The sequence below is a fragment of the Polynucleobacter sp. AP-Melu-500A-A1 genome (genome assembly GCF_018882125.1).
GTDB lineage: Bacteria > Pseudomonadota > Gammaproteobacteria > Burkholderiales > Burkholderiaceae > Polynucleobacter.
Genome location: NZ_JACVOZ010000001.1, coordinates 338,810 through 393,416, shown reverse-complemented (window position 1 = coordinate 393,416; position 54,607 = coordinate 338,810). Strand labels below are relative to the sequence as shown.

Below are 54,607 nucleotides of genomic sequence, written 5' to 3'. Positions count from 1 at the left end.
TTAGACATGCAATTACTGAGGCGTAAGTTACGTATCACTGACACAGCTTGCGATATCAAGACAACAGTCAACGGACGAGAATTAACTGCTTTTTGCAGTAATGACTATCTGGGCTTTGCCAATCACCCGGGTCTAATCAGCGCACTGTCTGAGGGTGCACATCTATATGGCGCAGGAAGTGGCGCCTCCCACTTAATCAGTGGTCATAACATTGCCCATGAGTCATTAGAAAAAAAGTTGGCAGCGTTTCAGAGTCACCATATCCCTAAAGCACGCGCATTATTTTTTAGTACAGGCTATCTAGCCAATCTCACAGCAATTACTGGTCTTGTAAGACTGGGGCAAGCAGGAGAGGCAAGTATTTATTCTGCCAAACTAAATCATGCATCCCTCATCGACGGGGTTCGCTTAGCGAGCGCTCAAAACAAAGCTTCCATTACGCTGTTTGATCACCAGCAACTAGATTCTTTAAGGGCAGATCTTCAAAAAGACTCAAGGCCTTTAAAGATCATTGTGACTGATGGTGTTTTTAGCATGGATGGTGATATTGCACCAGTACCAGCATTATTAAAAATTGCTGAAGAATTTGATGCGCTGTTATTGATTGATGATGCTCATGGCTTTGGTGTTTTAGGAGAACAAGGCCATGGTATTTTGGAACAAGAAAAGCTGAACTCTGATCGGATTGTTTACATTGGTACTCTTGGCAAAGCAGCAGGCATCAGCGGCGCCTTTATTTGTGCACAAGAATTTTTTATTGAGTGGCTTATTCAAAAAGGTCGGCCTTATATCTACAGCACAGCTACACCTCCAGCGATTGCCCACGCACTTCTCAAAAGTCTTGAGATGATCGAAGGCGAAGAGGGTAGACGGCGCCGTGCACAGCTAGCCCAACTCATTGATATTTGGCATGAAGAAATGATTTTTTCTCAATGGCAAAAAACATCTTCTTGCACACCAATTCAGCCCGTTATTTTGGGTAGTAATGCCAATGCTCTATTCGCATCAAGCTTGCTGGATAAGGCTGGATACTGGATTCCGGCAATTCGTCCGCCTACAGTACCAGCAGGAAGTGCACGCTTACGCATTACCTTCTCAGCCACCCATAGCGCTGATGATTTGCGTCAACTGATTCGTACCCTAAAGACGATTGAGCAAGAAGCAATGACAAGCGCATCATGAGTTTAGTTAAAGGATATTTTGTTACTGGTACAGATACTGAAGTTGGTAAAACTTTAGTATCTGGCGCTCTGATTTTGAAGCTGCGTGCAGCAGGAATGAGAGCCTTAGGCTTTAAACCTGTAGCAGCTGGATGCTACCAAGATGTCCAAGGCAGGTGTCTTAATGAAGATGTCGAAACCTTACGCATTGCTTCAAATCTAGAGCATGACAAATTAGATCTTTGTCCTTATCTACTAAATATGGCCGCAGCTCCCCATCTTGCAGCTGAAAAACAGCAGCTGCACTTAAGTCTTGAAACCATTACCAAATCTTATCAAGAGGTTTGCAAGCATGGCGACGTTGTTATTGTTGAAGGTGCTGGTGGCTTTTTAGTTCCACTCAATGCGCAAGAAGGTCTTGATGATTTGGCGCAAAACTTGGATCTACCAATCATCATCGTTGTAGGTATGAGATTAGGTTGTATTAATCATGCCCTTCTTACTTATGAGGCCATTAAATCGCGCCACATAAAGATCGCTGGCTGGATTGCCAATAGCTTATCAACAGAAATGCCCCTACTTCAAGAAAATATTCAAACGCTCAAATCCAAAATACCCATTCCTTTTTTGGGGTGTATTCCTACTCTGCCAGAATCGCTCCAAAAACCAGTGAATGCACCATATTCTATCGAAGCGCTCTCATTTGCTGCGCAGCACCTTAGACTGCCTACGCCTTAAACGCCTATTAGATAACCTTCAAGGCGCCTCTCAATCCATTTTCGGATAAGATAAAGGCATGCATTTACTTCCAGAAATCATCGATTCATCAGAAGCGATTCAAGACATCCGACGCAATATACACGCTCATCCCGAGTTGCGTTTTGAAGAAAACCGTACTTCTGACCTGGTTGCTGAAGCACTCTCTAGTTGGGGTATTTCAGTTTTCCGCGGCATGGCCAAGACGGGGGTAGTTGGGCGCTTGGATGGCGATCTTGGTCCAGGAAAAATGATTGGTCTGAGGGCTGACATGGATGCTTTGCCACTTCAAGAGCACAACACTTTTGAACACACTTCTCGCAACCCAGGAAAGATGCATGCCTGTGGCCATGATGGACACACAGCAATGTTGTTGGGAGCCGCTCAATATTTATCCAACCATCGGGATTTCAAAGGTACAGTCATTTTTATTTTCCAGCCAGCTGAAGAAGGTGGCGCTGGTGCAAAAGAAATGATTAAAGATGGTCTCTTTAAAGAATTTCCATGTGATGCCGTTTTTGGTTTACATAATTGGCCTGGTTTAGCCGAAGGTAGCTTTGGCGTTACCGCTGGACCGATGATGGCTTCCAGTAATGCTTTTGAAATTACGATTAAAGGTAGAGGTGGTCATGCTGCCTTACCGCATAACAGTGCAGATCCCGTACTTACTGGAGTGCAAGTAGTCCAGGCACTGCAAAGCATCATTACGCGCAATAAGCGCCCGATCGATGCAGCGGTATTGTCCATTACGCAATTTCATGCAGGCGAAACAAGTAACGTCATTCCAGATAGCGCTTTTATTGGCGGTACGGTTCGCACTTTTACATTAGAAGTCTTAGATCTGATTGAGCAACGCCTTCGAGAAATATCACACAGCGTAGCTGGCGCATTCGATTGTCAAGCTGAGATTGAGTTCAGAAGAAGTTATCCGCCATTAATCAATCATGATAAAGAAGTTGCTTTTGCTGCTGAAGTGATGGGTGAAATTGTTGGTCCCCAAAACGTCAACAGTTCGATTGATCCAACCATGGGTGCAGAAGATTTTGCATTCTTCTTGTTAGAGAAGCCTGGTTGCTATGTATTCTTAGGCAATGGTGATGGTGATCATCGCTCGGTAGGCCATGGTATGGGGCCATGCCACCTCCATAACCCCTCTTATGACTTTAACGATGCGCTTATTCCCGTAGGCGTCAGCTACTGGGTCAAGCTAGCACAACGCTACCTAGAGCAAAATTAAGAGTTCGTAAATTTGGCTGGGCGTTTTTCCATAAACGCCGCCATACCTTCTTTTTGATCGTTAGTTGCAAAGCAAGCATGAAACAAACGACGCTCAAAATGTATACCTTCTGAGAGCGTTGTTTCGTAAGCTGTGTTGATCGCTTCTTTCACCATCATCGCTGTGAGTAAAGGCATGTCAGCAATTCCCTTGGCGATCGCTTTTACTTCTTTTAATAAATCCGCTTGCGGGAAAATACGTGCCACTAAACCAGCGCGCTCTGCCTCTGCTGCATCCATCATGCGACCAGTCAAAGCAAGGTCCATGGCTTTTGCTTTCGATACTGCGCGTGGTAAACGTTGCGTTCCGCCTGCGCCCGGAATAATTCCTAACTTTACTTCTGGTTGTGCAAACTTGGCATTATCAGCAGCCATAATCGTGTCGCACATCATGGCCAATTCACAACCACCGCCAAGGGCATAGCCAGAGACGGCTGCAATGACTGGCTTGCGTACCTTCTTCATCTCTTCCCAGTTACGAGAAATGAAATCGTCGCGGTAGACATCTTTAAATCCATACTTCGCCATCGAAGCGATATCTGCACCGGCAGCAAATGCTTTTTCGCTTCCAGTAATGATGATGCAGCCGATATTGTCATCAGCATCAAAACCCAATAGGGCGGCACCCAATTCATTCATCAGCTCATCGTTTAGCGCATTGAGTACCTCAGGACGATTTAGGGTAATGGTGGCAACCTTGCCATCCAGATCAGTCAAAATAGTTTTGTAGCTCATAGCTCTCTTTCTAAGGTGTATTCAATTAGCGAGGTAACAATACCCACATCTTGCCATTTTGTTTCATGCGCCCTGCCATTTCTCCAGCAGCGTCCCCTGAACCCCAATAGTAGTCTGCTCTTACGCCTCCCACAATCGCTTTCCCAGTGTCTTGGGCCATCACTAATTTTTGTAAGGCTTGGTCACTGAGCGGTTTGGTAGTTGCCAAAAATACGGGTGCTCCTAGAGGCATCGCCTGTAAATCGATTGCAATACTACGCTCGGTAGTTAAGGGCACATTTAAGGCGCCCGTAGGGCCTAGATCAGCACTCACATTTCCAGGAAGTTCTTTAAAAAATATAAAGCGCGGATTCGCATTGAGCATTTCATTCACACGATCGGGATTACGTTTCGCCCATTGTGAAATACCTTGCATGGTTGCTTCGCTTCGAGTAATTTCTTTTCTATCGAGCAGCCATTGTGCAAACGATTTAAATGGCTGCTCATTGGTGCCCGCATAACCTAGGCGTAATACCCGTCCATCTGGTAAACGTATTTTTCCTGATCCTTGTATTTGCATAAAGGCTGCTGCAACTGGATCTTGCACCCAAGCAATCTCAGTTCCCTTCAATACTCCTGAGGCCATCAAGTCAGCACGACTCGGGCCTGGATTAGGTCTTGTCTGCCGCCATGCGTTCGGGTAGGCATATAAGGGTACGCTATAAACGCTGGTGCGAGTTTGTGAACCGTTCATGACGGGTTCGTAATACCCGGTTACTAGACCTGTTTCACTGCCTGCACTATTACGAATTTCATAAGCCTGAAAGTGATCTTCAAAATATTGACGAATAGCCTGAGAGTCCCTTGTAGAAACACCCGCAACTTGTGAGCAAACCTGGCGCCAATTCATTTCGCTATTGCGCTTGCGTAATGCTTCGCAACTTCTTAACCATGCAGGCCAAGCCTGTGATAAATCATCATCCCGCCATCCGGGGAGCGCACTCCAGGAAACGGCGCTAAAACTAGCTATGGGAGAACTGTAATTACTTGGGACCGCACCTGAGCTAGAACGGCTACCGGTGCCACGAGTAGGAGGAGTTGAACAACCCGCTATCAAACTTCCAGTGAGGATAGCGAATACACTGGTTGCTAAAGTTTGTTTTATTACCAGCGGTATAAATTTAAATATTGAAAACATGATTGCCAATTTACTCGATGAATACCCCATGCTGCTCTTTGTCCTTGAAGGCGCCATTGCATTAGGACTTTTGTTATTTATCGTCCTGTGGACAGGTAAAGGCAAAAAATAGCGTTTTAATGCAAGGTGCGAGGCATCACTAAGGCAAACTCAGGAATGGGTGCCTGAAAAAATTGCGCCTCTTCCGTCACACAAAAGTATTCACCACGCATTGTGCCGGCTGGAGTGGGCAATGTGGCCCAGCTGGTGTACTCAAATTGCTCTCCAGTCCGCAATAAGGGCTGCTGACCCACTACCCCCAATCCCCGAACCTCTTGGACCTCATTGTCCCCGTCTGTAATGAACCAATGGCGGGCTATCAGCTGAATACTGGCGGTACCAGTATTGCGAATAGTGACCGTATAGGCAAAGGCAAACTGGCGGTTATCTGGGTCAGATTGCTCTGGAAGGTACTGGGTCTTGACCGTAATGCTGATTTCATGGGGGTTCATGCACGAATTCTGCTCCATCCTAAGGCCAACTGCAAGCTAGAATCTAGGGATGGAAAGCCAAAAATCACCATCAAGTCCCCAATTTGTCATTGCTCCGTCTATTTTGTCGGCTGACTTTGCCTGCCTGGGCAAGGAAGTCCAAGATGTCTTAATGGCTGGGGCTGACTGGATTCACTTTGATGTGATGGACAACCACTATGTGCCCAACCTCACTATTGGCCCTTTAGTTTGTGAGGCAATTCGTCCGCATGCCTTAAAAAATGGCAAACCAGCAGTAATTGATGTTCATCTCATGATTGAACCAGTTGATCGAATTGTTCCGGACTTTGCTAAAGCCGGAGCCAATCTCATTAGCTTTCATCCAGAAGCAAGTCCTCACGTTAATAGGACGCTCAACCTTATTCGAGATCAAGGCTGTCAAGCAGGATTAGTTTTAAACCCTGCGACACCCTTAGATCATCTAGACCACACTCTTGATCTACTCGACTTAGTTTTACTAATGTCAGTCAACCCTGGTTTTGGTGGTCAGTCTTTTATTCCTAGCACTCTCAATAAAATTACTCAGGTGCGTGCACGTTTGGATCAATACCAAGCAGAAACTGGGCGTCATATTCGACTTGAAGTGGATGGCGGTATCAAGGTTGACAACATTGCCCAAGTTGCCCAAGCAGGCGCAGATACTTTTGTTGCTGGCTCAGCCATTTTTGGCCAAGATAGTTACACCTCTGTCATTGAGGCAATGCGAACAGCATTAGGAAAGTTGAGTAAAGCGTAATGCAGCGCGAAGAATTTAATGCCCTTGCTAAACAGGGCTTCAATCGCATTCCCTTGGTCAAGGAAGTGCTCGCTGATCTTGAAACACCCTTATCCCTCTATGTCAAGCTGACACAAGCATTCGGTAAAACCAATACCTATCTTTTGGAATCTGTTTTAGGTGGCGAACGTTTCGGACGCTTCTCCTTTATTGGACTTCCTGCTAAAACGATATTAAAAACTGTTGGCACGCCTTTAGCGCCTATAAATCAAGTGATCACGGATGGCAAAGTTGTCGAAACCAATACTGATAATCCGCTCGACTTTGTAGATGCTTACTTTAAACGTTTTAAGGTTTCGGTTGAAGCTGGCTTACCGCGCTTCTGCGGTGGTCTCGCTGGTTATTTTGGATATGACACTGTTCGCTATATTGAATCGCGTCTCGCCAAAAATACTTTGCCAGATGAGTTGGGTGTACCAGATATTCAATTAATGTTGACTGAAGAGTTGGCAGTGATTGACAACGTCGCTGGAAAAATTTATTTGATTGTTTATGCAGATCCAAGTAAGCCTGACAGCTTTGAGAGTACTCAAGCAAGATTAAAAGAGTTACTAGCTTGCCTGAACAAGCCAGTGAGCATGCCAGCATCATTGCCTAGCGCTAAGACTGAGTTAATCCGCAAATTTAAAGCGGAAGATTTCGAAAGTGCGGTGCTCAAAACCAAAGAATATATTTTGGCTGGTGATTGCATGCAGGTAGTCATAGGTCAGCGAATCAGCAAATCCTTTACAGATTCTCCATTGGCGCTCTATAGAGCTTTGCGCTCCCTCAATCCATCGCCTTATATGTATTTCTATGATTTTGGGGATATGCAAATTGTCGGATCCTCTCCAGAGATTTTGGTACGCCAAGAAAAACGTGCTACAGAAAAAATTGTGACCATTCGCCCGCTCGCAGGAACGCGTCCTCGCGGAGCAAATCCTGAAGAGGATGAGCGCCTTGCACAAGAGCTTTTGGCTGACCCCAAAGAAATAGCTGAGCACGTCATGTTGATTGATTTGGCACGCAATGACGTTGGTCGAATTGCCAAAACTGGCACAGTGAAGCTCACTGACTCCATGTCGATTGAAAAATACTCACATGTTCAACATATTGTGAGTTCAGTAGAAGGACATCTTTTAGACAATATGAGCAATATGGATGTATTACGCGCTACTTTTCCGGCAGGTACTCTCTCTGGGGCGCCCAAGATTCGTGCCATGGAAATCATTGACGAAATGGAAATTGTGAAACGCGGCGTTTATGGCGGCGCAGTAGGCTACCTCTCATTCTCAGGTGATATGGATGTCGCCATTGCTATCCGTACTGGGGTAATTCGGGATGGCATGCTTCACTCTCAGGCTGGTGCTGGGGTTGTTGCAGATTCTGACCCTAAGGCAGAATGGAAAGAAACTGAAGCCAAAGCACGCGCTGTCCTCACTGCAGCTGATTTAGTACAAGGAGGTCTTGATGCTCCTCATGATTGATAACTACGATTCGTTTACCTATAACCTCGTGCAATATTTTGCTGAACTGGGTGAAGAAGTAAAAGTATTTCGGAATGATGAAATTGCAGTGGAAGAGATTGCCAAGCTTAATCCTGCGCGCATCTGTATTTCTCCTGGCCCTTGTAGTCCGGCAGAAGCAGGTATTTCTGTTCAGACCATTAAACACTATGCAGGACAAATTCCTATTCTGGGGGTTTGCCTTGGACACCAAGCGATTGGTGAAGCCTTTGGGGGCAATATTATTCGTGCGCAAAAGGTCATGCATGGCAAGACGGATGATATCCATCACACTGGCGTAGGGGTTTTCAAGAACTTACCTAATCCATTTAAAGTGACCCGCTATCACTCCCTCGCGATCGAAAAGAGTTCATTACCTGCAGTGCTTGAAGTGACAGCCACTTCTTCAGATGGAGAAATTATGGCCGTACGTCATCGAGAGCTTGCAGTAGAGGGTGTGCAGTTTCATCCGGAATCCATTCTGTCGGAGCATGGTCACGCTCTACTCAAGAATTTTTTGCAAAATACATAAGTCAACGCACGATGTCCATTACCCCTCAAGAAGCCCTGCAACGGTGTATTGAACACCGCGAACTATTTCATGATGAGATGACGGCAATGATGCGCCTCATCATGAGCGGTGAAATGTCACCTGAATTAGTAGCAGGTCTCTTGGTTGCCTTGCGCACCAAAAAAGAAACCGTTGGCGAAATTGCCGCGGCTGCCCAAGTGATGCGGGAATTTGCAACTTCCGTTCATGTGGAAGATCGCACGCACCTGGTTGATGTTGTAGGCACTGGCGGCGATGGTGCCCATACCTTTAATATTTCAACTGCAGCCATGTTTGTTGCCGCAGCAGCTGGTGCCAAGATTGCTAAGCATGGCAATCGCAGCGTCAGTAGCAAATCAGGCAGTGCTGATGTTCTAGAGGCCTTAGGGGTCAATCTTGCCCTTTCAGCTGAGCAAGTAGCTAACTGCATCTCCACAGTAGGTGCTGGGTTTATGTTTGCACCGAACCATCATCCTGCCATGAAGAACGTTGTGCCTATTCGTAAGCAATTAGGTGTGCGCACTATTTTTAATATCTTGGGGCCACTTACCAACCCAGCTGATGCCAAGCGTATTCTGATGGGAGTTTTTCATGCAGACTTAGTCGGCATTCAAGCGCAGGTGCTGCAAGCACTAGGTATGGAACATGCTCTAGTAGTCTATGGTCTCGATGGTTTAGATGAAATTTCCCTTGAAGGTCCGACACTCGTTGGTGAGCTCAAAGACGGTGAAGTACGTGAATATGAGATCCATCCCAAAGACTTTGGGCTCAATACCGCCCTTAGCAGCAGCTTTAAAGTAGCCAATGCGGAAGAATCCAAGCGGATTGTTTTAGATGTTATTGACAATAAGCCTGGGCCAGCAAGTGACATCGTTTGTCTCAATGCCGGGGCTACGCTGTACGTTGCAGGTGTTGCCAAAGACATCGCAAGCGGTATCGCTCTTGCAAAAGATGCAATTAGCTCTGGTGCCGCTCGTCAAAAACTTGATACATTTATTGCTGCAACTCAATCTAAGTAATTATTCATGAGCGATATTCTCGACAAAATTGTTGCCACTAAAAAAGTAGAGATTGCGCAGATATCTAAGAAGATCTCTTTGGAAAATCAACGCGAAATAGCGCTTGCGAATAATCAAAATACTTTGCTGCAACCGCGCGGCTTTATTAACTCTATTAATCAAAAGATTACTTCTGGTAAAGCAGGTGTTATTACCGAAATTAAAAAAGCTAGTCCAAGCAAGGGCATCTTGCGTGAAAACTTTAATCCCGCAGAAATTGCCCGCTCCTATGAACAGCATAGCTCTGCCTGTCTATCCGTTTTAACCGATATGGAGTACTTTCAAGGTTGTAATGCATATTTGCAGGAAGCACGCGCTGCCTGCAAGATTCCTGTATTGCGCAAAGACTTTACGATCGATCCTTATCAAGTTTATGAAGCGCGTGCAATTGCAGCAGATGCTATTTTGCTGATTGTTGCCTGCCTTGAGCTCAATCAAATGAAAGAGCTTGAAGCATGCGCCCATGAATTAGGCTTAGATGTCTTGGTTGAAGTCCACAATGCTCCTGAACTTGAGCAAGCTCTTGAGTTAAAGACACCTTTACTCGGCATTAATAATCGCAATCTCAAGACTTTTGAGGTTACTTTACAGACGACTCTCTCACTGCTATCAATGGTGCCTAGTAATAAGACACTTGTAACCGAGTCAGGAATCTTAAATCGTGCAGATGTACAACTTATGCGCGATCACCAAGTCAATGCGTTTTTAGTGGGAGAAGCTTTTATGCGAGCCCAAGATCCTGGTGCTGCTCTTAGCGAGTTGTTTTTCTAGATCTTCTCAAAAGGTCGATGCCATACTTAATGATGGCAATCAGTAATACGGATCCCAAGATATCGCCTAGCATCATCACTAAAAAGTGATTGAATGTTCCGGCATCCTCAAGTCCCATAGTCGTGAACCACCACTGATGTAGGCCTGCACTCCATAAAGCATAAATCAGGATGCAAAAACCTAATTTTTGGAGACTAAGGTTGCTGAGATCTGGTTCAAGATGAATATTCTTGAAAACAAAAATTCTGGCTAGATAGGGAGCAAACCCTGATATCAAACCAATGCCGATGCAAGCTGTCAGACCCAAAGAGGGGTCACCATAACAACTAATCAGAAATGAGGAGATGGAGATACCAATAGCGCCAGGCAAGCCAAAAATTAGGGTCAGAAATAAACGAAGGCCTGCTGGCAAATAAATCCAATTAACCCCATCTGCAAAAACCAAGGAACTGGTTAACCAAGAATTGAGATAAAAAAGTGCGCCATATGCCAATGCGCACAAGGCAATTTCTATACACCACCCCGATGCAATTGATAGTGATTTTGTCATTCCTGACAGTATGGTTTATTTTTTCTATACGTGCATACAAGTACAGAACAAGTTTACTTAAGGGCTAATAGGGATATACTTGTAAGCACTAGCCCTAATGAAGTACTTCAGTGAACACGCAAAATGTCCATCAATAAAATCTCATACCTTCGCTTTCTCAATATGCTCGATGCGCTCGACCGTATGAATCTTGGTAAGAAACTCGACTGCACAGAAGAAAGCCTGCTCGATAAGATCATTCTGTCGTATCAGGCGAAAGAGTCTGTCTTGGTTGGGGATTTGATCTCACTCTCCGCGCTGGGCTCTCAAGCTACCTTACATGGCCGCTTAAAAAATCTCAATGCAATGGGCTATATCAAGATGGCTGCCAATGTTGATGGGCGCAAAAAAGAGGTTGTACCCACTAAGCTAGCGCTTAAGCGTTACGAAGAGATTTCTAAATGCCTAGAGAAGGCTGCAAAAGCTAGTTAATAAACCTTCTTTGCTCAATTTTTTCCGTAATAAAAAAGCCCTTCTAGTGAGGGCTTTTTTATTACGGAAGACTGGGTATTGATCTAGACATTGAATAAGAAGTTCAATACATCTCCGTCTTTAACAACATACTCCTTGCCTTCAGCGCGCATCTTGCCCGCCTCTTTGGCACCTGCTTCACCTTTGAACTGAATGAAGTCGTCATAAGAAATCGTCTGCGCCCGAATAAAGCCACGCTCAAAATCAGTATGAATAACTCCTGCTGCCTGTGGCGCCGTATCGCCCTGATGAATAGTCCAAGCGCGAACTTCTTTCACGCCTGCCGTAAAGTAGGTCTGTAAGCCCAGTAGCTTGTAGCCTGCACGAATAACACGATCTAATCCAGACTCCTCCATACCTAAGTCAGCTAAAAACTCAAGCTTATCCGCATCATCTAAATCGGCGATCTCAGCCTCGATTGCTGCGCAGACTGCCACTACTGGTGAACCTTCTTTAGCAGCATGCTGAATAACGGCCTCTAAATGGGGATTATTAGTAAAACCATCTTCCTTAACATTTGCGATATACATTGTCGGTTTTGCAGTGATTAAACAGAGTGGCTTTAAAAGGAGATTTTCTTCTTGACTCAGCTTCATGCTACGCACTGGTAGCGCCTGATCTAGATGGGCTTGTACCTTGGTCAATATAGCCACTAATGCTGAAGCTTCTTTATCATTGCCTGACTTTGCTGCCTTACTTGATCGTTGGAGTGTTTTTTCAACAGTCGTTAAATCAGACAAAGCCAATTCGGTATCAATCACAGCGATATCTGAAATAGGATCTATTTTTCCAGCAACGTGAATCACGTTAGGATCCTCAAAACAGCGAACTACATGGGTAATAGCATCTGTTTCACGGATATTAGCCAAAAATTGGTTACCCAGGCCCTCACCTTTCGAGGCACCAGCCACTAGACCCGCAATATCAACAAACTCGACAGCGGCCGGCAATATGCGTTCCGGAGTCACAATCTCAGCCAGAAAGGCTAAACGGGGGTCAGGAACCTCAACTACGCCCACATTAGGCTCGATCGTGCAGAAAGGATAGTTTTCCGCTGCGATTCCAGCCTTGGTAAGCGCATTAAAGAGAGTAGATTTGCCGACGTTAGGCAGGCCGACGATGCCACATTTCAAAGACATGTCTCCATTGTAAAGGGGCTTTATGAAGGGGCTTGTTTCGATATCATCAAGTTATGTCAGAAGTTCATTTAAAAACCCCCCTCCATTCAGGCCAAATTCGTTCAGTCGATGTGGCTGTAATCGGTGGCGGCATTGCTGGTAAAGCTTGCGCGCTTGGCCTAGCTCAACTCGGTTTTCAAACAGTGGAAATTGCGCCCGATTTAGGGGAAAGTGTTTCCAGCCCGCAAGGAAGTCAATGGGGCCAACGTATTTATGCCTTTTCTCCCAGCACTCAAAAGTTACTAGCCCATTTACAGATATGGGATGCACTTGACCATATTCGCTTGCAGCCAGTTCGAGATATGCGAATTTATGGAGATCGTGGCGAAAAAAATGACCAACTCCATCTTTCCGCATTCGAAGCAGGCACACCACAGTTAGCATGGATTGGAGAATCCAATTTAATTGAACATACGCTTGATCAAGCGTCACGCTTTCAAAATAAATTAGAGCGCATTACCAATGTCGTAGAAAAAATAGAGGTTGATGAAGCAGGTGCGACGCTGCACCTCAAGCATGGCACACCGATTCATGCTCAACTAGTAATTGCAGCTGATGGTGCAAATTCACCTATTCGCTCTGAAATCGGTATTACTGCTAGTGAAGAAAGTTATTCACAAAGTGCAGTTGTAGCAAATTGGATTTGTCACTATCCTCATTTAGAAACAGCCTTTCAGTGGTTCTTACCAGGCGGCGATATCGTCGCCATGCTGCCATTGCCAGGTAAGCAAGTATCCATGGTGTGGTCGACCTCTCCAGAAAATGCAGCAGAGTTATTAAAATTAGATCAATCACAATGGACTGAGAAATTTTCTTCGATTGCGAATGGTGCAATTAGAAAACAACTTGGAGAGCTCACACTTAACTCGACACCTGTATCCTTTCCATTAAGGAAAATTCGGGCGAACCGCTTTATTGGCCCCGAATCTTCTCCAAAGGTAGTCTTGATTGGCGATGCTGCCCACGTCATGCATCCGCTAGCAGGACAGGGCTTGAATCTTGGTCTGCGTGATGTTGCTGTATTGCTCAATATTCTTGGTAAACGGGAGTCATTCCGCACGCCAAGTGACCCTGTTCTTTTACGTCGCTATGAACGTCAGCGTCAGGGCGATACCGGTGCTCTGCTTTGGGTCACCGATAAGCTCAAGAAATTATTTTCCGCATCCAGTAAACCCGAGCGCCAACTCCGCAATTGGGGTCTTGGTCTTGTGAATAAAAGTCACTTTATAAAACAGCGCCTCATTGAGCGCGCCTTAGGAGATATTGATTTTGAATAAATTGTTATCAAGTTGTTTATTGGTATTTGTTACCCTGCTATACATGCCATTAGTACATGCGCAATCAGAGCAACAACTCAAAACCGATCTGCAAAAGAAATTGGGGGTTAATGCCAAAGTTCGTAGCGTCTCCCCTGCACCAGTTGCCGGCTTATATGAAGTATTGGTTGGTAACGACATCTTTTATACCGATAGCGCCGGTAAATATCTGATCCAAGGTGAGATTATTGAGCTCGCAACAGGTAAAAATATTACTGAGCAAAGACAGGCTGACCTTAATCGAATTAAATGGTCCGATCTTTCTCAAGCCAATGCTATCAAGACCGTGCGTGGCAATGGAAGCCGTCAGTTGGCAGTGTTTTCAGACCCCAACTGTGGCTACTGTAAACGCCTGGAAAAATCCCTTCAGCAGCTCGATAACGTCACTATCTACACTTACCTGATCCCCATTTTGTCTCCGGACTCAGCCCAGAAATCTAAACAAATTTGGTGCTCTGCTGATCCCTATAAATCCTATATTGATTGGATGATCAATGGCATCGCTCCCAGCGGTAAGAGTGATTGCATCAATCCTTTAGATAAAAATATGGCTTTTGCAAAGTCCTATGGAATCACTGGTACCCCCACTCTTTTCTTCACGGATGGCAGTCGTTTCCCAGGTGCCGTTCAGATCACGGATATCGAAAAGAAATTTAGCTCTCTTAAATAATCTCCATGAGTCAATCCGACCTACCTCAAATTCAATACACCGTATGGCCAGCTGAACTTCATGGCCATCGCTTTTTGGTCAAGCTGCATATTGCCAATCCTGATCCTGATGGACAAGTCTTACAGATGCCCGCATGGATTCCGGGAAGTTATTTAATTCGGGATTTCAGTAAGCAGATTGAATCTATTGAGGCTCATTCCGCAGGGGCTAATAGAAAAAAGTTATCTTTAGAACGAATTGATAACGATCAGTGGCGACTTCCTAAGGGGAGTGGTGCGGTAAATATTTTGACTACCGTCTACGCTTTTGATTCTTCAGTTCGGGCGGCTTATCTTGACACTGAGCGTGCTTTCTTCAATGCAAGCAGCCTATGCTTGGCAGTAAAAGGTCAAGAGTATTTACCCTGCTCCCTTGCCATTGTTGCGCCTGAAGCTGCGTCTGCTGATCACTGGTCTGTACAAACGAGCATGCGGGCCGTGAAAACGGATGCGCAAGGCTTTGGTTTTTATCTTGCACAAAATTATGACGACCTCTTGGATCACCCTGTTGCGATGGGTGAATTTCAATTAGTGAGCTGGAAATCCCAAGGTGTGCCACACCGTATGGCTATTCAAGGATGTACGAATCCGATCGAAATCAGCCGCCTTGCCGATGATCTGCAAGCCATTTGTTCATCTACTATTGCGTTGTTTGAGCCCAAAACAAAACAGGCACCATTTAATGGTTATTTATTTTTAGTCAATGCAGTACTCAATGGCTATGGTGGCCTTGAACATCGCAATAGCACTGCTTTGTTATGTCGTCGCGATCAAATTCCACAAGAGAGGGTGCTCTTCGAAGAAAATGCTTATCGTGAATTTTTAGGTTTGTGCAGTCATGAGTACTTTCATGCATGGCTAGTGAAGCGCATTCAACCGAAGGCTTTCCAGCCATACCAACTCGATCGTAGAAACCACACTCGCCTTCTTTGGCTGTTTGAAGGCTTTACCAGTTACTACGATGATCTCCAACTGTTCCGCAGCAAACGGATTGATCTCAAAACCTATCTCAAATTAGTTTCTGATAATTGGAATGGGATTTTGCGCGGTCCTGGCAGGCAGAAACAAAGCCTAGCAGATAGCTCCTTTGATGCCTGGACTAAGTATTACCAAGCCGATGAAAACACCCCAAATGCTGTCGTGAGTTATTACGGAAAAGGCGCTTTACTTGCTTTGGGATTGGACTTGCAAATTCGAGCGTTCTCAAAAAATAGAAAATCTTTAGACGATCTCATGCGCCTAATTTGGCAAAAGCATGGCATTACCTTAGATGGCATAGCTGAAGATGGATTAGATGAGTTGATCTTCACATTACTCGGTGGAGGATTTACTAAAACCTGGAATGAGATCAAATCTAAGTATATTTTTGGCACAGAAGACATTCCGATTCAGAAATGGATTAGCTCAAAACTAATTGCTGTTAAAGCCAAGCCACAAACCAAACTAGAAAAGCTGAAGTTGCAATTTGGCATACGCTATACAGAATCTAGCGGCTGGCTTAAAGTCACTAATGTCTTAGATGGAGGGCTAGCCCAATCTGCAGGCCTTGCAACTGGAGACCTTTTAGCCAGTATTAATGGTCAACGCATTACCAATACCCGATGGGATAAGATTCTTGGCAGTCTGCATGAGGGCCAAAGCATGAATATCTGCTTTTATCGAGATGATTTGATGCATGAGCGCATGGCTCTGCTTCAGGATAGTCAATTACCCGCTCAATATGAACTGAGTTCAACGAGCAAATCTCCTTAAACTGAATGCACTCTTTTTCTGAAAAAGATATTCCACTAGATTGGCGAGAGTTGCTTGGTGATTATCTTCATTCAAGCGCATGGAGTGTATTAAAAAATAATTTACAGACCGTTTTAGATCAAGGAGTGGCGCTCGTACGGCCAGCGCCTGAAGACTTTTTCAAGGCCTTGCAATTAACACCTGTACATTCGGTAAAAGTTGTCATCTTGGGTCAAGATCCCTATCACTCACCAGGACTGGCACAGGGCTTAGCGTTTTCAATTCCTGCTGACATTCCAAGTAATTCGCGTGCATTTCCGAGTTCACTTCGTAATATGAGTAAAGCACTTGCGCTTGAACACTTTGGTGCTCTTCCTAATGGCGATTTACATCACTGGGCTCAGCAAGGCGTGCTACTTCTCAATACTGCGCTCAGTGTGAAATTAGGTGAAGCAGGAAGCCATGCCAATTTAGGATGGAAAAGTCTAATCGATCCGTTGATTTGCAAGTTAGCGCTGCAAAAACCTAATCTCGTATGGATGCTTTGGGGCGGACACGCCCAATCAAAGTTAGCGTTGATCGCTAATACTTCGAACCAGCTCATCTTGCAATCGTCACATCCTTCGGGTTTAGGTGTCTATAAAACGGATAAGCCTTTTTTAGAGCCCGGTGGTCAAAAAAGCTGTGGCCACTTTAGCAAAACCAATGCATGGTTAGAGGCACATGGAAAACCAGCCATTCAGTGGATCGAAAATCGCAGTGACTCTCATCAAATCAATCTTATTTAATGTAAGTCTTTAAATAGGGCTTACATAGAATCTGTCCCTGAAGTTAAAATGTTACATGTAACAATTACTAGGGATAAGGCAGATGCCCTCCAATACAGCCAAAAGAGTACAAAAACACCGCCTTGCCCTGCGCGCAGCAGGACTTAGACCGGTTCAAATTTGGGTTCCAGATACACGTTCAACAGGGTTTGTTGAAGAATGTCGCCGTCAGTCTGCTTTAGCTGCTCAATCTGATCGTGAAGACCATGAGCTAATGGCCTTTATAGATCTTGCTCTATCTGATTTACAGGACTTATGAAGCGCGGCTCAATAGTGACTATCGCTCTACAGGGAGATTTTGGCAAACCAAGGCCTGCTTTAGTCCTCCAGTCAGATGTATTCAATGACATTCACGAAACGATTACGGTTGCATTAATTTCCAGCAGATTAATTCAGGGGCCGATTTTCCGCCTTGATATTGCCCCAAGCGAGTTAAATGGCCTATCAAAAGATAGTCAAATTCAGATGGACAAAATCATGAGTATTAAAAAAGAAAAGATTGGTACGGTCATTGGGGAAATAGAAGAATCGCTATTAGTTCGAGTCAACCGAGCTCTAGCGCTTTGGCTTGGATTAGTATAGTTGCGAACTACTTAGCCAAAGCCGTAAAGACACACCCCACCAAACAAGACGCAAATATAGCGCTCACCCACTCGAGCATCTGCCCAGACTGAAAAAGCCCGAAGTATTGACCTAAATAAGAGCTGGCTGCTGCTGCAATAAAGCCTAAGAAGCTTGCCAGGATGAACTTACCTAGCTTTGGTGTACTAGAGCTACCGGGATAAAAAATCCAAGCTGAGGCACCAGATACCCCGCCAATTAGCAGAAAAGCCAAAAACCCCATCGTTACCCCCATTAATAGTGTCATCAAATCTATAATCCCCATTATGAAGTTGTTGACACTCGGCATCAATCATCACACAGCGCCGGTCGCCATTCGGGAAAAAGTCGCCTTTGACCCTGAATTTCTTCAAGAAGCGTTGCACGATCTTCGCCAACACCTTGTTGGCGAGAATCAGGCTGGCCTGCCCGAGGCAACTATTTTGTCAACTTGCAATCGGACCGAAGTCTATTGCGCCGCGAATGACGCCAGCGCTGAGAGTCTATTACACGAAGTTACTTTTGATTGGTTAGCCAAAACACAACGGCTAGCCCCCAGCAGCCTTGAGCCCCATATTTATTCCCTACCCCAATCAGATGCCGTACGTCACGCTTTTAGGGTGGCTTGCGGTTTGGATTCGATGGTGATTGGTGAAACCCAAATCTTGGGCCAAATGAAAGATGCAGTACGTACTGCTAATAATGCAGGGGTACTAGGCACTTACCTCAATCAACTCTTTCAGAAAACGTTTGCCGTAGCTAAAGAGGTTCGTGGCTCAACAGAGATTGGCGCACATTCTATTTCCATGGCTGCTGCATCTGTGCGTCTATCCGAACGTATCTTCGAAAAAATTTCTGATCAGCGTATTTTATTCATTGGGGCTGGTGACATGATCAGCTTGTGCGCAACTCACTTTGTGGCACGTAAACCCAAAAATGTCGCGATTGCTAACCGCACAATTGAACGGGGTCAAGAGCTTGCAGACTCTATTTCTGATCAAGATGTACAGACTGAATCCTTTAGACTATCTGACCTACCTGGGCGCCTGCATGAATTCGACATCATTATTTCGAGCACCGCCTCCTCACTCCCTATCATCGGCCTGGGCATGGTTGAAAGTGCCCTGAAATTACGTCGCCGTAAACCCATGGTCATGATTGACTTGGCTGTACCGCGTGACTTTGAGCCAGAGATCTCCAGATTAGCTGACGTGTATCTTTATACCGTAGATGATCTAGGAGTCATGATTCAGACTGGCGCCAATTTACGTCAAGCTGCTGTTAGCCAAGCAGAAGCCATCATCGAGGACCGGGTTGGTAATTTTATGCACTGGATGCAAGGTCGTAATGCTGTGCCCATTATTCAGGATATACAGCAGCAAGGCGAATACTTAAGACAACTTGAGCTGGAGCGCGCCATGAAACGCTTAATGCGCGGAGACGACCCACAAGAAGTATTGAACGCGATGGCACAAGGCCTGACCAATAAATTTTTGCATGGCTCTCTTCATGCATTGCAGCACTCGAATGGCGCTGAGCGTGATGCTCTGATGAAGTTGTTACCCAAGTTATTTGCCACGCACTCCAAGCCAGAAGATCATTAAATGAAGCCCAGCATGCGGGCTAAGCTAGATTACCTAGATACACGCTTAGCCGAACTTAATTCCCTGTTGACCTCCGAAGAAGCAACCAAAGATATGGATGCCTATCGGAAACTCACACGCGAGCATTCTGATATTGCCACAGTGGTTGAGCAATTTGGTCTATATAAGCAAGCAGAAGCAGATGCCCAGGCAGCTGAAGAAATGCGCAAAGATCCAGAGATGAAAGACTTTGCAGATGATGAGGCAAAACAAGCTGCCACTACGATGGAAGAGCTAGAGGGTGCCCTACAAAAGCTGCTACTTCCAAAAGATGTAAATGATGAACGTAACGTCTTTCTAGAAATTCGTGCTGGTACTGGTGGTGATGAAAGCGCCCTATTTGCTGGGGACTTATTGCGCATGTATACCCGCTTTGCTGAACGCCAAGGTTGGAAAGTAGAAATCGTCAGTGCTGCTGAATCGGATTTAGGTGGTTATAAAGAGGTTGTTCTACGCTTAGTAGGGCAATCGGTCTACTCACGACTCAAATTTGAGTCTGGTGGACATCGTGTACAGCGCGTTCCCCAAACTGAAACCCAAGGGCGTATCCATACTTCTGCGTGCACTGTTGCAGTAATGCCCGAGGCTGATGAACTAGAGGCCGTCAAAATTAATCCAGCAGAACTACGAATCGACACTTTTAGGGCCTCTGGCGCTGGCGGTCAGCATATTAATAAAACAGATTCTGCTGTACGTATTACGCATTTACCCACCGGCACTGTCGTTGAGTGTCAAGATGATCGCAGTCAACATCGAAATCGTGAACAAGCGATGAAGGTATTGGTATCCCGCATCATGGATGCTCGTGAACGCGAAAAACATCAATTGGAAGCCCAAACTAGAAAATCGCTAGTTGGTAGCGGTGATCGTAGTGATCGAATTCGTACTTACAATTTCCCGCAGGGGCGCATCACCGATCATCGCATCAATCTGACCCTGTATAAAATTGATGCGATGATGGATGGTGACATTGATGATCTTTGTAATGCACTAGCATCCGAACACCAAGCAGAATTACTCGCTGCCCTTGGCGATAGCTAAAAATGAATGATGGCTGATTTTTCCTTGCGCGACTTATTGCGCAACTCTACCCTTCCTCAAAGTGAGGCGCGCCTCCTGTTAGGCCATGTAATCGAGCAACATTACCAACTGCCTCGTTCTGCCCTGATATCTCAAGATGATATGAAGCTCAGTGAGAATGCGCTTACTGACTGGAAGCTGCTTGAAAATAAGCGCCTAAATGGCGAGCCCATTGCCTATCTTGTAGGTAAGAAAGGCTTTCATAATATTGAATTATTAGTGAGACCGGGCGCCTTAATTCCTCGCCCAGAAACAGAATTATTAGTAGAAATTGGTCTTCGTGAAATCACTCGGCTTGGTGGAAAAGCCAAGCTATTGGATTTAGGCACTGGCTCAGGAGCAATTGCGCTAGCAGTGGCGAAGGCTGCTCCTCACTCGCTAGTGATAGCTACTGATCAGTCTCCAGAAGCATTAGCAATTGCAAAAACGAATGCCAAGCATTTACATTTAGAGGCACAAGTCCAATTCTTTCAAGGTAGTTGGTATGAGGCAATCGGTAAAGATGCCATCTTTGATCTCATCTTAAGCAACCCACCCTATATTGAAAGCGGCGATCCTCACTTAAACCAAGGCGACCTTCGCTTTGAACCTCTTGAAGCATTAACGGATCAATCAAATGGCCTAAGCTGCCTAGAAGTCATCATCACTCAGGCCACATCCTTCTTAAAACCTCACGGCTTAATTGCTGTCGAGCATGGCTTTGACCAGTCCGATGCCGTGCTCAAGCTCATGCGAACTGCTGGTTTGAGGGATATTCAAACCCATCTGGATTTAGCAGGCCATCACCGGGTAGCTTCAGGCCGGAAATAAAGCTTTGAATAACCCTTTTTGGGATAAAGTCTTAAAATTGGGTATGCGTTGATTTATAAAGACGCGTTAATCAAAATACTGCTCTTCTGGAAAGAAATTATGGATACACAAGCTCAAATTAAAGAAATCGTGACAAGCCATCCTGTGGTTTTATTTATGAAAGGTACTGCCCAGTTCCCCCAGTGTGGATTTTCAGGAAATGCCATCAATATCCTCCGTGCGAGCGGTGTTGATAAGTTGCATACCGTAAACGTATTAGAGAATGAAGCCATTCGCCAAGGCGTCAAGCAATTTGCGAACTGGCCAACCATCCCTCAGCTCTATATCAACGGGGAATTTATTGGTGGCTCTGACATCATTACTGAAATGTTTGAATCAGGTGAATTGCAAAAGTTAGTACAAGCTTAATTTTTGCATTGCCGCTGTGACTTTTGATCTAAGCTCTCTACTACTATTTGGCCTACCATTTGGATTTTGTGTAGGCCTTTTAGTTTATGCGCTGAATTTACGCTCAGCCCTTGCGCGCACTGAACTACAAGTACAAACAGAATCTGCTATAGCTATTAGCTTGCGCTCCGAGCGCGATCAAGCACTACAAAATGCTATTCGCTTAGAGGCAGAATTAGACTCTGAACGCAAGCAAGGCTTGGGCAGAATTGAATCACTTAATGAAGCTAAAGAAGCATTGACTAGTCAATTTAAAAACTTAGCCAATGAAATCCTGGAAGATAAATCCAAGCGCTTCACTGAACAAAATGCTGCCAGCTTAGATGCTCTACTCAAGCCTCTACAAACAAAATTGACGGAATTTAAAGAGCAAGTCAGCACTTCTTATGGCAATGAAGCTAGAGAACGATTTGCTCTCAAAAGCGAGATTGAGCGTCTTGCCAATCTCAATCTGCGCATGTCTGATGAAACACGCTCTTTGACTCAAGCCTTAAAAGGCGACTCTAAAGTTCAGGGTAACTGGGGCGAATTGGTTTTAGAGTCTATTTTGGAATCTTCGGGCTTGCGCAAAGGTGAAGAATACTTAGTACAAGATAGTCATACCCAAATCGATGGATCCCGTCTTCAGCCTGACGTTGTCGTAAAACTTCCTGAAGGTAGAAGCCTGGTGGTCGATAGCAAAGTCTCTATTACCGCCTATGCAAGGCATGCAGAATCTACTGACCCCGCAGTAGCAGAGCAGGAGCTGGCAGCCCATATTCAATCTATTCGTCAGCATATCCAAGGCCTCTCTGGAAAGAACTACAGCTCCTTGTATGGCATTGGCTCTGTGGACTTTGTTTTGATGTTTGTACCCATCGAGCCAGCATTCTTGTTAGCACTAAAGACGGCGCCCAACCTCTATCAAGAGGCTCTGGCAAAGAATATTGTGCTGGTTTGTCCAAGCACTTTAATGGCTACCTTGCGGACCGTTGCCCACCTGTGGAGGCAAGATCACCAAAACCGCAATGCATTAGAAATCGCCAAACAATGTGGCAATCTCTACGATAAGTTTGTTGGCTTTGTAGATGACCTAGAGAAACTAGGCCAACGTTTGGATCAAGCACAAACCAGTTATCACGATGCCTTTAATAAACTCAAGAGCGGCAAAGGTAATCTTATTCGCTCAGCTGAGAAAGTTCGCGAGCTAGGCGTTAAGCCCAGCAAGAATTTATCTGTACCTTTGATCGAATCAGCAGCAGATCCAGAATAAAACTCTCGCTTGAGTAAAACAAAAACCCCGCCTAGTTCGCACTAAGCGGGGTTTTCTTTTAAGAGTATTACTTAACTACAAATCACTTATAAAAGTGAATTAAGCAGTTTTACGGCTACGTGATGCAGGTGTAGCAGCTTTCTTCACTTGAGCGATCTGACCTTGAACAGCGTCGATTGCTTGGTCAGCAGTTTTTTCTGCAGTTGAAAATGCTTCTTTGCTAGCAGCGCGGAACTGCTCGAAACCTTGCAATGCACTACCGTATACAGTTTTGAAAGAGGATACAAATACATCAGAACCTGCAGGTGCGTTAGCAGCTACAGTGTTGATCCAGTCTTGGAAACCATTTTGTAAATGATCGATGCTTGCATCAACAACGTTTGCAAATTCTTTATTACCATCACGCAATACTTTAGATACTTTCTTTTGATATGCAGCAGCTTGATTGCCAGCAGCTTGCAAAGATTCAGCGCTCAAAAGTTCATTAACTTGTTTTGGGTCTTTAGCAGTCAACACTTGTTGAATACCGTCTTGAGCATTTACCAATGCATCTTTAGAAGCAGCGTAATTCAATTCAGCCAATTTCTGAGCATTTTCTAAAGCAGCTTCGCTTAAAGAAAAAGAAGTCTCGAGACCTTTGCTGTTCATTTGGGACAATTTAGCGGTGATTTGATCTTGGTTCATGTATTTCTCCAGTAATTAAGTGGTACAACTAGTCAATTAAGTGCATTTAAGGAGAATTCATGTACCTTAAATATTGCACTGCACCATGAAACTTTAACTGAAGCAATATGACAATGCAAGAACTTTTTGCTGCTATGCAATATATATTTACTAATAAAGTATTAAATTGAATAAAATCAGTAACTTACAATCAATAAATTCTGCACATTCTTACCGAAAAGTAGCTGTAGCAGCCTGTTTTGGTACTTTTTTAGAGTGGTATGACTTTTTAACCTTTGCTACTTTGGCAGTGATTTTTGGGCCTTTATTCTTTCCCTCTAGTGATCCCAATGCCGGCCTGCTGGCCAGCCTAGCAACATTTGGGGTTGGAATGGTAGTGCGGCCCATTGGAGCAGCTCTATTTGGCTCTATGGGCGACCGTATTGGCCGTAAGCCTGTCTTTATGATCACGATTGCCCTGATGGGGCTGGCCACTGTCAGCGTGGGCTTTTTGCCCAGTTATGCCCAGATTGGTATTTGGGCTCCAATCTTGTTAGTGAGCTTACGTCTCATGCAAGGACTGTCTGCTGGTGGTGAAATTGGTGGAAGCGCAGTGTATTTAACAGAACATGCCGGTGATCAATATCGGGGATTTAAAACTAGCTTTTTGCAATTGATGGGGCCATTGGGTATTTTATTTTCTACCCTGCAAATTGCCCTCTTGCGCCACTACCTCACTAACGAAGAATTTTTATCGTGGGGATGGCGCGTGCCCTTTTGGGTTTCCATTGTGCTGCTGATCATTGCTGTTAAAGCACGCATGGCATTAGAAGAAACGCCTGTATTCCTTGAGCTGAACAAGAGTAATGAGAGAGTAAAAAATTCTTTGTTACACAACTTCAAAGACGCGCATACCCGTAAGCGCATGTTCTTACTCTTCTTTTGCATTTCTGCTGGTGGAGCAGTGCTCTTCTTTTCAGTACAGGTGTATACAGCCATCTTTCTCAAAACTTCAGTGAAGCTTGCGCCGCAGCTTGTTGATGAGCTCAGCATTTATGCAACCTTAGCCCTATTTCCTTTAACGCTATTTGCAGGCTGGTTATCTGACAAGATTGGCCGAAAGCCAGTTGTGGTGAGTGGCTTATTTCTGGGAGCAATCTGTATTCATCCAGCCTATCAACTGCTGATGCAATTTGGGCAAACATCCAATCTCATCATGATTGTGCTGGTACTCACCTGCCTATCGCTTGCTCTAGCCCTGGTAGTAGGCCCACAAACTGCGCTGCTAGCTGAACTCTTTCCAGCCAAGACCAGAAACAGTGCTGCCACCTTTCCACACAATCTGGCAGCAGGATGGATTGGTGGCTTATTACCTCTGATCGTGACATGGCTCAATCAAACATGGGGCAGTGATGTCGCCGGTCTTTGGTACCCGACTATCTTCTTAGCGTGTGGAGCGATTGTTGCCCTGCTTTATCTACCGGAAACGCATAAGACAAACTTACATCACTAATTCAAAGCAAATCTCGCTCAATGCACATCATTACTAAACAAGTCTTATACATTCTCATGTTGATGCTTTCAGGATGGGGCTACGCACAACCAAATCCCCAATCTATCGAATTAGCAAAAATAGTACCTATAGCTGATGTTCACATGCATACGTATCGGCAAAACCCGCGCTCAGCTAAATGGTGGCGGGAAATGATGGATGCCAATGGGGTAATGTGGGGTGGCGCAGTTGGTGACTATCGAGAAGATGTACAGGCTGAGCTAGGGAATAGATATATTCCAGCTGTTGGTCAACCAGAATTCTTTAAGGTATTTTTTAAAGATGGTAGAAGTGGACTAATTGATCCCGAGAATGAAACCTTTAAGGATCTATACGCTCGCTCAGAAATACTATTTAAAGAAGGAAAAATTAAAGGTTTTGGTGAATTTCATACCGACAATCATTCAAGTGGCCCTCCAAGAATTCGCCGCAGCATCAGAACTGATAATCCGGCCATGCGTAAGTTTTATGAAATCGCCAATCGATATGGAGGCTTCGTGCAAATCCATGCGGAGTTTGATGGCGATTTTGAAAAAGATATCCTAAATTTATCCACCGACTTTCCAAATACCACTACAGTGCTTTCTCACTGCCTTAGCACAAAAGATACAGATAACCCGGCTGCCATACTGAGCAAACGTAAGAATATCGTCTGTGAATTATCAAGCCTGGGAGCGGTCCATGTAAATCTTCTCAATATCCCCAGATCACCGCACGCATTTGATTCGGGTGGCCTGTATCGCAATTGGATAAAGTTCATCGAAACATATCCAGACCAAGTATTGTTAGGCTCAGATCCTTGCTGCGGAATTGATGCAGCCTATTCTGAAATCATTGCTGAATTGAGAGGCAATGTTTTGCCTTATCTCTCTCCAGTAACAATGGAAAAAGTAGCCAATAAGAATGCTATACGCATCTTTTCGCTCAAAAAATAACTTGGGAAGTAGCCCTAAAGAAAAAGGCTTCTAAGTTTATTAACCTAGAAGCCTTTTGATTTTGGTGCCCCTTGTCCGACTCGAACAGACCACCTACTGATTACAAATCAGTTGCTCTACCAGATGAGCTAAAGGGGCAATGACAATATTTTAGCCTATTTCACAATCCTTAAGGATGGTCTTGGGGTTGTGGGCTTTTCAGGAGCCTGATCTTTTGAATCTGCCACGTGTAAATCGCGAGCTTGCGCAGGATCAAAGGGAAATGACATCCCTTGGCCATTTTCCCGAGCGTAAATTGCCAGTACATGGCTTACCGGCACCATGATCTTTCTTGGAATACCACCAAATCTTGCCTGAAAACTGATCCAGTCATTTTCCAGTTGGAGCTGATGGCATGCCTCAAGAGAGAGGTTTAAAACAATCTCATTATTCTTTACAAACTCCATAGGCACTTCTACCCTAGCATCCACAAAAACAGCAATGAAGGGAGTAAAACCAAAATCCGTGCACCACTGATGTAGGGCACGGATTAGATAGGGTTTATTACTTGGAACGTCAGACATGCTGAACTGTGATGAACCGCTTTAATTGCTTAGCGGCGCATCACCTTTTCAGAAGGTGTTAATGCTTCGATATAAGCAGGTCGGCTAAAAATACGCTCAGCGTATTTCAGTAGAGCAGCAGCATTACGAGACAGATCAATGCCATAGTGCTCAAGACGCCATAACAATGGTGCAATCGCTACGTCTAACATTGAAAACTCATCGCCCAACATGTACTTATTCTTAACAAAAATAGGCGCAAGCTGAGTCAAACGATCACGAATAGCTAAACGTGCTTTCTCATGGGTCTTTTCAGCAGCTTTGCCTTTTTCATTTTCCAATGCTGCAACATGCACAAACAACTCTTTCTCAAAATTAAAGAGAAAGAGACGTGCGCGTGCGCGTGCAACAGGATCAGGCGGCATCAATTGTGGATGAGGAAAACGCTCGTCAATATATTCATTGATGATGTTTGATTCATACAAAATGAGATCGCGCTCAACCAAAATTGGAACTTGGCCATAAGGGTTCATTACCGAGATGTCTTCTGGCTTGTTAAACAAGTCCACATCACGGATCTCAAAATCCATGCCTTTTTCGAAAAGCACCAAACGGCAGCGTTGCGAGAATGGGCAATTAGTACCCGAGTACAACACCATCATAAATTTATTTCCTTAAATTTCTACTTCAATACAACAAACGCACAACAAACAGCGGCTTTAATATCTTCTAATGCTGGGCGTCAACTCTGGCGCCCGTACTTTGCTTTAGTGAATATCTTTCCAATACGCTTTATTCAAGCGCCATGCAAAGAGGGTAAAGAGTGCCAAGAACAAGAGCACTATAACGCCAAGGCGTTTACGCTCCAGTTGAACTGGCTCAGCCATCCAAGACAAGAAGGCAACCAAATCAGCAATGTTATCGTCATACTCTTGCGGCTTCATGGTGCCTGGGGTAAGTTGCTCAAAGCCTACGAATACTTTTTCTGTTCTACTCTCGTCATGCGGGTCTTTACGATCCTCAAACTTAGCAGCACGCTCACCCTGCAGCTGCCAAAGTACGTGTGGCATACCTACGTTTGGATATACCAAGTTATTCCATCCCGTTGGACGATCATCATCTTTATAAAAAGTACGGAAGTAGGTATAAAGCCAATCTGTGCCACGAGCACGTGCCTCAACCGATAAATCCGGTGGGACTTTACCAAACCATACCTTAGCATCCTTAGGTGACATCGAGACAGTCATCAAATCACCCACTTTTGCATCTGTCAAAATCAAATTATCTTTAATTTGCTCATCTGTTAAGCCAATATCGCGCAAACGGTTATAACGCATGCTGGCAGCAGCATGGCAGTTCAAGCAATAATTCACAAAAATCTTGGCGCCATTTTGTAAAGACGCATTGCTATTTACGCGATCTGGTGCTTTATCCAATGGGAAGCCACCTTCATTGGCATTGGCATTTAAGCCAAAACCAAGAGCAGCAACCAAAACGGTTGCTTGGCAGAGGCCCATCAAAGTTTGCAAAATTCGTTTCATACTAGTTCCTAATTTCTCTTTGCTGATATCTCAGGCTTAAATTAATGGGACTCAAAAGTAACGCGTGTTGGGACTGGCTTGAAAGTACCAAGCTTGCTCCAGAACGGCATTGCCAAGAAGAAGCCCAGATAATAAATAGTGCAAATCTGAGAAATCTTTTCAAATGTTGGGGATGGTGGCTGAATACCCAAGTAACCCAAAATCACAAAGGTCACGACAAAGATGCCGTAAATATATTTATGAAACTGTGGACGATAGCGAATCGACTTCACAGGCGAGTAATCAAGCCATGGCAAGAAGAATAGGATCACCACTGAACCGCCCATGATCACAACACCCCAAAATTTCGCATCCAAAACATAGAAGCCGCCAGCCAATACAAGGGCAATAGCAACGCATGCGCCTTTGACTTTGAGGTCTTTAGTGTTCCAAGCAAACATCCCCAAAATCACTGCCAAGAAAATCCATAAGGGCAATAGGAAGTTAGTGGTAGTTGCCCGCAACATCGAGTAGAACGGCGTGAAATACCAAACCGGTGCAATATGCGTTGGCGTTACAAATGGATTTGCTGGTATGAAGTTATTGGCCTCTAAGAAATATCCGCCCATTTCCGGGGCAAAGAATACGATTGCAGCAAAAATAATCAAGAAACCACCGAGATACATCACGTCATGAACGCTGTAAAAAGGATGGAATGGAATGCCATCCAAAGGAATCCCTTTAGCATCAACCGTATTTTTAATCTCAACACCGTCTGGATTATTTGAGCCAACTTCATGCAAGGCAAGAATATGGGCAGCAACTAAACCAATCAACACCAATGGAATTGCAATCACGTGGAATGCAAAGAAACGGTTTAGGGTTGCATCACCAACCACATAGTCACCGCGCAGCCACAAAGAAAGGTCTGGGCCAATGAATGGGATTGCGGAGAACAAGTTCACGATTACTTGTGCGCCCCAATAGGACATTTGTCCCCATGGCAGCAAGTAACCAAAGAAGGCCTCGCCCATCAAGCACAAGAAGATTGCACATCCAAAAATCCAAATCAATTCGCGTGGCTTGCGATAGGAACCGTAGATCAATCCGCGGAACATATGCATGTATACAACGACGAAGAACATGGAAGCGCCAGTGGAGTGCATGTAGCGTATAAGCCATCCGAAAGGAACCTCACGCATGATGTATTCAACTGACTCAAATGCTTTGGCAGCATCTGGCTTATAGTTCATGACCAAGAAAATACCGGTAATAATCTGAATAGCCAAAACAACAATAGCTAGCGCTCCAAAAATATAGAAAAAATTCAGATTCTTTGGAGCGTAATACTCGCTCATGTGACGTTTAAATGCGTCTGTAACAGGCAAACGTGAATCAACCCATGCCATTAGCTTTTCTGCTGAAGATGCGTTTGCTGGAACTTCTTTTTCGTGAAATGCCATTTATCTCTCCTTAGGCTTTCTTATCATCGCCAACGAGAATCTTGGTATCACTCAAATACATGTGTGGCGGCACTTCAAGATTGTCTGGGGCTGGTTTATTTTTGTAGACACGGCCTGCCATGTCGAAGGTGGAGCCATGGCATGGGCAAAGATAGCCACCTGGCCAAGTATTAGGTAATGAAGGCTGCGCACCAGCCTCGAATTTAGGCGTTGGAGAGCATCCCAAGTGGGTACAAATACCCACTACTACAAAATACTCAGGCTTGATTGAGCGCCATTGGTTTTGGGCGTAAGGAGGCGTATATTGAGCCGGGTCACGCAGTGAATTTGGATCAGCTAATTCACCATCAATTTTTGATAATTCTGCGACCTGCTCTGGGGTGCGACGCACAACCCATACAGGCTTACCGCGCCATTCAACCATGCGCATTTCATCTGGTTTCATACCAGTAATATCAACTTCAACAGCTGCTCCAGCAGCCTTAGCACGCTCGGAGGGCTCAAAACTGTCCACAAAAGGGTAAAGGGCTGCAGCTGCGCCTACGCCACCAACTGCCGATGTGGCGATCAGCCATTTACGGCGATCTTTGTCCATACTGGGCTTGTCACTCATTTACAAATTCCTAAAAGGGTATTTATGGGTAGAAATTGCTTAAAGGTAGGATTTTAAAGTAAAAAGTGGGGTAAGCAAGAAAGTTATGGGGTTAATCTTTGGTTAATCCGTTTACAGACAAAAAGGAAGGTAATTATGGGTGTTTTAAAGGAGTTTCGCGACTTTGCCGTCAAGGGCAATGTGATTGATTTGGCAGTTGGCGTGATTATTGGTGGGGCTTTTGGAAAAATTGTCGATTCCCTGGTAAATGACATCGTTATGCCGGTCATTTCTACCCTTTTGGGTGGTCATATTGACTTTACCAACCTCTTTATTGTCCTTGGTCGAATTCCTGAGGGTGTCCCTAGAACCTTCGATGCCCTCAAAAAGGCTGGGGTTCCTATTTTTGCCTATGGCAATTTCATTACCATTTCGATCAATTTCATTATCTTGGCTTTTGTCATTTTTCAAATGATCAAAATCGTCAATAAAATTCGGATCATCGACGCACCGCCTGCACCACCAACGCCGGAAGATATTGTGTTGTTGCGTGAAATTCGCGATAGCTTGAAAAAATAAATTATGTTTAATCGGCTTTGGATTCTATTTGCACAAGTAGTCACCATTTTTCTGGCTGCCTGGTTTATCGTGATGATTCTCAAACCAAGTTGGCTTTATGGCATACAGAGCAGTACTCTTGTCGATAGCATTACCTTAAGAGAAGGCGCATATGACGGCGGTAGCATCAGCCCTGGCTCATATCATGAGGCTGTTAAAAAATCGATGCCTGCAGTGGTCAATATTTTCACGAGCAAAGCTGCAAGCAAATCAAAATCTCGCAAAGGAAATAACGGTAACTCTGCAGACCCTTTGTTTAAATTCTTCTTTGGTGATCAGCCACCAGATGAGGAACCCAGCTCCAGCCTGGGCTCAGGGGTATTAGTCAGCCCCGAAGGAATTATTTTGACAAACCATCACGTCATTAGCGATGCCAGTGATATTGATGTGGCATTAACTGATGGGCGTAAATTAAAAGCACAAGTAATCGGTAGCGATCCAGAAACAGATATTGCTGTTTTAAAGATTGAAGCAAGAAATTTACCCACCCCCATCACACTCGGAAAAATGGATTCTGTTCATGTGGGCGATGTAGTACTTGCAATTGGAAATCCATTTGGCGTTGGTCAAACTGTTACCTCAGGAATTGTTTCCGCCATGGGGCGTGACCATGTGGGCATCAACACATTTGAAAATTTTATTCAAACGGATGCGGCAATTAATCCAGGAAATTCTGGTGGCGCACTCATTGATACACGCGGTAATCTGATTGGTATCAATACCGCGATCTTTTCTAACAATGGTGGATCAATGGGTATTGGATTTGCGATACCCGTCAACTTAGCTAAACAAGTAATGGAATCCATTTTGAATAATGGCTCTGTAACGCGTGGATGGATTGGAGTTGAACCTCAGAACCTCTCTAAGGAGCTTGCAGAGTCTTTAGGATTAGCAGGCAATATTGAGGGGGTAATACTCTCCGGAGTCCTTGAGGGAGGGCCAGCAGAACGTGGTGGCGCGAAGCCTGGGGATGTCCTCATTGCAGTGAATAATCAGTCCACCAAAGATGTAAGACAGCTACTCAATCAAATTGCACAGCTTGGGCCCGGCAATGAGGCCACTATCAAGGTTTTGCGCAAGGGAAAAGAACTAGAGCTTAAGGTCAGCATCGGAAAAAGGCCTAAACCTAAAATGCCAGGCTAGGATTTAGTTCGACAGAATCTTAGACAAGAAGTCTTTCGCCCTGGATGAGCGTGCATCTGGATTGCCGAAGAATTCGTCTTTGCTGCAATCCTCCAGAATTCGGCCTTGGTCCATGAAAATTACCCGGTTGCCTACTTTGCGCGCAAATCCCATCTCATGCGAGACGCAGCACATCGTCATACCCTCATTGGCCAACTTCACCATGACATCTAAGACTTCACCAACCATCTCTGGGTCCAATGCAGAAGTAGGTTCATCAAATAACATCAAAATTGGATCCATACTTAGAGCACGAGCAATTGCCACACGTTGCTGTTGACCGCCAGAAAGTTGACCTGGGTATTTATCTTTCTGTGCAATCAAACCCACTCGCTCAAGATATTTCAAGCCATGGGTTTTAGCCTCATCAGTTGAGCGTCCTAACACTTTGATTTGAGCAAGCGTTAGGTTTTCAGTAATACTTAAGTGGGGAAATAATTCAAAATTTTGAAATACCATCCCCACGCGTGAACGCAATTTTGGAAGATTGGTTTTGGGATCGTGCAAATTGATGCCATCAACCATAATTTCCCCAGCCTGAAAAGGTTCTAGGGCATTAATCGTTTTAATGAGTGTTGATTTACCAGAGCCTGATGGTCCGCAAATCACCACTACCTCACCTTTATTGATTGAGGTGCTGCAATCTGTCAGAACCTGAAAGGAGCCATACCATTTCGAAACGTTTTGAAGTTCAATCATGATGGTCTTGTAGTCTGTAGCAATAATAGAAAAATATATTAGCGAATGATCGCAACTTTAGCTTGAATCTTACGAACAATTTTTGATAGCGAAAAACAAATGACAAAGTACGTTGCTGCTGCCAAGATATAAGTCTCAATGGGGCGACCATAATTTTTGCCCGCAATCTCAAAGCCTTTGAGCAAGTCGTAAGCGCCAATGGCATATACCAAGGAAGTATCCTGGAACAAGATGATGGTTTGCGTCATAAACACGGGGATCATGTTGCGAAATGCTTGGGGTAAAACAATTAGACGCATATTTTGACCATAGGTCATACCCAAAGCCTCTCCAGCATAGGCTTGTCCTTTGGGTACCGACTGAATGCCCGCGCGCACAATCTCTGAAAAGAAAGCGGCTTCAAAGGCAATAAAAGTCAAGGTTGCTGACAGGTCAGCCCCAATGGGTTTGCCAATCAGCATCGGAATGAGCAAGAAGAACCAAAGAATCACCATCACCAGCGGAATCGAACGCATGGTATTGACGTAAATCGTCGCTGGGTAGACCAAAGATGGGCGTCCAGATAAACGCATTAAGGCTAAGAAGGTGCCCACCACAATCCCGCCAATGGTTGCGATGACAGTCAACTGCACACTAAATAGCAAGCCCTTGAGGATGTATCCGGTGAATAATTCCCAGTTGTAGAAACTTAGATCTAGACTAAACATATCAGATCCATTTAATGAGCTGCAGCATCGCTAGATGCAGTGATAAAGCCGGGTATGCGACTTCTCTTTTCGATGACTGCCATTACTCGGTTTACCCCGAACGCAGAGAGTGCATAGAGCGCAGTAACCGCTAAATAAATTTCGACACCATGAGAGGTTTCTTCTTGTGCTTGCATCGCAAACAAGGTGAGCTCGGGCACTGAGACCGCAAACGCTACAGAAGAATTTTTTACCGCATTCATACTCTCTGAAGTCAATGGTGGAATCACAATTCGCAGAGCCATTGGCAAGATGATGTAACGGTAAGTTTGGGTGGTGGTTAAACCTAAGGCGGTAGCTGCAGCACGTTGACCGCTTGGCAAAGACTGAATACCAGCCCTTACTTGCTCTGCAATACGTGCTGAAGTATAAAAACCCAAGGCAATACTTACTAACCAATAAGAGGGTAATAACTTCAAAGGCACAATAAATGCGGGAATCACGTGGTACCAAAGAAATACCTGAACCAAGACCGGGATATTTCTGAATAACTCTACCCAAGCGGTAGCAAAACGTACTAGTAGCCTGCTGGCTCGTCCAGTATCAGGAAGGGTGCGTAATGTACCTATGACAGCGCCCACTACCAGAGCGATAGAAAGTCCCAGGCCAGCAACTGCCAATGTCCAACCCCAGGCGGTCATCAGCCAATCTAAGTAACTTGGATCGGCATTTTGACCAAGCCCAAATAATGAGGAGAAGCAGTGATCTACTACTTCTCCGTCTAAGGTGCTTTTACAAAAGACACCTAAATCTAAAGCCATAAATTATTTTTTCTGTACGTAATCTTCTGCTGGCTTGTCATTTAAATTAGCCCAAGCATTTTTGGTAGCAGGAGATAACTCAAGTCCAACAACAATATTTTTTGGTGGAATTGGCTTTAAGAACCACTTGTCCCAAAGTGCTGGCATTTTACCGTTTGCAACAATCTTAGCAATTGCAGCATTTACAGCAGCTTTGAATTCTGGATCATTTTTAGGAACCATAATGGAAATTGGTTCTGTGCTCAAAACCTCACCAACAATTTTGAAATCTTTTGGATTTTTAGCATTAGCAATATTACCCGCCAAAATTGAACCATCCATTACGAATGCATCGGCGCGACCAGATTCCAAGAGCAAGAAACTATCAGCATGGTCTTTACCGTAGACTTCATCAAAGTTCACGCCATTGGCTTTTTCATGTTTACGTAATAACTGTACTGAAGTTGTACCGGTAGTAGTCGCTACCTTTTTACCTGCTAATTGTGAAATAGAGTTAATGCCTGAATTTGCTTTAACCGCAATACGCACTTCTTCAACGTAAAGGGTATTAGCGAAACCAACATCTTTGGCGCGGTTTGCATTGTTTGTGGTTGTACCACACTCAATATCTACTGTACCGTTTTGCACTAAAGGTACTCGGTTTTGGGATGTGACTGGCTGGTAATTAATACGCAAGGTGCTCATGCCCAATTTGTCTTTAATATCGCCCAAAATCATGCGGCAGACTTCAACCTGATATCCATCAAAGCGACTGTCACCAGTGGTGTAGGACATCGGAATTGAGGACTCACGCACACCCATAGTAACGGCACCCGATGATTTAATTTTGTCCATTGTGGCACTTGCAGCAGCGGCTGCGCCTGAAATTGTCACGAGGGCTGTCAAAGCTAAAACTTGACTCAATTTTTTCATTTTCATAGGGCTCTTCCAATTATGTAAGGGGGTAAATAAACAGCGCTTTTATGTACTCTTGACTACCAATAATCAACAAATGGCGATAAGTGTCATTTATGCCTCAATCTAGCATTATCTACACTTCTAGGCAATTGTCATCTTATTAGAATTTAGTAGTAAAAAAACCCACCGTGTTTCCACGGTGGGTTTAATTTAAAGCTTACTTTTAAATTCAACACTAGCTTACGCTAGCATCAAATTAGAAAGTGTGACGTACGCCCAAAGCGTAGTTCTGTTGACCGTAGCTCAAGTTTGTGTAAGCAGAGGTAGATGTATTTGTACCACCGTAGATTGCGTACAAGTTTGTACGCTTGCTGAGGTAGTAGTTCAAACCAGCTTGCCAACCGTTTACAGTAGCACTTGTTGAAGCGCCGAAGTATGTGTACTTACCATTACCTACAGAAGCCCAACCTTCAACTGTTGGAGTGATGTAAGAACGAACACCGATCTGTTGAGCTTGACGCTTAACATAGGCGAGAGGATTGATTACAGAAGTATCCTTACGTGTGACCCACTGAGCGTATGCCTTCAAGATACCGAAGTCATACGTAGCAGCTACGTAGCCTTGGTTAGACTTGTCGTTTGAACCAACTTGTGCTGCATTACCTGCACCGATGAGAACTGGCGCGCCAACTGCTGCACCAACACCACCAACGGCAACTTGTGCAGTTGTAGCTGTCCAAGGATTAGTAACTTTGAAAGACTGGAAGTTAGCTGTTGCATAGAACTTGCTTAATGTGTAGTTCAAACCAGCTTGCCAACCAGTTTTGTTCACTGCACCACCAGTGTAACCAGTTCCAGCAGGAGTATTTTGTGTTTCTGTAGCGCTAGAAGCGTTTAAGGTGTAAGCAAGGTTACCCTGGAAACCAGCAAAAGAATCTGAAGCCAAGAACAATGTGTTACCGATACGCAATGTGTAGGCATCAACGTTACCGTTTGTACCTGAACCAACTGAAGTACCTGGCAATGTAGAAGTAGCATAAATTACGTTACCACCAACGTTGTTTGTAGCGCCTGGATCAGTTGCTGCAACTTGAGTGTGGATGTTTGTGTACTGAGTACCAAACGCGCCCCAACCAAGGCCATTCTGCTTCAAACCAACGAAAGTTTGACGGTTTGCAGAAGCACTTGTTGAGTAGTTTTGGTCGCCGTTAGGTGCCAAAGCAACTTCAACTGTGAAGAATGCAGACTTACCGCCGCCCAAATCTTCAGTACCCTTGAAACCCAAACGGCTTGTAGATTCAGCGTTAGCACCGAATGCATTACCAGTTTGTTTAACTTGGCCTTTTTTACCACCGTTAACTTGCTCATTTGCTCCGATCAAGCCTGCATCCAATAAACCGTAAACGGTTACGCTGGATTGTGCTTGTGCTGCGCCAGCAAATGCTGTCAACGCTGCAACTGCTAATAGCGATTTTTTCATTCTGTAAATCTCCATAAATTGAAAAGTAATGCCCAAATAAAACTGGGACTTACGAATTTTGCTTGTTTTGCTTGCCCAATCCCGTGGTCAGGGTAATTAGGAGTTGTTTTTGCTTGTCAAAAGGTAGTTTTTTGGCTTTCTTCGTTGTATCACGGCAACAAGAGCACTGTTTTCTGTCTTTTTTGACCTTTGAATGCCAAAATTGTCACATGGCAAGCCGCGAATTCTTAAAAATCCTTAGTTCAGCTCGAATGGGTGATGTATTAGCGCAACAAAAACTGGCCTCAGCTTACCTAACTGGTGAGTTTAAAACCCCGATTCAGCCTGCTAATGCCTTAATTTGGTTGGAAAAATCCTATATTTCTATTCAAAATCAAGGACTTAAAGAAAATGGCTCCAATCAAGCCCAAATCTTGGAACTTTGGGCGCAAGTAGCGGTAATTCCGCTCATTGAGACTTTTAATTCACCCTCTTTTCAATTTGGCTGGAATACTTTTTGGGGTATTTCAATGAAAGAGGAAGCTTCTGATGCCCAACTTTCTGCCAAATGGCAATTAGCCAATTTAATGATTAACCCGCAATACAGCGCAACCCAATCAGAGTTGGCAGATTGGCTTAGAAAACAAAACACTAGTGCCGTCGAGCAAATATCCCATTTAGATTTTGTAGGTTTGCAAAAAATTGCTAAGCAATATTTACAAGAGATTGCCGAAAGTGAAACATCGCATTCGGTTCTGGCAAAAGAACTGCTCATCAAATTGCAACCAAAGAATGAGGCACTCTCTTCACTCTGGGGCTCGTGGATTGAAAATCAAAATGAAGATGCGCTAGCCCAAGCAGCTGAATTAGGCCTTACTAGCGCAAGGTTGGCCTTGGGTCTGCGTCTTGCACAGCTAGATGATGTCAGCACTGATCCCGATAATGCCAAGCTCTCTAAATCAAATGCCTCCCTTAAAAAAGCTGCGTACTGGTTAGAGCTTGCTGCTAAAGATGGGGATCGTGACGCTTGGTATGCGCTTGGAGAAATTTATCGTCGTCCACAATTTTCTGGATACAACGCTGCTGAAAGTGATCGTTGTATCGATCGTGCTGCTGACTTAGCTCATCCACAAGCGCAATTTCGTAAGGCAGCTAATTTGTGGCGTAAACGTGAAAAGCTCGATGAAAAAGTTCGAGGGCTCCAAGCGTCTTATTGGGTATGGCACGCACACCAACAAGGTGTAGCAGAAGCAAAAGAATTGCTCTCGAAAATTTTAGAGAGCTGCCCTGATCCGAAACAAAATGATTGGCGCGATTTAGCGTATTACGCTGAACAAGCCTTAAATCATCATGCCGAACACAAACTCGATGTAGATTGGATCTTGATGTGTCATCGACTCATCATCGCCAATCAGTTTAATTTCAGCAAAGCAGAATTACTGCTATCCGATGTTGGTCAACTTCAACACGAGCATTGTGTAGTGGTAGATATTCGCTGGGAGCTGCCAAAGATTCTGCCAAGATTGATTCAAATTGAAACGATCCAACAGCGCCGCGCACTGCTTGCTGCAGGTAAGACCTTTGCCGGATCTGAATTAGACATTGAGGGTAATTTACGCCAACGACGCTATCGCTTTGATCGGGTTACCCAGTGGCTTGCTACAAGCTTCTCAAAGAATCTCGCGAATCAAGACGTTGAACTAGCCTGAGGATCTGTGGATTCATCCTCAGAGGGCTTGGGGACATATAAACGCGCAATGAGTAATCCGAGTTCATATAGCAAGGTCATTGGCACTGCTAAGAGCAATTGGGACAGAACGTCTGGTGGGGTTACCACTGCGGAGATCACAAAAGCACCAACAATGACATAAGGGCGAATTTCTTTGAGCTTAGCTAGAGTCACAATTTTCATATGGACCAAGACAACCACTACCACTGGTACTTCAAAAGTAATTCCGAAGGCTAAAAAAGTCGTCATGGCAAAGCTGAGATAGTTATCAATATCCGTAGACATCTCCGCGCCTAAGGGCTCGTTATAGCTTGCCATGAAATTAAAGACTGTTGGGAATACCAAGAAATAGGCAAACGCCATGCCAATGATGAATAAGGAATAGCTACTCACTACCAGAGGCAAAATCAATTTACGCTCATGCAGGTAAAGACCTGGCGCAATAAATGCCCAGATCTGATACATCACCACTGGCAGTGCAATTAAGAATGCCACCAACATGGTCACCTTCATTGGCACAAAAAATGAACCGGTGACATCCGTCACAATCATCTTGCCACCAGCAGGTAATGCTTTTAATAGCGGCTGCGCAAATAAATGAAAGATTTCAGGTGCCCAATACACCAAACATAAAAAGACCGCAATAATGGCTAAGGCAGATTTAATAACGCGATCGCGAAGCTCAAAAAGGTGCGAGAGGAATGATTCTTGTAAGCCTGAATCTTCAGCGGGATTGTTCTGCGTCATGAATGAATTATTTACCTACTGTGTGATGAAAGCGCTTCATTCTGGCTGCGCCTGATTGCACACGAGTACGAATGCCTGCGGAACGTTTAAACCAAACCGGTCTGGCTGCACGCCGCACTCCCCAACTGCTTCGACCTTGACGTTTTGTTTTACGCAAAACCTCCTGCTCATCAAGCGGCGGTTTTTCAAAAGTGGTTTCAAAAATATCTGCTTGATCGCTCAGATGCGTGCCAGCCTCTTGAACAGTTGAATGAATAGTGTTTTCAACTTCTTTAAATGCTGAGGCACTTTCTTCTCGGAGTTTTTTAAATTCTTCAATCTCCATTTGGCGATTGACTTCCGATTTGACATCGGCCATATAGCGTTGAGCGCGGCCAAACAAATTGCCGACCATACGTGCTACTTTGGGTAGACGCTCAGGTCCCACTACAACTAATGCCACTACTGCAATCAGCGCAAGTTTTGAAACTCCAAGATCAATCATTTAAGAACCGCATGAATTTCTATCTGCGCAATGGCAATTATTTATTTACATCTTTAGCGTGTACATCAACAGTCTTATCTGCAGAAGCAGCAGTTTGTTGAAGTTGCTCAGCTGTTTGATCTTTAGATTCTTCAGATGTCTTCATGCCATCTTTAAAACCTTTTACAGCACCGCCCAAGTCTTGGCCAATGTTTCGCAATTTTTTAGTGCCAAACACCAACATCACGATGACCAACACAATTAACCAATGCCAAATGCTAAATGAGCCCATTCTGAATCTCCTTGGATTATTTATTCCAGGGGCGCGGACCGCCCATCACATGCAAATGCAAGTGATAAACCTCCTGCCCTCCATCTGCACCATTATTTACCATTAACCTAAAGCCACCATCCTTGCCAGGACGGCAGCCTTGCTCTTTGGCAAGACGGGGCGCTAATTCCATCATTCTACCTAGCAATGGGGTATCTATGCTTTCCGCTGACTCCAACATGGGGATATGTTTTTTTGGAATCATCAAGAAATGTACTGGAGCTGCGGGATTGATATCTTTAAATGCGTAGATTTCTTCGTCTTCGTATACTTTCTGTGACGGGATCAAACCTTGGGAAATCTTACAAAACAGGCAATTGGGATCATGAGTCATGACTTATTCCTTGCCAGAGGCTTTGCGAGCAGCTTTTTCCTCAATTCCTGAGGTGCCTAAGCGACGGTCTAATTCCTCAATCACATCTTCAGGGCGCAAATTGAATTGAGACAAGGCAATTAAACAGTGAAACCATAAATCTGCCATTTCACCCACAAACAGCTTTTTTTGCTCAGGGGCTAGATTAGAGCTACGCACATCTTTAGCCGCCATGACAGCTTCAGTAGCTTCCTCCCCAATCTTTTTCAGGATGCCATCATCCCCTTTGGAAAAGAGTAAGGCGGTGTAAGAAGTTTTAGGGTCTGCCTGACCGGCTTTGAATGCATCACGGCGCTGGTCAACAACATCGGCCAGGTGTGCGAACGCGGAATCTAAATTTTTAGGAACTTTATTACTGTTATTCATCATTACTTTTTTGAACAACTATGTCCAATCTTCAACTTTCAATTTTTTGACTCTTTTAAAAGCCTGATCATTCGTTACTAAGGTGGCACCTATTGAATATGCATGAGCAGCTATCTGCATATCAAGTGCTCCAAGGCTAGCGCCTTTAGCCTCAAGCTCCGCCCTCAAATTACCATAGTGCTGGGCTGCATCACTACTCCAGGCTAGCACATCAACTCTTTTTAAAAATTCTTGTACAACTTTATGGAGATTTTTTGCATCAGGTTTACGCGCTAATTCGTAACGCAATTCTCCCTCAGAAATTACTGATAAGCATAGACTATCCAAAGGGAGGCTGGTAATTCTTTTAGTGACATTTGGATGCTGTCTCAGAAAATGGCTTACCGTATTGGTGTCCAACATGTATGTCATCACTTCAGCCCATCCAAAGGATCGCGATTTTGTGCCCCTTGATTACGATCTTGGGGACTCAAGAAATCTATTGGAACATCGGTCTGGTTAAGTGCTGAGAAAAAGTCACTCCAGTTATCTGGTTTACGTGAGAGGATAAGGTCTCCAGTGCTGGGATCGCGTCTAATAAATACTTCTCGCTCCTCAAAGCGAAATTCTGCAGGCAAACGTACAGCTTGACTCCGCCCGTTCATAAAAATTTTTGCAGTTTGACCCATCGCTTGAGCTCCTTGATATATATCAAAGTATATACCATCTATCAAATCAACTCAAGTCAGTCTTTGGTGATTTTTACCCAATTAGATATTCCGCTATCCCATTGCCTAAAGAAGCAACTATGCTCCCCAGTGTGACAAGCAATGCCATCTTTTTGTTCAACCATCAAGACAATCGTATCGCCATCACAATCTAAGCGAATTTCTTTCACTTTTTGAGTATGACCAGATTCTTCACCCTTGTGCCACAGTTTTTGCCTAGAGCGTGTCCAATACACTGCCTCGCCTAAACGCAAGGTTGCCAATAAAGCATCGCGATTCATCCAAGCCATCATCAAAATATCTTTACTGCCAACCTCTTGCGCAATGACAGGAACCAATCCCTGTTCATTCCAGGCGACAGCATCCAGCCAGGAGCCGACTGTCAAAGATGCAATAGGGGTAAATGTGCTCATAGATTAACTTTACCGCGATTCTGAAATGCGGACAGGAATACCTTGTGATGCCATATATTCCTTTGCCTGTTGCACGGTGTATTCACCATAGTGAAAGATGCTGGCAGCCAACACTGCATCGGCATGGCCTTTAGTAATGCCATCCACTAAATGCTGCAAGTTACCAACACCACCAGATGCAATGACCGGCACTGTAACTGCATCACTGACGGCAGCGGTAAGCGCTAAATCAAACCCATCTTTACTACCATCACGATTCATGCTGGTTAATAAAATTTCACCGGCACCACGCAAAGCAACTTCTGTGGCCCACTCCACAACATCTTTACCAGTGGCTGTGCGACCGCCATGGGTGAACACTTCCCAATGACCCGCATCAGTTTGCTTAGCATCAATCGCTACCACAATACATTGTGAACCGTAATAGGCTGCTGCATCAGAGACTAAATCGGGATTAGTAACGGCCGAGGAATTCATGCTCACTTTGTCAGCACCTGCATTGAGTAAGCGACGCACATCTGCCACTGCGCGCACGCCACCACCAACAGTGAGCGGAATAAACACTTGGGACGCAACATCTTCAATGATGTGTAAAATTAAATCACGACCATCGGACGTCGCAGTGATATCGAGAAAAGTAAGTTCGTCTGCACCTTGGGTGTCATAACGTTTGGCAATCTCCACGGGATCACCCGCATCGCGTAGGGCAACAAAGTTCACGCCCTTGACTACACGCCCTGCTGTGACATCAAGGCAAGGGATAATTCTTTTCGTTAACACTAGATCATTTTCTTTGCATATTTGAGAGTTAACTCATCAGCATATTTTTGGGCGCTTGCCAAATCAAGGTCACCAGCATAAATGGAGCGCCCAGCAATTACTCCCATTACACCCTCTTCCTCCGCCCTACAAAGTGCCTCAATGTCTTGATTGTTAGATAAGCCGCCACTGGCAATAACTGGAATTCGAATAGCTTGAGCCAATTTAATCGTGGCTTCGATATTGACGCCCTTGAGCATGCCATCACGACCAATATCCGTATAAATAATGGCTTCAACACCCCAATCTTCAAACTTTTTCGCGAGATCAATGACTTCATGACCCGTTATCTTGCTCCATCCATCGGTTGCCACCTTGCCATCACGCGCATCCAAACCAACCATGACTTGCCCTGGAAACGCCGTGCAAGCATCTTGTACAAAGCCTGGATTTTTAACAGCTGCAGTACCAATAATGACCGTACTAACGCCATCATCTAGCAAACGTTCAATGGTTTCAAGATCACGAATACCGCCACCAAGTTGCACCGGAATTTCATCGCCCACTGCTTTTAAAATAGATTTGATAGCAGATTCATTTTTTAGTTTGCCTGCAAACGCACCATTCAGATCTACCAGATGCAAACGACGTGCACCCTTGCTAATCCAATGGGCTGCCATAGCACCAGGGTCTTCAGAGAAAACCGTGACTTTATCCATGTCACCTTGCTCTAATCGAACACAGTGGCCATCTTTTAGATCAATTGCAGGAATGAGCAGCATAGAGAGGTGTTAGTAATAAATTAAGGTTGCCAAGAAACAAAATTTTTATAAAGCTTTAAACCGTACTCCGCACTTTTTTCTGGATGAAATTGTGTTGCAAAAATATTACCTCGCGCCACCGCAGAAGTAAACCAATCGCCATATTCAGTTGAGCCAGCGATATCTTCCTTGCGCTGCGGCACTACATAGTAGCTATGGACAAAGTAAAAACTCGTTAAATCCGGAATACCTTCCCAAAGTGGGTGCTTACAATCTTGGCGAACTTGATTCCAGCCCATATGGGGAACCTTATAAGCCGAACCGTCAGCCTGTTTTTGGCCAGCTAAATCAAAGCGACGTACCTCACCCGGGATCAAACCCAAACAAGCTGTCCATTGCTCTTGACCAGAACGCACTTCTGCACTTTGATCAAAGAGCATCTGTTCGCCAACACACACTCCCAAAAGGGGTTTACTTTTTGAGGCCTCTAGTAAGGCGTCTAATAAACCAGACTCTTGTAGATGCTTCATACAATCAGGCATAGCACCTTGACCAGGCAAGACCACACGATTTGCTGTACGTATATCTTCGGGTTTGTGCGCAATGAGTACATTGTCATCAGGCGCAACATGATGAAATGCCTGATATACAGAACGTAAGTTACCCATTCCATAATCGACGATCGCAATTGTTTGCGCCAAAGTTAGCCTATTGTCTGCTGTTGTCTTCTGGGCAACTTAGGGGTGTCTAGGTTAGAGACTGCCTTTAGTTGAGGGAACAACACCAGATGCACGTGGATCAATTTCTAGGGCCATACGCAAAGCGCGGCCAAATGCCTTGAACACGGTTTCAATCTGGTGGTGCGCGTTGATGCCGCGCAGGTTATCGATGTGCAAAGTGACGCCAGCATGGTTTACAAAACCTCGAAAGAACTCAATACTGAGATCGACATCGAAGTCTCCCACACGGGAACGGGTAAATGGCACATTAAATTCCAGTCCGGGACGACCAGAAAAATCGATCACTACTCGGGAAAGCGTTTCGTCCAAGGGGACATAAGAATGGCCATAACGGGTGATGCCGGTCTTATCACCTACTGCCTTAGCAAAAGCTTGACCTAGAGTAATACCAACATCCTCAACGGTATGGTGATCATCAATATGGGTATCCCCTTTGGCGACTACTTTGAGATCAATCATGCCGTGACGGGCAATCTGATCGAGCATGTGATCCAGAAAAGGTACCCCGGAGGCAAGTTCAGCCTTGCCAGTACCATCCAGATTGATGGTAATTTGAATTTTGGTTTCCGAAGTGTTTCGGGTAACGTCGGCTTGCCGCATGCTTCGTTGCGCCGCGAGGCGAAGTGTTGATTGAAGCCTCATAATATCATTCCTAGAAGACTTATAAATGCAGATATTGCCTCACTTTCTTTCTGATTTTTGACCCGAGTACCCTCATGAGCCGTTTTTGGAGCCCTGTTGTTCAAACCCTAACCCCTTATGTTCCTGGGGAGCAGCCGAAAATGCAGCGACTGGTAAAGCTCAATACCAATGAAAGCCCTTATGGGCCTTCCCCGAAAGCGCTCGCAGCAATTAGCGCCCAAAACAATGCAGATTTACGTCTTTATCCAGATCCCGAAGGCACTAAGCTCAAACAAGCGATCGCTACCCTACATGGCTTAAACCCAAACCAAGTATTTTTAGGTAATGGCTCTGATGAAGTATTGGCGCATGTTTTTGCTGGTCTCCTTAAACAAAATCAGCCCGTTCAATTTCCAGACATTACTTATAGCTTTTATCCGGTCTACTGCAAGCTTTTGGGAATTGATTACCAAACGATTCCACTTGGAACAGATTTTGAAATCAATCTTGCCGATTACCAAATACCGAATGGCGGAATTATTTTCCCTAACCCCAATGCACCCACAGGCCGAGCACTTGCTCGCTCAGAAATAAAGGCACTGCTGGTACGCAATACAGATTCAGTTCTAGTGATTGATGAAGCTTATGTAGATTACGGTACCGAATCTTGCATTCCACTATTACAAGGTGCCCAGTGCCCTGAGAATCTTTTAGTAGTACATACGCTTTCAAAATCACGCGCACTAGCTGGGTTACGGGTTGGATTTGCTGTTGGACACCCCGCATTGATCGAGGGTCTTGAACGTGTTAAGAACAGCTTTAACTCTTATCCTTTGGGGCGCTTAGCCCAAGCGGGTGCTACCGCTGCCATTGAAGATCAAGCCCATCTAGAAGCGAGCTGCGCAAAAGTTATTCAAACACGAAAAACACTAGTAGCAGCACTAGATGCACTAGGCTTTGTCACATTGCCCTCAACAGCAAACTTTATTTTTACGTACCACCCCAAACATGCTGGCGTAAAGATATACCAAGCCTTGCGTGATCGCGGCATCATCGTACGTCACTTTAAATCGCCTCGCATCGAAGAATTCTTGCGCATTACCATAGGTACAGACGAGCAGAGTCAAGAATTGATTTCTACTCTACAAGAAATTCTTACTTAGTTTCTTTTCTGAATTTACTTTTTGAGACGCATCTCAGCTGCACGGGCGTGGGCTTGCAAACCCTCACCATGAGCCAAGGTGCTGGCTACCACACCTAAGGTTTGCGCCCCAGCTTCACTCACTTCTATCATGCTCGAGCGCTTAATAAAATCATACACGCCGAGTGGCGAGGAGAAGCGCGCAGTGCGCGCCGTAGGCAATACGTGATTAGGACCAGCACAATAATCACCAAGTGATTCACTGGTGTAGTTACCCATAAAAATAGCGCCAGCATGACGAATTTTCTCTGCCCACTGACGTGGCTCAGCTGCACAAATTTCTAAGTGTTCAGCAGCAATTGCATTCGCAATTTCGCAGGCTTCGTTCATATCTTTTACTTGAATCAATAAAGCGCGATTTGTTAAAGAAGCTTCGATTACTTTCGCTCTAGGCATCTCGGGTAGCAACTTATTGATGCTTACTTGAACTTGCTCAATAAAAGCAGCATCGGGACACAACAAAATAGATTGCGCCTGTTCATCATGCTCAGCCTGAGAAAATAAATCCATTGCCACCCAATTCGGATTGCTAGAGCCATCACATAGGACCAAAATCTCTGAAGGGCCAGCAATCATGTCAATGCCCACGGTACCAAATACTCTGCGTTTTGCAGCAGCGACATAAGCATTACCAGGACCAACAATCTTATCGACAGAAGGAATCGTCTGCGTTCCAAAAGCTAAGGCAGCAACTGCTTGAGCGCCACCAATAGTGAACACTCGATCAACGCCAGCCAAGTAGGCTGCAGCCAAGACCAGTGGATTACGTGCGCCCTCAGGCGTCGGAACCACCATCACCACTTCCTTGACACCTGCCACTTTTGCCGGAATGGCATTCATCAAAACAGAGGATGGGTAAGCTGCCTTACCACCAGGTACGTAGATGCCTACACGATCTAGTGCAGTCACCTTTTGACCTAAACGTGTGCCATCTGCTTCTTCATATTCCCAAGAATGGCAACCTGCTTCAATTTTTTGCTTCTCGTGATACGCCCGCACTCTTTGCGCAGCAATATCTAAGGCTTTTTTTTGTTCCCGGGGTAAGGTTTGATAAGCATGCTCTAGGTCTTTACGAGAAATTTCTAATTCGGAAACGCTACTAGCATTGAGACGATCAAATTGTTTGGTAAAAAGTAGAATGGCTTCATCACCTTGAGCCTTCACAGCTGTCAATATCTTCAGGACGGCAGCATCAATCGCTTCATCATCTGCCATCGGTAGAGAAAGACTGGCCAATAAAGTATCTTTAAAGCCCAAATCCTGACTATTGAGACGCTTGACTTTAATTTGAGCTAAAGACATTTAAATATGCTTACTTCAACAACTCAAAAATAGGCTGAAGTTGTGAACGCTTGCGTTTATAAGAAGCTTGATTCACCACTAGGCGTGCACTGATATCAGCAATCGGCTCAACCTCAACTAAGCCATTTGCACGCAGCGTATTTCCAGTAGATACCAAATCCACAATAGCATCAGCCAAGCCAACTAAGGGTGCCAACTCCATTGATCCATAGAGGTGAATGACGTCAATATGAACACCTTTATTCGCAAAGTGCTCACGAGCACTGTTGACATATTTTGTAGCCACTTTTAAGCGTGAGCCTTGCTTAACAGCTGCTGCATAATCAAAGCCTTCACGCACAGCCACGGACATACGGCATTTGGCAATCCCTAAATCAAATGGGACATAGAGGCCAGCGCTTCCTTTTTCCATCAGAACATCTAGGCCAGCAACTCCAAAGTCTGCCCCACCAAATTGCACGTAGGTGGGGACATCCGAAGCGCGCACAATAATTAAGCGAACATCAGGATTCGTAGTTTCAATAATCAGCTTGCGTGACTTTTCAGGATCCTCGAGCGGCACAATACCGACCTTTGAGAGGATCTGTGCTGTTTCTTCAAAGATGCGTCCCTTTGATAGGGCCAGAGTCAATTTCATGGACTAATTATCCACTAGGCTTACTTTATGCGCTCAATATTGGCCCCCAAGAGGGTCAACTTTTGCTCCATGCGGTCATATCCACGGTCTAAGTGGTAAATCCGATCTACCTGAGTCTCTCCTTGAGCGGCCAATCCAGCAATGACCAAACTGGCAGATGCCCTAAGATCGGTAGCCATCACAATTGCTCCAGAAAGCTTTTCCTCGCCCTGCACAATTGCGGTATTACCTTCAATTGCAATGTCTGCGCCCAAACGATTTAGTTCTTGCACGTGCATAAAGCGGTTCTCAAAAATGGTTTCAGTAATGGTGGAGCTTCCACTTGCAATTGCATTGACTGCCATTAACTGAGCCTGCATATCAGTGGGAAAGGCAGGATATTCAGATGTACGGAAACTCACTGCCTTGGGGCGACCCTGCATCCTGGCCTTAATCCAGTCTGGACCAACTTCTATTTCTAATCCAGCATCTTTGAGCTTTGTGATGACTGCATCTAAGGTATCAGGACGACAATGCTTCACCAAAACCTCACCGCCAGCAGCAGCGACTGCACACAAAAAGGTTCCGGCCTCAATTCGATCAGGGATTACTGCGTGCTCTGCGCCGTGCAGTTTTTCAACGCCCTCAATCACCAATCGATCAGTACCAATTCCTGAAATCTTCGCGCCCATCTTCACTAACAATTCTGCTAAATCACCCACTTCAGGTTCACGGGCTGCATTTTCTAAAATAGTAGTTCCTGAAGCGAGCGTTGCCGCCATGAGTAAATTTTCTGTGCCGGTCACAGTAATCATATCGGTCAATATAGAAGCGCCTTTTAATCGACCAAGTGGTAGTTTAGTTTCTGCCTGTATATAACCACTTTTAATTTTGATCGTGGCGCCCATGGCCTTTAGGCCTTTGATATGCTGATCGACCGGACGTGCCCCAATAGCACAGCCACCAGGCAAAGATACCTTGGCGCTATGCATTCTGGTAAGTAAAGGGCCTAATACCAAGATAGAGGCACGCATAGTTTTCACCATCTCATAAGTTGCTTCAGAACTCTTAATAACAGCAGCATCTAAGACCATATGACTACGATCAGCCTTATCTGGAAATGTGACCGTCACTCCAATTTCCTGCAGGAGCTTGAGCATAGTGCGCACATCTTGCAAATCGGGCACATTGCGTAAAACGATCGCTTGATCAGTCAACAAACAAGCACAAAGAATGGGAAGGGCTGCGTTCTTTGCGCCCGCAATGACCACCTCACCCTTAAGTGGGGTTCCGCCAACCATTCTTAATTTATCCATGAAACGATTCCAGTTAATACTTTTATGTAATGAAGGATGCAGGTCTTTTATGCGGCAGGATTCTGCGCAAACTCTTCGGGAGTAAATGCCTTAATCGATAAAGCGTGAACTTCGGCCTTCATACGATCACCCATTGCGCCATATACCAATTGATGACGCTGAATTAAACGCTTACCTTCAAATTGCGGACTCACAATAGTGGCAAAAAAATGTTGCCCATCACCCTCTACCTTAATGTGTGTACAGGTAATCCCTTGTTTGATATAGCCCTCAATCTGCTCCGGGGTTGGAAACATCTACTTCTCCTTTAATGTCTAAGCTTATAGCCCTTTTGTAGCATCTGCAGTGCAATAGCCGAAACTATTACAAAGAAAGAACCGACGATTATCAAACTTGTCCATGGGGAAATGTCAGACACCCCAAAGAAACCGTAACGGAATCCATCAATCATGTAGAAAAAGGGATTGAAATGCGACACTATTTGCCAAGCTGGCGGCAAAGAATGAATGGAATAAAAAACACCTGACAACATGGTGGCGGGCATGATAAAAAAGTTTTGAAAGGCGGCTAATTGGTCGTACTTATCTGCCCAGATACCGGCAATTAAACCTAGGCTACCCAAGATTGCTGCGCCCAAGAAAGCAAATGCCACAATCCACAAAGGATACTCAAGGCTAGGCAAACCATACCAAGCGGTAATGAGAAAGACTCCCAGACCCACAACAATTCCACGAAATACTGCAGCCAAGATATAGGCAGCATAAAACTCGAAGTGACTTAAAGGAGCTAGCAACACAAATACCAAGTTACCCGTTACCTTTGATTGAATCAAAGAGGATGAAGTATTAGCAAAGGCATTTTGGAGCACTGTCATCATGACTAGGCCTGGAATTAAAAAAGCGGTGTAACTGAGACGTCCGTACATTTCCCTACCTTCAAGCACATGACCAAAAATCATCAGGTACAAGATGGCAGTCAGGACTGGGGCAGCTACGGTCTGAAAGGCAACCTTATAAAAACGCATAATTTCTTTGCGTAATAGCGTCGGAAAGCCACTGCCGTACTCTAAGATGGGCTTATTCAGTGCATTTTTCATAAGGCCGCTCCGGACATGATGTTCACAAAGACATCTTCTAAGTCCGTTTTGCCTTCACCATCTTTCTTAACAGAACCATAACGAGTCAATAAGTTTGCGGTGGTATCCAAGGCAACGATCTGGCCTTGCTTGAGCATGGCAATACGTTGACACAAAGCTTCTGCCTCTTCCAAATAATGGGTAGTTAATACAATCGTGTGGCCATCTTGGTTGAGCCTGCTAATAAATTGCCACAATGATTGGCGCAGCTCAACGTCCACACCAGCAGTAGGCTCATCCAAAATAATCACTGGTGGGCGATGCACCAAGGCTTGAGCAACTAATACACGACGTTTCATACCACCCGATAAGGAGCGCATATTACTATCAGCTTTATTGATGAGATCCAAGTTAGCCATAATCTCTTCAATCCAAGCATCATTATTCTTAATCCCAAAGTAACCAGACTGAAATTGCAAAGTCTCCCGTACGGTAAAGAAGGGATCGAAGACTAGCTCTTGCGGCACAACACCTAACATCCTGCGTGCATCGCGAAAATTCTTTTGCACGTCTGCACCCATAATGGCTGCATGGCCTCGGTCAGACTTCACCAAGCCGGCCAATATGGAGATTAGAGTAGTTTTGCCTGCGCCATTAGGACCGAGCAAACCAAAAAATTCTCCAGGCTCAATAGCTAATGAAACATCATCAAGTGCCTGAAGGGCGCCATAGTTTTTTGAAATATTTTTAATGGAAATCGCTGGGCGCATGCTGTTACAGGCCCAGCAATGCAGAGACACCGTAGACACCAGCTAAAACTTTTAATTTTTCAGGGGCATGCTCAACTGAAATGGATTGGCCTTCGGCCTGCAACATTTTCTGCCATGACAATAAAACCGTTAGGACTGTCGAATCAAACTCTTTGAGCGATGAACAATCAATATTTTTCAATATGGCGAGATTAGATAAACCCTCTTGTTGAATCTGCATAGCATTTTCCTGCGTTACTACCTGAGGTAAAAAGAAGGACATTATTTTTATATTTCTAAGTAGAAAACATTACTTACCGGCAGCCAACTGCTTATTACGGTCTTGCAAAAACTTCACCAAGCCCTCAATACCATTCTGACTAATCTGATTCGAAAATTGATTGCGATAAGCCTCAACTAGCCAAGCGCCCATGATATTCATGTCATATACCTTCCAGCCATTGGCACCTTTTTCTAAGCGGTAATCTAGAGGCACTGGATCACCACGTCCAATCACAACCGTTTTGACAATCACCTCTTTATCATCGGGCGCTGAACGTAGTGCTTTAAATTGCACCGTCTGATCGCGAAGCTGACTTAGTGCTCCTGAATACGTGCGCATCAATAAATTTTTGAACTCTGCTGTGAGGATTGCCTGCTGCTCAGGTGTCGCCTTTTTCCAATTCGGACCCATAGCCATTTCAGTGGTCCGACGCATATCTGTAAAAGGAACAATTTTCTTTTCTACCAGATCCATGACTTTAGGAATATTGCCTTTTTGAATATCCGGATCTGATTTTACAGAGCTCATGACATCACTTACCACCATCTTGATGAGTACATCAGGAGGTGTGTTTTGGTCGGGAACTTGTGCAAAGATCGCTCCAGAAACTAGGAACAGCCCTGCAACAATCCATTGTGAAATGGGTGTAGTGATTTTCATATGATTTATCCGCTTAAGTCTATATAAAGTGAGGCTAATTTTAGCCCTTTAATACAAAGCCAGTTATTCATAAGGATTTTCGTAAACGGGCATCACAGGCTCTTCATCATTACGACCTTCATTAATCTGGTACTCACGACGCTGAAGATAGGCATCCCGTATAAAGCTATATTTATCAATGGCGGCAACCTCCAAAAGATCACCGGCTTCGTAATAGGTATTTCTGGCATTGACAACCCGTAAGCCAGTAACGCTATTACGTAGGCCAACATCAGGAATGTACTTAAAAAAGTAATCCGTCTCTAAATCTGCGCCCGTACCAAAAGTGTCTCGAACAGTGCTTGGCCCAAAAAATGGCAACACCACATATGGACCTGCTGGGATGCCCCACACACCAAAAGTTTGACCCCAATCCTCTTTATGTTTTTCAAGGCCTGCTGGGGTTGCCATATCGATCAAACCACCCAAACCAAAAAGCGTATTGACGGCTACACGCATCAAGTCATTAAAGGCATAGTCAGGCTTACCCTGAAGAAGATTTTGTAATGCCGTGTAAAGATCGCTGTAGTTACTAAAAAAGTTATAAATTCCCTCGCGTAAAAATTCCGGCAAGATAAACCGATAAGCAGACACGACTGGCTTGAGAAGATAGGTATCCAAGCCTTCATTAAATTCAAATACTGAACGATTGAATGGCTCCCATGGGTCATTAGGAGAAGGTTGCACGCCAGCTGGAATCGAGGCACAGCCCACAAATAGGCAGGTAATGCCAAGCAATATCAAGCGCTTGATTCTGCCCATCCAAGAAATCACTTTGCTGCACCCTTATCTTGGCCGCTATCTGCCGCCTTGTTATAGAGGAACTGACTAATGAGATTCTCCAGCACTACTGCAGACTGTGTTTGACTAATTTTTCCACCGTCTGCCAGCACATCGTCGGATCCACCTGCCTCTAAACCAACATACTGCTCACCCAATAAACCAGAGGTCAAAATTTTGGCTGCTGAGTCTTTAGGGAACTTATAAATATCTTCTATAGTCATCACTACAGTGGCCTGGTAAGTTTTGTCGTCAAAGGAAATATTAGCAATTCTTCCAACGACTACGCCAGCACTCTTAACGGGTGCACGTGGCTTAAGCCCACCAATATTATCAAACCGTGCAGAAATTTTATAAGTCGGCGTAAATGAGACTGCGTTCATATTACCCACTTTTAATGCCAGAAAGAAAGCAGCCAACAAGCCGATGGCAACAAACAATCCAACCCAAACATCAATTGCACTTTTTCTCATAAGAACCTCAGTTTATTCTTTCTAATTCGAGAACATCATGGCAGTAAGTAAGAAATCTAAGGCTAAAACCGCTAAAGATGAAATTACTACCGTACGTGTTGTTGCTTGCGATACACCCTCTGGCGTTGGCCGTGCTTCGTAGCCTTGATACAAGGCAATAAATGTGACGGCTACACCAAATACAAGGCTCTTAATGAGGCCATTACCAATATCAGAAAACAGATCTACACCGCCCTGCATCTGAGACCAAAAGGCCCCTGAATCCACGCCAATCAGTGGGACTCCGACAAAGTAAGCGCCGATCACGCCTACAGCCGTAAAAATGGTTGCAAGAATTGGCATAGAAATAATACCTGCCCATAGTCTTGGCGCAATCACGCGGGACAAAGGATCTACTGCCATCATTTCCATAGCGCTCAATTGCTCACCGGCTTTCATTAAACCAATTTCTGCGGTCAAAGAAGTCCCTGCGCGACCTGCAAACAATAGTGCGGTAATCACTGGGCCTAATTCACGAGTCAGAGATAAGGCAACCAATAAACCTAAAGCTTGCTCGGACCCATAACGATTTAAGGTGTAGTAACCCTGAAGCCCCAATACAAAACCAACAAATAATCCAGAGACGGCAATGATGATAAAGGAATGATTTCCAACAAATAAAATTTGATCAATCACTAAACGCGGTCTTTTGAGCAAAAATCCAGAACGCATCAGAACTGCAAAAAATATGCGAGCCGCAAAACCCAGAGCGCTGATATTGCTACGAATAAAAAACCCGAGATCCCCAAAGAGGTCGATCACTTTAGAAAAAGCCTTCATCAGATTTTGACTCCAAAATCTTCTTCCAAGGTATTGCCTGGGTAATGAAATGGTACTGGGCCATCTGGCGCAGCATCTAAAAACTGTCGCACAAAAGGATCGGGGGAACGACTAAGTTCTTCGGGAGTGCCTTCAGCACCAATGTGTCCATTAGCAATAAAGTATACGTAGTCAGCGATTTCAAAAGTTTCTTCGACGTCATGCGTGACCAATAAACTAGTGGCACCAAGCGCATTATTGAGATCACGAATTAAGCGCGCAGTAATGCCGAGAGAAATTGGATCCAAGCCAGCAAAGGGCTCGTCGTACATAATCAAAGGAGGATCTAAGGCAATAGCTCTAGCGAGTGCGACACGTCTTGCCATGCCTCCAGATATTTGAGAAGGCATTAAATCACGAGCACCACGTAAACCGACTGCATGAAGTTTCATCAGCACCAGTGAGCGCAAAAGTTCTTCACTTAAATCGGTATGTTCCCGCAATGGAAAAGCAACATTCTCAAAAACACTGAGGTCAGTGAATAAGGCGCCAAACTGAAACAGCATGCCCATGCGGCGACGGGCTGCCATTAGCTCAACGGTATTCATCTTGCCAATATCATGGCCTTCAAATAAAACTTGACCAGATTGTGCAGTGTATTGACCGCCGATTAAACGAAGAATAGTGGTCTTGCCACAACCTGAACCGCCCATAACTGCCACAACCTGACCGCGCCTAAACTCCATATTGAGT

The 54,607-nt window shown here is 44.7% G+C and carries 67 protein-coding genes and 1 tRNA gene (2 of these 68 cut by a window edge); 26 read left to right on the top strand and 42 right to left on the bottom strand.

The features are described from left to right. The 3 genes in view from ICN38_RS02170 to ICN38_RS02160 are tightly spaced (at most 58 nt apart) and all read left to right on the top strand, a layout consistent with a single transcriptional unit that may run on beyond the window. A protein-coding gene (locus ICN38_RS02170) for an 8-amino-7-oxononanoate synthase (RefSeq protein WP_255562671.1) crosses the window boundary here: on the top strand, positions 1 to 1,182 show its 3' portion. It extends 24 nt beyond the left edge of the window; 1,182 of the gene's 1,206 nt are visible here — the last part of the coding sequence; the start codon falls outside the window, past its left edge; it ends in the stop codon at positions 1,180 to 1,182. Further along, positions 1,179 to 1,898, top strand: a complete 720-nt coding sequence (gene bioD / locus ICN38_RS02165; RefSeq protein ID WP_216254466.1) for a dethiobiotin synthase — start codon at positions 1,179 to 1,181, stop codon at positions 1,896 to 1,898. The genes ICN38_RS02170 and bioD overlap by 4 nt, the downstream gene beginning before the upstream one ends. Before the next feature lie 58 nt (positions 1,899 to 1,956). After that, positions 1,957 to 3,153, top strand: coding sequence for a M20 aminoacylase family protein (locus tag ICN38_RS02160; RefSeq protein ID WP_216254461.1), 1,197 nt, complete (start codon positions 1,957 to 1,959; stop codon positions 3,151 to 3,153). Here the strand turns inward: ICN38_RS02160 and ICN38_RS02155 are convergent. The 3 genes from ICN38_RS02155 to apaG all read right to left on the bottom strand — a co-directional run bounded on the left by ICN38_RS02155 (position 3,150) and on the right by apaG (position 5,594). Beyond that, positions 3,150 to 3,926 (bottom strand): enoyl-CoA hydratase, encoded by a 777-nt coding sequence (locus tag ICN38_RS02155; protein WP_216254459.1) that lies wholly within the window; start codon positions 3,924 to 3,926, stop codon positions 3,150 to 3,152. The two genes, ICN38_RS02160 and ICN38_RS02155, sit on opposite strands and share 4 nt — an antisense overlap. Positions 3,927 to 3,951: 25 nt before the next feature. Then, complete coding sequence (locus ICN38_RS02150; RefSeq protein WP_255562670.1) at positions 3,952 to 5,133, bottom strand: murein transglycosylase A; 1,182 nt, start codon at positions 5,131 to 5,133, stop codon at positions 3,952 to 3,954. 86 nt (positions 5,134 to 5,219) lie between these two features. Next, complete coding sequence (apaG, locus tag ICN38_RS02145) at positions 5,220 to 5,594, bottom strand: Co2+/Mg2+ efflux protein ApaG (protein WP_028819232.1); 375 nt, start codon at positions 5,592 to 5,594, stop codon at positions 5,220 to 5,222. Between the two features lie 49 nt (positions 5,595 to 5,643). Between apaG and rpe the strand changes: the two genes are divergently transcribed. From rpe to trpC, 5 genes are read left to right on the top strand one after another with little or no spacing between them, the layout of a single operon-like run. Continuing rightward, positions 5,644 to 6,369: a ribulose-phosphate 3-epimerase gene (gene rpe / locus ICN38_RS02140; protein ID WP_216254457.1), complete on the top strand. Its 726-nt coding sequence runs from the start codon at positions 5,644 to 5,646 to the stop codon at positions 6,367 to 6,369. Further along, the gene (gene trpE / locus ICN38_RS02135) at positions 6,369 to 7,874 is read left to right on the top strand and encodes an anthranilate synthase component I (protein ID WP_216254456.1); all 1,506 of its coding nucleotides are present in this window, start codon (positions 6,369 to 6,371) and stop codon (positions 7,872 to 7,874) included. The genes rpe and trpE overlap by 1 nt, the downstream gene beginning before the upstream one ends. Beyond that, complete coding sequence (locus tag ICN38_RS02130; protein WP_216254454.1) at positions 7,858 to 8,424, top strand: aminodeoxychorismate/anthranilate synthase component II; 567 nt, start codon at positions 7,858 to 7,860, stop codon at positions 8,422 to 8,424. Before trpE ends, ICN38_RS02130 begins: the two co-directional genes overlap by 17 nt. An 11-nt stretch (positions 8,425 to 8,435) precedes the next feature. After that, a complete protein-coding gene (gene trpD / locus ICN38_RS02125; protein ID WP_216254452.1) occupies positions 8,436 to 9,461 on the top strand; it encodes an anthranilate phosphoribosyltransferase in 1,026 nt (341 codons plus the stop codon). A gap of 6 nt (positions 9,462 to 9,467) precedes the next feature. Further along, on the top strand, positions 9,468 to 10,271 hold the full coding sequence (gene trpC / locus ICN38_RS02120; protein ID WP_216254450.1) for an indole-3-glycerol phosphate synthase TrpC: 804 nt from the start codon (positions 9,468 to 9,470) through the stop codon (positions 10,269 to 10,271). Here trpC and ICN38_RS02115 read toward each other — a convergent pair. Next, the gene (locus ICN38_RS02115) at positions 10,252 to 10,821 is read right to left on the bottom strand and encodes a hypothetical protein (protein ID WP_216254448.1); all 570 of its coding nucleotides are present in this window, start codon (positions 10,819 to 10,821) and stop codon (positions 10,252 to 10,254) included. The genes trpC and ICN38_RS02115 overlap by 20 nt on opposite strands. A 123-nt stretch (positions 10,822 to 10,944) precedes the next feature. Here ICN38_RS02115 and ICN38_RS02110 point away from each other — a divergent pair, with 123 nt between their 5' ends. Continuing rightward, on the top strand, positions 10,945 to 11,292 hold the full coding sequence (locus tag ICN38_RS02110) for a hypothetical protein (protein ID WP_216254446.1): 348 nt from the start codon (positions 10,945 to 10,947) through the stop codon (positions 11,290 to 11,292). Between the two features lie 83 nt (positions 11,293 to 11,375). Here ICN38_RS02110 and ychF read toward each other — a convergent pair whose 3' ends face one another. Continuing rightward, positions 11,376 to 12,470 (bottom strand): redox-regulated ATPase YchF, encoded by a 1,095-nt coding sequence (gene ychF / locus ICN38_RS02105; protein ID WP_216254443.1) that lies wholly within the window; start codon positions 12,468 to 12,470, stop codon positions 11,376 to 11,378. Positions 12,471 to 12,523: 53 nt separating this feature from the next. On the opposite strand from ychF, the gene ICN38_RS02100 reads away from it, so the two are divergent. The 6 genes from ICN38_RS02100 (at position 12,524) to ICN38_RS02075 (ending at position 17,673) form a co-directional block, all read left to right on the top strand. After that, on the top strand, positions 12,524 to 13,786 hold the full coding sequence (locus tag ICN38_RS02100) for an FAD-dependent monooxygenase (RefSeq protein ID WP_216254441.1): 1,263 nt from the start codon (positions 12,524 to 12,526) through the stop codon (positions 13,784 to 13,786). Further along, positions 13,779 to 14,495 carry a DsbC family protein gene (locus ICN38_RS02095; protein WP_255562669.1) on the top strand — a complete coding sequence of 239 codons (717 nt, stop codon included), beginning with the start codon at positions 13,779 to 13,781 and terminating at the stop codon, positions 14,493 to 14,495. Before ICN38_RS02100 ends, ICN38_RS02095 begins: the two co-directional genes overlap by 8 nt. Before the next feature lie 5 nt (positions 14,496 to 14,500). Continuing rightward, positions 14,501 to 16,285 carry a M61 family metallopeptidase gene (locus ICN38_RS02090; RefSeq protein ID WP_216254437.1) on the top strand — a complete coding sequence of 595 codons (1,785 nt, stop codon included), beginning with the start codon at positions 14,501 to 14,503 and terminating at the stop codon, positions 16,283 to 16,285. Between the two features lie 5 nt (positions 16,286 to 16,290). Next, entirely contained in the window at positions 16,291 to 17,052 is a 762-nt protein-coding gene (locus ICN38_RS02085) for a uracil-DNA glycosylase (protein ID WP_216254434.1), read from the top strand. Between the two features lie 82 nt (positions 17,053 to 17,134). Beyond that, a complete protein-coding gene (locus ICN38_RS02080) occupies positions 17,135 to 17,350 on the top strand; it encodes an antitoxin MazE family protein (RefSeq protein WP_216254429.1) in 216 nt (71 codons plus the stop codon). Further along, positions 17,347 to 17,673: a type II toxin-antitoxin system PemK/MazF family toxin gene (locus ICN38_RS02075; RefSeq protein WP_216254426.1), complete on the top strand. Its 327-nt coding sequence runs from the start codon at positions 17,347 to 17,349 to the stop codon at positions 17,671 to 17,673. Before ICN38_RS02080 ends, ICN38_RS02075 begins: the two co-directional genes overlap by 4 nt. 7 nt (positions 17,674 to 17,680) lie before the next feature. On the opposite strand, the gene ICN38_RS02070 is transcribed toward ICN38_RS02075, so the two are convergent. Continuing rightward, a complete protein-coding gene (locus ICN38_RS02070; protein WP_255562691.1) occupies positions 17,681 to 17,959 on the bottom strand; it encodes a hypothetical protein in 279 nt (92 codons plus the stop codon). A 19-nt stretch (positions 17,960 to 17,978) separates the two neighbouring features. Between ICN38_RS02070 and hemA the strand changes: the two genes are divergently transcribed. From hemA to rmuC, 5 genes are all read left to right on the top strand, one after another. After that, entirely contained in the window at positions 17,979 to 19,295 is a 1,317-nt protein-coding gene (gene hemA / locus ICN38_RS02065) for a glutamyl-tRNA reductase (RefSeq protein ID WP_216254423.1), read from the top strand. Then, positions 19,296 to 20,375, top strand: a complete 1,080-nt coding sequence (prfA, locus tag ICN38_RS02060; protein ID WP_216254420.1) for a peptide chain release factor 1 — start codon at positions 19,296 to 19,298, stop codon at positions 20,373 to 20,375. It begins immediately after the preceding gene. 9 nt (positions 20,376 to 20,384) lie between these two features. Then, positions 20,385 to 21,224: a peptide chain release factor N(5)-glutamine methyltransferase gene (gene prmC, locus ICN38_RS02055; RefSeq protein ID WP_255562668.1), complete on the top strand. Its 840-nt coding sequence runs from the start codon at positions 20,385 to 20,387 to the stop codon at positions 21,222 to 21,224. A gap of 99 nt (positions 21,225 to 21,323) precedes the next feature. After that, positions 21,324 to 21,632, top strand: a complete 309-nt coding sequence (grxD, locus tag ICN38_RS02050; protein ID WP_216254414.1) for a Grx4 family monothiol glutaredoxin — start codon at positions 21,324 to 21,326, stop codon at positions 21,630 to 21,632. Between the two features lie 16 nt (positions 21,633 to 21,648). Next, positions 21,649 to 22,923 carry a DNA recombination protein RmuC gene (gene rmuC / locus ICN38_RS02045; RefSeq protein ID WP_216254411.1) on the top strand — a complete coding sequence of 425 codons (1,275 nt, stop codon included), beginning with the start codon at positions 21,649 to 21,651 and terminating at the stop codon, positions 22,921 to 22,923. Between the two features lie 99 nt (positions 22,924 to 23,022). On the opposite strand, the gene ICN38_RS02040 is transcribed toward rmuC, so the two are convergent. Further along, positions 23,023 to 23,607, bottom strand: coding sequence for a phasin family protein (locus ICN38_RS02040; RefSeq protein ID WP_216254408.1), 585 nt, complete (start codon positions 23,605 to 23,607; stop codon positions 23,023 to 23,025). Between the two features lie 166 nt (positions 23,608 to 23,773). Here ICN38_RS02040 and ICN38_RS02035 point away from each other — a divergent pair, with 166 nt between their 5' ends. Both ICN38_RS02035 and ICN38_RS02030 read left to right on the top strand, forming a co-directional pair. Beyond that, positions 23,774 to 25,099, top strand: coding sequence for an MFS transporter (locus tag ICN38_RS02035; RefSeq protein ID WP_216254405.1), 1,326 nt, complete (start codon positions 23,774 to 23,776; stop codon positions 25,097 to 25,099). A 20-nt stretch (positions 25,100 to 25,119) separates the two neighbouring features. Then, a complete protein-coding gene (locus ICN38_RS02030; RefSeq protein WP_216254401.1) occupies positions 25,120 to 26,073 on the top strand; it encodes an amidohydrolase family protein in 954 nt (317 codons plus the stop codon). Positions 26,074 to 26,135: 62 nt separating this feature from the next. Here the strand turns inward: ICN38_RS02030 and ICN38_RS02025 are convergent. The 6 genes from ICN38_RS02025 to petA form a co-directional block, all read right to left on the bottom strand. After that, a tRNA-Thr gene (locus tag ICN38_RS02025) sits at positions 26,136 to 26,211 on the bottom strand. Positions 26,212 to 26,228: 17 nt separating this feature from the next. Then, positions 26,229 to 26,636 (bottom strand): ClpXP protease specificity-enhancing factor, encoded by a 408-nt coding sequence (locus ICN38_RS02020; RefSeq protein ID WP_216254398.1) that lies wholly within the window; start codon positions 26,634 to 26,636, stop codon positions 26,229 to 26,231. A 29-nt stretch (positions 26,637 to 26,665) separates the two neighbouring features. Then, complete coding sequence (locus ICN38_RS02015) at positions 26,666 to 27,277, bottom strand: glutathione S-transferase N-terminal domain-containing protein (RefSeq protein ID WP_028819209.1); 612 nt, start codon at positions 27,275 to 27,277, stop codon at positions 26,666 to 26,668. Between the two features lie 105 nt (positions 27,278 to 27,382). Beyond that, complete coding sequence (locus ICN38_RS02010; RefSeq protein WP_216254395.1) at positions 27,383 to 28,156, bottom strand: cytochrome c1; 774 nt, start codon at positions 28,154 to 28,156, stop codon at positions 27,383 to 27,385. 41 nt (positions 28,157 to 28,197) lie between these two features. After that, the gene (locus ICN38_RS02005; RefSeq protein ID WP_216254392.1) at positions 28,198 to 29,598 is read right to left on the bottom strand and encodes a cytochrome bc complex cytochrome b subunit; all 1,401 of its coding nucleotides are present in this window, start codon (positions 29,596 to 29,598) and stop codon (positions 28,198 to 28,200) included. Between the two features lie 10 nt (positions 29,599 to 29,608). After that, positions 29,609 to 30,211: a ubiquinol-cytochrome c reductase iron-sulfur subunit gene (gene petA / locus ICN38_RS02000; RefSeq protein WP_216254389.1), complete on the bottom strand. Its 603-nt coding sequence runs from the start codon at positions 30,209 to 30,211 to the stop codon at positions 29,609 to 29,611. A 135-nt stretch (positions 30,212 to 30,346) separates the two neighbouring features. On the opposite strand from petA, the gene mscL reads away from it, so the two are divergent. Together mscL and ICN38_RS01990 are read left to right on the top strand one after the other, a co-directional pair. Beyond that, positions 30,347 to 30,769 carry a large conductance mechanosensitive channel protein MscL gene (gene mscL, locus ICN38_RS01995; protein WP_216254386.1) on the top strand — a complete coding sequence of 141 codons (423 nt, stop codon included), beginning with the start codon at positions 30,347 to 30,349 and terminating at the stop codon, positions 30,767 to 30,769. A gap of 3 nt (positions 30,770 to 30,772) precedes the next feature. After that, complete coding sequence (locus ICN38_RS01990) at positions 30,773 to 31,951, top strand: Do family serine endopeptidase (RefSeq protein ID WP_216254381.1); 1,179 nt, start codon at positions 30,773 to 30,775, stop codon at positions 31,949 to 31,951. Positions 31,952 to 31,954: 3 nt separating this feature from the next. Here the strand turns inward: ICN38_RS01990 and ICN38_RS01985 are convergent, their stop codons facing one another. The 5 genes from ICN38_RS01985 to ICN38_RS01965 form a co-directional block, all read right to left on the bottom strand. Beyond that, the gene (locus ICN38_RS01985; RefSeq protein WP_216254377.1) at positions 31,955 to 32,689 is read right to left on the bottom strand and encodes an amino acid ABC transporter ATP-binding protein; all 735 of its coding nucleotides are present in this window, start codon (positions 32,687 to 32,689) and stop codon (positions 31,955 to 31,957) included. 38 nt (positions 32,690 to 32,727) lie between these two features. Then, positions 32,728 to 33,396, bottom strand: a complete 669-nt coding sequence (locus ICN38_RS01980; protein WP_216254373.1) for an amino acid ABC transporter permease — start codon at positions 33,394 to 33,396, stop codon at positions 32,728 to 32,730. Between the two features lie 11 nt (positions 33,397 to 33,407). After that, positions 33,408 to 34,196, bottom strand: coding sequence for an amino acid ABC transporter permease (locus tag ICN38_RS01975; RefSeq protein WP_216254370.1), 789 nt, complete (start codon positions 34,194 to 34,196; stop codon positions 33,408 to 33,410). A 3-nt stretch (positions 34,197 to 34,199) separates the two neighbouring features. Beyond that, a complete protein-coding gene (locus ICN38_RS01970) occupies positions 34,200 to 35,108 on the bottom strand; it encodes an amino acid ABC transporter substrate-binding protein (RefSeq protein WP_216255188.1) in 909 nt (302 codons plus the stop codon). Positions 35,109 to 35,349: 241 nt separating this feature from the next. Beyond that, complete coding sequence (locus ICN38_RS01965) at positions 35,350 to 36,573, bottom strand: porin (RefSeq protein ID WP_216254368.1); 1,224 nt, start codon at positions 36,571 to 36,573, stop codon at positions 35,350 to 35,352. 209 nt (positions 36,574 to 36,782) lie between these two features. Here ICN38_RS01965 and ICN38_RS01960 point away from each other — a divergent pair, with 209 nt between their 5' ends. Continuing rightward, entirely contained in the window at positions 36,783 to 38,261 is a 1,479-nt protein-coding gene (locus ICN38_RS01960) for a sel1 repeat family protein (RefSeq protein WP_216254364.1), read from the top strand. On the opposite strand, the gene tatC is transcribed toward ICN38_RS01960, so the two are convergent. From tatC to hisB, 12 genes are read right to left on the bottom strand one after another with little or no spacing between them, the layout of a single operon-like run. Next, positions 38,240 to 39,028, bottom strand: a complete 789-nt coding sequence (gene tatC, locus ICN38_RS01955; RefSeq protein WP_216254360.1) for a twin-arginine translocase subunit TatC — start codon at positions 39,026 to 39,028, stop codon at positions 38,240 to 38,242. The two genes, ICN38_RS01960 and tatC, sit on opposite strands and share 22 nt — an antisense overlap. A 7-nt stretch (positions 39,029 to 39,035) precedes the next feature. Continuing rightward, entirely contained in the window at positions 39,036 to 39,512 is a 477-nt protein-coding gene (gene tatB / locus ICN38_RS01950; RefSeq protein WP_216254354.1) for a Sec-independent protein translocase protein TatB, read from the bottom strand. 37 nt (positions 39,513 to 39,549) lie between these two features. After that, a complete protein-coding gene (tatA, locus tag ICN38_RS01945) occupies positions 39,550 to 39,783 on the bottom strand; it encodes a Sec-independent protein translocase subunit TatA (RefSeq protein WP_216254352.1) in 234 nt (77 codons plus the stop codon). Positions 39,784 to 39,799: 16 nt separating this feature from the next. Beyond that, positions 39,800 to 40,156: a histidine triad nucleotide-binding protein gene (locus ICN38_RS01940; protein WP_216254349.1), complete on the bottom strand. Its 357-nt coding sequence runs from the start codon at positions 40,154 to 40,156 to the stop codon at positions 39,800 to 39,802. Between the two features lie 3 nt (positions 40,157 to 40,159). Beyond that, on the bottom strand, positions 40,160 to 40,564 hold the full coding sequence (locus tag ICN38_RS01935; protein WP_216255186.1) for a phosphoribosyl-ATP diphosphatase: 405 nt from the start codon (positions 40,562 to 40,564) through the stop codon (positions 40,160 to 40,162). Positions 40,565 to 40,579: 15 nt separating this feature from the next. Continuing rightward, the gene (locus ICN38_RS01930; protein ID WP_255562667.1) at positions 40,580 to 40,972 is read right to left on the bottom strand and encodes a type II toxin-antitoxin system VapC family toxin; all 393 of its coding nucleotides are present in this window, start codon (positions 40,970 to 40,972) and stop codon (positions 40,580 to 40,582) included. After that, on the bottom strand, positions 40,972 to 41,229 hold the full coding sequence (locus tag ICN38_RS01925; protein ID WP_216254344.1) for an antitoxin: 258 nt from the start codon (positions 41,227 to 41,229) through the stop codon (positions 40,972 to 40,974). The genes ICN38_RS01930 and ICN38_RS01925 overlap by 1 nt, the downstream gene beginning before the upstream one ends. A 56-nt stretch (positions 41,230 to 41,285) precedes the next feature. Beyond that, complete coding sequence (gene hisI, locus ICN38_RS01920; RefSeq protein ID WP_216254341.1) at positions 41,286 to 41,681, bottom strand: phosphoribosyl-AMP cyclohydrolase; 396 nt, start codon at positions 41,679 to 41,681, stop codon at positions 41,286 to 41,288. A gap of 9 nt (positions 41,682 to 41,690) precedes the next feature. Then, entirely contained in the window at positions 41,691 to 42,461 is a 771-nt protein-coding gene (gene hisF, locus ICN38_RS01915) for an imidazole glycerol phosphate synthase subunit HisF (RefSeq protein ID WP_216254338.1), read from the bottom strand. Next, positions 42,461 to 43,222, bottom strand: a complete 762-nt coding sequence (gene hisA / locus ICN38_RS01910) for a 1-(5-phosphoribosyl)-5-[(5-phosphoribosylamino)methylideneamino]imidazole-4-carboxamide isomerase (RefSeq protein ID WP_216254335.1) — start codon at positions 43,220 to 43,222, stop codon at positions 42,461 to 42,463. The genes hisF and hisA overlap by 1 nt, the downstream gene beginning before the upstream one ends. Positions 43,223 to 43,242: 20 nt before the next feature. Further along, complete coding sequence (hisH, locus tag ICN38_RS01905) at positions 43,243 to 43,902, bottom strand: imidazole glycerol phosphate synthase subunit HisH (protein ID WP_216254330.1); 660 nt, start codon at positions 43,900 to 43,902, stop codon at positions 43,243 to 43,245. Positions 43,903 to 43,953: 51 nt separating this feature from the next. Then, positions 43,954 to 44,541 (bottom strand): imidazoleglycerol-phosphate dehydratase HisB, encoded by a 588-nt coding sequence (gene hisB, locus ICN38_RS01900; RefSeq protein WP_216255184.1) that lies wholly within the window; start codon positions 44,539 to 44,541, stop codon positions 43,954 to 43,956. Positions 44,542 to 44,657: 116 nt separating this feature from the next. Between hisB and hisC the strand changes: the two genes are divergently transcribed. Next, on the top strand, positions 44,658 to 45,725 hold the full coding sequence (gene hisC, locus ICN38_RS01895; RefSeq protein ID WP_216254327.1) for a histidinol-phosphate transaminase: 1,068 nt from the start codon (positions 44,658 to 44,660) through the stop codon (positions 45,723 to 45,725). A gap of 14 nt (positions 45,726 to 45,739) precedes the next feature. Here the strand turns inward: hisC and hisD are convergent, their stop codons facing one another. The 12 genes from hisD to ICN38_RS01835 all read right to left on the bottom strand — a co-directional run. Further along, positions 45,740 to 47,065 (bottom strand): histidinol dehydrogenase, encoded by a 1,326-nt coding sequence (gene hisD / locus ICN38_RS01890; RefSeq protein ID WP_216254323.1) that lies wholly within the window; start codon positions 47,063 to 47,065, stop codon positions 45,740 to 45,742. Positions 47,066 to 47,075: 10 nt separating this feature from the next. Continuing rightward, positions 47,076 to 47,702, bottom strand: a complete 627-nt coding sequence (gene hisG / locus ICN38_RS01885; RefSeq protein ID WP_216254321.1) for an ATP phosphoribosyltransferase — start codon at positions 47,700 to 47,702, stop codon at positions 47,076 to 47,078. 20 nt (positions 47,703 to 47,722) lie between these two features. Beyond that, a complete protein-coding gene (murA, locus tag ICN38_RS01880; RefSeq protein ID WP_216254318.1) occupies positions 47,723 to 48,997 on the bottom strand; it encodes a UDP-N-acetylglucosamine 1-carboxyvinyltransferase in 1,275 nt (424 codons plus the stop codon). A gap of 47 nt (positions 48,998 to 49,044) precedes the next feature. Next, positions 49,045 to 49,293, bottom strand: coding sequence for a BolA family protein (locus tag ICN38_RS01875; RefSeq protein ID WP_216254314.1), 249 nt, complete (start codon positions 49,291 to 49,293; stop codon positions 49,045 to 49,047). A gap of 11 nt (positions 49,294 to 49,304) precedes the next feature. Then, entirely contained in the window at positions 49,305 to 50,093 is a 789-nt protein-coding gene (locus ICN38_RS01870) for an ABC transporter permease (protein ID WP_216254311.1), read from the bottom strand. Beyond that, positions 50,090 to 50,842 carry an ABC transporter ATP-binding protein gene (locus tag ICN38_RS01865; RefSeq protein WP_216254309.1) on the bottom strand — a complete coding sequence of 251 codons (753 nt, stop codon included), beginning with the start codon at positions 50,840 to 50,842 and terminating at the stop codon, positions 50,090 to 50,092. Before ICN38_RS01865 ends, ICN38_RS01870 begins: the two co-directional genes overlap by 4 nt. A gap of 4 nt (positions 50,843 to 50,846) precedes the next feature. Continuing rightward, positions 50,847 to 51,104 (bottom strand): lipid asymmetry maintenance protein MlaB, encoded by a 258-nt coding sequence (locus ICN38_RS01860; protein ID WP_216254306.1) that lies wholly within the window; start codon positions 51,102 to 51,104, stop codon positions 50,847 to 50,849. 27 nt (positions 51,105 to 51,131) lie between these two features. Beyond that, positions 51,132 to 51,764 carry a phospholipid-binding protein MlaC gene (locus ICN38_RS01855; RefSeq protein WP_216254303.1) on the bottom strand — a complete coding sequence of 211 codons (633 nt, stop codon included), beginning with the start codon at positions 51,762 to 51,764 and terminating at the stop codon, positions 51,132 to 51,134. 63 nt (positions 51,765 to 51,827) lie between these two features. After that, on the bottom strand, positions 51,828 to 52,577 hold the full coding sequence (locus tag ICN38_RS01850) for a VacJ family lipoprotein (protein ID WP_370624351.1): 750 nt from the start codon (positions 52,575 to 52,577) through the stop codon (positions 51,828 to 51,830). Beyond that, complete coding sequence (mlaD, locus tag ICN38_RS01845; RefSeq protein WP_216254300.1) at positions 52,574 to 53,056, bottom strand: outer membrane lipid asymmetry maintenance protein MlaD; 483 nt, start codon at positions 53,054 to 53,056, stop codon at positions 52,574 to 52,576. The genes ICN38_RS01850 and mlaD overlap by 4 nt, the downstream gene beginning before the upstream one ends. Before the next feature lie 21 nt (positions 53,057 to 53,077). Continuing rightward, positions 53,078 to 53,875, bottom strand: coding sequence for a lipid asymmetry maintenance ABC transporter permease subunit MlaE (gene mlaE / locus ICN38_RS01840; protein WP_216862682.1), 798 nt, complete (start codon positions 53,873 to 53,875; stop codon positions 53,078 to 53,080). Beyond that, positions 53,875 to 54,607: the 3' portion of an ABC transporter ATP-binding protein gene (locus tag ICN38_RS01835; RefSeq protein WP_216254297.1), read on the bottom strand. It continues 119 nt past the right edge of the window; the window shows 733 of its 852 coding nt (coding positions 120-852); its start codon lies beyond the right edge, outside the window; the stop codon is at positions 53,875 to 53,877. The genes mlaE and ICN38_RS01835 overlap by 1 nt, the downstream gene beginning before the upstream one ends.

What these genes read in the sequence shown, in the direction of transcription:
- bioD (WP_216254466.1), top strand. Translation starts at nt 1,179, where the DNA reads ATGAGTTTAGTTAAAGGATATTTTGTTACTGGTACAGATACTGAAGTT.
- ICN38_RS02160 (WP_216254461.1), top strand. Translation starts at nt 1,957, where the DNA reads ATGCATTTACTTCCAGAAATCATCGATTCATCAGAAGCGATTCAAGAC.
- ICN38_RS02155 (WP_216254459.1), bottom strand. Translation starts at nt 3,926, where the DNA reads ATGAGCTACAAAACTATTTTGACTGATCTGGATGGCAAGGTTGCCACC.
- ICN38_RS02150 (WP_255562670.1), bottom strand. Translation starts at nt 5,133, where the DNA reads ATGGGGTATTCATCGAGTAAATTGGCAATCATGTTTTCAATATTTAAA.
- apaG (WP_028819232.1), bottom strand. Translation starts at nt 5,594, where the DNA reads ATGAACCCCCATGAAATCAGCATTACGGTCAAGACCCAGTACCTTCCA.
- rpe (WP_216254457.1), top strand. Translation starts at nt 5,644, where the DNA reads ATGGAAAGCCAAAAATCACCATCAAGTCCCCAATTTGTCATTGCTCCG.
- trpE (WP_216254456.1), top strand. Translation starts at nt 6,369, where the DNA reads ATGCAGCGCGAAGAATTTAATGCCCTTGCTAAACAGGGCTTCAATCGC.
- ICN38_RS02130 (WP_216254454.1), top strand. Translation starts at nt 7,858, where the DNA reads ATGCTCCTCATGATTGATAACTACGATTCGTTTACCTATAACCTCGTG.
- trpD (WP_216254452.1), top strand. Translation starts at nt 8,436, where the DNA reads ATGTCCATTACCCCTCAAGAAGCCCTGCAACGGTGTATTGAACACCGC.
- trpC (WP_216254450.1), top strand. Translation starts at nt 9,468, where the DNA reads ATGAGCGATATTCTCGACAAAATTGTTGCCACTAAAAAAGTAGAGATT.
- ICN38_RS02115 (WP_216254448.1), bottom strand. Translation starts at nt 10,821, where the DNA reads ATGACAAAATCACTATCAATTGCATCGGGGTGGTGTATAGAAATTGCC.
- ICN38_RS02110 (WP_216254446.1), top strand. Translation starts at nt 10,945, where the DNA reads ATGTCCATCAATAAAATCTCATACCTTCGCTTTCTCAATATGCTCGAT.
- ychF (WP_216254443.1), bottom strand. Translation starts at nt 12,470, where the DNA reads ATGTCTTTGAAATGTGGCATCGTCGGCCTGCCTAACGTCGGCAAATCT.
- ICN38_RS02100 (WP_216254441.1), top strand. Translation starts at nt 12,524, where the DNA reads ATGTCAGAAGTTCATTTAAAAACCCCCCTCCATTCAGGCCAAATTCGT.
- ICN38_RS02090 (WP_216254437.1), top strand. Translation starts at nt 14,501, where the DNA reads ATGAGTCAATCCGACCTACCTCAAATTCAATACACCGTATGGCCAGCT.
- ICN38_RS02085 (WP_216254434.1), top strand. Translation starts at nt 16,291, where the DNA reads ATGCACTCTTTTTCTGAAAAAGATATTCCACTAGATTGGCGAGAGTTG.
- ICN38_RS02080 (WP_216254429.1), top strand. Translation starts at nt 17,135, where the DNA reads ATGCCCTCCAATACAGCCAAAAGAGTACAAAAACACCGCCTTGCCCTG.
- ICN38_RS02075 (WP_216254426.1), top strand. Translation starts at nt 17,347, where the DNA reads ATGAAGCGCGGCTCAATAGTGACTATCGCTCTACAGGGAGATTTTGGC.
- ICN38_RS02070 (WP_255562691.1), bottom strand. Translation starts at nt 17,959, where the DNA reads ATGACACTATTAATGGGGGTAACGATGGGGTTTTTGGCTTTTCTGCTA.
- hemA (WP_216254423.1), top strand. Translation starts at nt 17,979, where the DNA reads ATGAAGTTGTTGACACTCGGCATCAATCATCACACAGCGCCGGTCGCC.
- prfA (WP_216254420.1), top strand. Translation starts at nt 19,296, where the DNA reads ATGAAGCCCAGCATGCGGGCTAAGCTAGATTACCTAGATACACGCTTA.
- prmC (WP_255562668.1), top strand. Translation starts at nt 20,385, where the DNA reads ATGGCTGATTTTTCCTTGCGCGACTTATTGCGCAACTCTACCCTTCCT.
- grxD (WP_216254414.1), top strand. Translation starts at nt 21,324, where the DNA reads ATGGATACACAAGCTCAAATTAAAGAAATCGTGACAAGCCATCCTGTG.
- ICN38_RS02040 (WP_216254408.1), bottom strand. Translation starts at nt 23,607, where the DNA reads ATGAACCAAGATCAAATCACCGCTAAATTGTCCCAAATGAACAGCAAA.
- ICN38_RS02030 (WP_216254401.1), top strand. Translation starts at nt 25,120, where the DNA reads ATGCACATCATTACTAAACAAGTCTTATACATTCTCATGTTGATGCTT.
- ICN38_RS02020 (WP_216254398.1), bottom strand. Translation starts at nt 26,636, where the DNA reads ATGTCTGACGTTCCAAGTAATAAACCCTATCTAATCCGTGCCCTACAT.
- ICN38_RS02015 (WP_028819209.1), bottom strand. Translation starts at nt 27,277, where the DNA reads ATGATGGTGTTGTACTCGGGTACTAATTGCCCATTCTCGCAACGCTGC.
- ICN38_RS02010 (WP_216254395.1), bottom strand. Translation starts at nt 28,156, where the DNA reads ATGAAACGAATTTTGCAAACTTTGATGGGCCTCTGCCAAGCAACCGTT.
- ICN38_RS02005 (WP_216254392.1), bottom strand. Translation starts at nt 29,598, where the DNA reads ATGGCATTTCACGAAAAAGAAGTTCCAGCAAACGCATCTTCAGCAGAA.
- petA (WP_216254389.1), bottom strand. Translation starts at nt 30,211, where the DNA reads ATGAGTGACAAGCCCAGTATGGACAAAGATCGCCGTAAATGGCTGATC.
- mscL (WP_216254386.1), top strand. Translation starts at nt 30,347, where the DNA reads ATGGGTGTTTTAAAGGAGTTTCGCGACTTTGCCGTCAAGGGCAATGTG.
- ICN38_RS01990 (WP_216254381.1), top strand. Translation starts at nt 30,773, where the DNA reads ATGTTTAATCGGCTTTGGATTCTATTTGCACAAGTAGTCACCATTTTT.
- ICN38_RS01985 (WP_216254377.1), bottom strand. Translation starts at nt 32,689, where the DNA reads ATGATTGAACTTCAAAACGTTTCGAAATGGTATGGCTCCTTTCAGGTT.
- ICN38_RS01980 (WP_216254373.1), bottom strand. Translation starts at nt 33,396, where the DNA reads ATGTTTAGTCTAGATCTAAGTTTCTACAACTGGGAATTATTCACCGGA.
- ICN38_RS01975 (WP_216254370.1), bottom strand. Translation starts at nt 34,196, where the DNA reads ATGGCTTTAGATTTAGGTGTCTTTTGTAAAAGCACCTTAGACGGAGAA.
- ICN38_RS01970 (WP_216255188.1), bottom strand. Translation starts at nt 35,108, where the DNA reads ATGAAAAAATTGAGTCAAGTTTTAGCTTTGACAGCCCTCGTGACAATT.
- ICN38_RS01965 (WP_216254368.1), bottom strand. Translation starts at nt 36,573, where the DNA reads ATGAAAAAATCGCTATTAGCAGTTGCAGCGTTGACAGCATTTGCTGGC.
- ICN38_RS01960 (WP_216254364.1), top strand. Translation starts at nt 36,783, where the DNA reads ATGGCAAGCCGCGAATTCTTAAAAATCCTTAGTTCAGCTCGAATGGGT.
- tatC (WP_216254360.1), bottom strand. Translation starts at nt 39,028, where the DNA reads ATGACGCAGAACAATCCCGCTGAAGATTCAGGCTTACAAGAATCATTC.
- tatB (WP_216254354.1), bottom strand. Translation starts at nt 39,512, where the DNA reads ATGATTGATCTTGGAGTTTCAAAACTTGCGCTGATTGCAGTAGTGGCA.
- tatA (WP_216254352.1), bottom strand. Translation starts at nt 39,783, where the DNA reads ATGGGCTCATTTAGCATTTGGCATTGGTTAATTGTGTTGGTCATCGTG.
- ICN38_RS01940 (WP_216254349.1), bottom strand. Translation starts at nt 40,156, where the DNA reads ATGACTCATGATCCCAATTGCCTGTTTTGTAAGATTTCCCAAGGTTTG.
- ICN38_RS01935 (WP_216255186.1), bottom strand. Translation starts at nt 40,564, where the DNA reads ATGATGAATAACAGTAATAAAGTTCCTAAAAATTTAGATTCCGCGTTC.
- ICN38_RS01930 (WP_255562667.1), bottom strand. Translation starts at nt 40,972, where the DNA reads ATGACATACATGTTGGACACCAATACGGTAAGCCATTTTCTGAGACAG.
- ICN38_RS01925 (WP_216254344.1), bottom strand. Translation starts at nt 41,229, where the DNA reads ATGGGTCAAACTGCAAAAATTTTTATGAACGGGCGGAGTCAAGCTGTA.
- hisI (WP_216254341.1), bottom strand. Translation starts at nt 41,681, where the DNA reads ATGAGCACATTTACCCCTATTGCATCTTTGACAGTCGGCTCCTGGCTG.
- hisA (WP_216254335.1), bottom strand. Translation starts at nt 43,222, where the DNA reads ATGCTGCTCATTCCTGCAATTGATCTAAAAGATGGCCACTGTGTTCGA.
- hisB (WP_216255184.1), bottom strand. Translation starts at nt 44,541, where the DNA reads ATGCGGCAAGCCGACGTTACCCGAAACACTTCGGAAACCAAAATTCAA.
- hisC (WP_216254327.1), top strand. Translation starts at nt 44,658, where the DNA reads ATGAGCCGTTTTTGGAGCCCTGTTGTTCAAACCCTAACCCCTTATGTT.
- hisD (WP_216254323.1), bottom strand. Translation starts at nt 47,065, where the DNA reads ATGTCTTTAGCTCAAATTAAAGTCAAGCGTCTCAATAGTCAGGATTTG.
- hisG (WP_216254321.1), bottom strand. Translation starts at nt 47,702, where the DNA reads ATGAAATTGACTCTGGCCCTATCAAAGGGACGCATCTTTGAAGAAACA.
- murA (WP_216254318.1), bottom strand. Translation starts at nt 48,997, where the DNA reads ATGGATAAATTAAGAATGGTTGGCGGAACCCCACTTAAGGGTGAGGTG.
- ICN38_RS01875 (WP_216254314.1), bottom strand. Translation starts at nt 49,293, where the DNA reads ATGTTTCCAACCCCGGAGCAGATTGAGGGCTATATCAAACAAGGGATT.
- ICN38_RS01870 (WP_216254311.1), bottom strand. Translation starts at nt 50,093, where the DNA reads ATGAAAAATGCACTGAATAAGCCCATCTTAGAGTACGGCAGTGGCTTT.
- ICN38_RS01865 (WP_216254309.1), bottom strand. Translation starts at nt 50,842, where the DNA reads ATGCGCCCAGCGATTTCCATTAAAAATATTTCAAAAAACTATGGCGCC.
- ICN38_RS01860 (WP_216254306.1), bottom strand. Translation starts at nt 51,104, where the DNA reads ATGTCCTTCTTTTTACCTCAGGTAGTAACGCAGGAAAATGCTATGCAG.
- ICN38_RS01855 (WP_216254303.1), bottom strand. Translation starts at nt 51,764, where the DNA reads ATGAAAATCACTACACCCATTTCACAATGGATTGTTGCAGGGCTGTTC.
- mlaD (WP_216254300.1), bottom strand. Translation starts at nt 53,056, where the DNA reads ATGAGAAAAAGTGCAATTGATGTTTGGGTTGGATTGTTTGTTGCCATC.
- mlaE (WP_216862682.1), bottom strand. Translation starts at nt 53,875, where the DNA reads ATGAAGGCTTTTTCTAAAGTGATCGACCTCTTTGGGGATCTCGGGTTT.